This is a genomic window from Aquabacterium commune (genome assembly GCF_004362855.1).
Lineage (GTDB): Bacteria > Pseudomonadota > Gammaproteobacteria > Burkholderiales > Burkholderiaceae_C > Aquabacterium > Aquabacterium commune.
The window spans coordinates 576950-634471 of sequence record NZ_SNXW01000001.1; the positions used below are offsets into that span (position 1 = coordinate 576950).

The 57522-nt window shown below is 66.0% G+C and carries 49 protein-coding genes, 2 tRNA genes and 1 other RNA gene (1 of these 52 running past the window's edge); 34 read left to right on the plus strand and 18 right to left on the minus strand.

What is annotated here, in order from left to right; all coding sequences use genetic code 11:
- Both rimM and rpsP read right to left on the minus strand, forming a co-directional pair.
- A protein-coding gene (gene rimM, locus EV672_RS02580) for a ribosome maturation factor RimM (protein WP_133605995.1) crosses the window boundary here: on the minus strand, window positions 1–505 show its 5' portion. Its footprint begins 173 nt before the window's first position; only the first 505 of its 678 coding nucleotides appear in the window; it begins with the start codon at window positions 503–505; the stop codon falls past the left edge of the window.
- A gap of 29 nt (window positions 506–534) precedes the next feature.
- Window positions 535–792, minus strand: coding sequence for a 30S ribosomal protein S16 (gene rpsP / locus EV672_RS02585; protein ID WP_133605996.1), 258 nt, complete (start codon window positions 790–792; stop codon window positions 535–537).
- A gap of 261 nt (window positions 793–1053) precedes the next feature.
- On the opposite strand from rpsP, the gene EV672_RS02590 reads away from it, so the two are divergent.
- From EV672_RS02590 to EV672_RS02620, 7 genes are all read left to right on the plus strand, one after another.
- Entirely contained in the window at window positions 1054–1518 is a 465-nt protein-coding gene (locus EV672_RS02590) for a TM2 domain-containing protein (protein WP_243738476.1), read from the plus strand.
- A gap of 75 nt (window positions 1519–1593) precedes the next feature.
- Window positions 1594–2721, plus strand: coding sequence for an AIR synthase-related protein (locus tag EV672_RS02595; protein WP_133605997.1), 1128 nt, complete (start codon window positions 1594–1596; stop codon window positions 2719–2721).
- Between the two features lie 130 nt (window positions 2722–2851).
- Entirely contained in the window at window positions 2852–4453 is a 1602-nt protein-coding gene (locus EV672_RS19195; RefSeq protein ID WP_166643418.1) for a methyl-accepting chemotaxis protein, read from the plus strand.
- A gap of 75 nt (window positions 4454–4528) precedes the next feature.
- Complete coding sequence (locus tag EV672_RS02605; RefSeq protein ID WP_133605998.1) at window positions 4529–5116, plus strand: chalcone isomerase family protein; 588 nt, start codon at window positions 4529–4531, stop codon at window positions 5114–5116.
- Between the two features lie 78 nt (window positions 5117–5194).
- Window positions 5195–5292, plus strand: an RNA gene (gene ffs, locus EV672_RS02610) — signal recognition particle sRNA small type.
- Window positions 5293–5424: 132 nt separating this feature from the next.
- A complete protein-coding gene (aroB, locus tag EV672_RS02615; RefSeq protein WP_133605999.1) occupies window positions 5425–6561 on the plus strand; it encodes a 3-dehydroquinate synthase in 1137 nt (378 codons plus the stop codon).
- 19 nt (window positions 6562–6580) lie between these two features.
- Window positions 6581–7708, plus strand: a complete 1128-nt coding sequence (locus EV672_RS02620; protein WP_133606000.1) for a deoxyguanosinetriphosphate triphosphohydrolase — start codon at window positions 6581–6583, stop codon at window positions 7706–7708.
- Between the two features lie 5 nt (window positions 7709–7713).
- On the opposite strand, the gene EV672_RS02625 is transcribed toward EV672_RS02620, so the two are convergent.
- From EV672_RS02625 to EV672_RS02645, 5 genes are all read right to left on the minus strand, one after another.
- On the minus strand, window positions 7714–8526 hold the full coding sequence (locus EV672_RS02625) for a sugar phosphate isomerase/epimerase family protein (protein ID WP_166643419.1): 813 nt from the start codon (window positions 8524–8526) through the stop codon (window positions 7714–7716).
- A 2-nt stretch (window positions 8527–8528) separates the two neighbouring features.
- On the minus strand, window positions 8529–9317 hold the full coding sequence (locus tag EV672_RS02630) for a hypothetical protein (RefSeq protein WP_133606002.1): 789 nt from the start codon (window positions 9315–9317) through the stop codon (window positions 8529–8531).
- Window positions 9318–9323: 6 nt separating this feature from the next.
- Entirely contained in the window at window positions 9324–10367 is a 1044-nt protein-coding gene (locus EV672_RS02635) for an FAD-dependent oxidoreductase (protein WP_166643420.1), read from the minus strand.
- Window positions 10364–13132: a methyltransferase domain-containing protein gene (locus EV672_RS18790; protein WP_208110686.1), complete on the minus strand. Its 2769-nt coding sequence runs from the start codon at window positions 13130–13132 to the stop codon at window positions 10364–10366. The genes EV672_RS02635 and EV672_RS18790 overlap by 4 nt, the downstream gene beginning before the upstream one ends.
- Before the next feature lie 92 nt (window positions 13133–13224).
- Window positions 13225–15162, minus strand: a complete 1938-nt coding sequence (locus EV672_RS02645; protein WP_133606004.1) for an O-linked N-acetylglucosamine transferase, SPINDLY family protein — start codon at window positions 15160–15162, stop codon at window positions 13225–13227.
- 384 nt (window positions 15163–15546) lie between these two features.
- Here EV672_RS02645 and EV672_RS02650 point away from each other — a divergent pair, with 384 nt between their 5' ends.
- The 12 genes from EV672_RS02650 (at window position 15547) to EV672_RS02705 (ending at window position 25690) form a co-directional block, all read left to right on the plus strand.
- Complete coding sequence (locus tag EV672_RS02650; protein WP_133606005.1) at window positions 15547–16491, plus strand: flagellin N-terminal helical domain-containing protein; 945 nt, start codon at window positions 15547–15549, stop codon at window positions 16489–16491.
- A gap of 260 nt (window positions 16492–16751) precedes the next feature.
- Window positions 16752–17699, plus strand: a complete 948-nt coding sequence (locus EV672_RS02655; protein WP_133606006.1) for a flagellin N-terminal helical domain-containing protein — start codon at window positions 16752–16754, stop codon at window positions 17697–17699.
- 126 nt (window positions 17700–17825) lie between these two features.
- Entirely contained in the window at window positions 17826–19274 is a 1449-nt protein-coding gene (gene fliD, locus EV672_RS02660) for a flagellar filament capping protein FliD (RefSeq protein ID WP_133606007.1), read from the plus strand.
- A gap of 102 nt (window positions 19275–19376) precedes the next feature.
- Window positions 19377–19841, plus strand: a complete 465-nt coding sequence (gene fliS, locus EV672_RS02665) for a flagellar export chaperone FliS (RefSeq protein WP_133606008.1) — start codon at window positions 19377–19379, stop codon at window positions 19839–19841.
- Window positions 19838–20128: a flagellar protein FliT gene (locus tag EV672_RS02670; protein WP_424923099.1), complete on the plus strand. Its 291-nt coding sequence runs from the start codon at window positions 19838–19840 to the stop codon at window positions 20126–20128. The genes fliS and EV672_RS02670 overlap by 4 nt, the downstream gene beginning before the upstream one ends.
- Window positions 20129–20200: 72 nt before the next feature.
- Entirely contained in the window at window positions 20201–20929 is a 729-nt protein-coding gene (locus tag EV672_RS02675) for a flagellar regulator YcgR PilZN domain-containing protein (RefSeq protein ID WP_243738477.1), read from the plus strand.
- A 47-nt stretch (window positions 20930–20976) separates the two neighbouring features.
- The gene (gene hemC / locus EV672_RS02680) at window positions 20977–21978 is read left to right on the plus strand and encodes a hydroxymethylbilane synthase (protein ID WP_133606009.1); all 1002 of its coding nucleotides are present in this window, start codon (window positions 20977–20979) and stop codon (window positions 21976–21978) included.
- 40 nt (window positions 21979–22018) lie between these two features.
- Entirely contained in the window at window positions 22019–22846 is an 828-nt protein-coding gene (locus EV672_RS02685; protein WP_133606010.1) for a uroporphyrinogen-III synthase, read from the plus strand.
- A gap of 63 nt (window positions 22847–22909) precedes the next feature.
- Window positions 22910–24070, plus strand: coding sequence for a uroporphyrinogen-III C-methyltransferase (locus tag EV672_RS02690; protein ID WP_133606011.1), 1161 nt, complete (start codon window positions 22910–22912; stop codon window positions 24068–24070).
- Between the two features lie 17 nt (window positions 24071–24087).
- A complete protein-coding gene (locus EV672_RS02695; RefSeq protein ID WP_133606012.1) occupies window positions 24088–25341 on the plus strand; it encodes a heme biosynthesis protein HemY in 1254 nt (417 codons plus the stop codon).
- A gap of 77 nt (window positions 25342–25418) precedes the next feature.
- Window positions 25419–25495, plus strand: a tRNA-Arg gene (locus EV672_RS02700).
- Window positions 25496–25613: 118 nt separating this feature from the next.
- Window positions 25614–25690: transfer RNA gene (locus tag EV672_RS02705), tRNA-Arg, on the plus strand.
- 17 nt (window positions 25691–25707) lie between these two features.
- On the opposite strand, the gene EV672_RS02710 is transcribed toward EV672_RS02705, so the two are convergent.
- From EV672_RS02710 to EV672_RS02730, 5 genes are all read right to left on the minus strand, one after another.
- Window positions 25708–26439 carry a TVP38/TMEM64 family protein gene (locus EV672_RS02710; protein WP_133606013.1) on the minus strand — a complete coding sequence of 244 codons (732 nt, stop codon included), beginning with the start codon at window positions 26437–26439 and terminating at the stop codon, window positions 25708–25710.
- A gap of 132 nt (window positions 26440–26571) precedes the next feature.
- On the minus strand, window positions 26572–29313 hold the full coding sequence (locus EV672_RS02715; RefSeq protein ID WP_133606014.1) for a PAS domain S-box protein: 2742 nt from the start codon (window positions 29311–29313) through the stop codon (window positions 26572–26574).
- 29 nt (window positions 29314–29342) lie between these two features.
- On the minus strand, window positions 29343–29747 hold the full coding sequence (locus EV672_RS02720) for a response regulator transcription factor (protein ID WP_133606015.1): 405 nt from the start codon (window positions 29745–29747) through the stop codon (window positions 29343–29345).
- Between the two features lie 15 nt (window positions 29748–29762).
- Complete coding sequence (locus EV672_RS02725) at window positions 29763–30863, minus strand: sensor histidine kinase (RefSeq protein WP_133606016.1); 1101 nt, start codon at window positions 30861–30863, stop codon at window positions 29763–29765.
- Between the two features lie 40 nt (window positions 30864–30903).
- The gene (locus EV672_RS02730; RefSeq protein WP_133606017.1) at window positions 30904–31605 is read right to left on the minus strand and encodes an excisionase family DNA-binding protein; all 702 of its coding nucleotides are present in this window, start codon (window positions 31603–31605) and stop codon (window positions 30904–30906) included.
- 218 nt (window positions 31606–31823) lie between these two features.
- Here EV672_RS02730 and greB point away from each other — a divergent pair, with 218 nt between their 5' ends.
- On the plus strand, window positions 31824–32390 hold the full coding sequence (greB, locus tag EV672_RS02735) for a transcription elongation factor GreB (RefSeq protein ID WP_133606018.1): 567 nt from the start codon (window positions 31824–31826) through the stop codon (window positions 32388–32390).
- A gap of 27 nt (window positions 32391–32417) precedes the next feature.
- Here the strand turns inward: greB and EV672_RS02740 are convergent, their stop codons facing one another.
- The 4 genes from EV672_RS02740 to EV672_RS02755 all read right to left on the minus strand — a co-directional run bounded on the left by EV672_RS02740 (window position 32418) and on the right by EV672_RS02755 (window position 36636).
- Window positions 32418–34625, minus strand: a complete 2208-nt coding sequence (locus tag EV672_RS02740) for a RelA/SpoT family protein (protein WP_133606019.1) — start codon at window positions 34623–34625, stop codon at window positions 32418–32420.
- Between the two features lie 177 nt (window positions 34626–34802).
- The gene (rpoZ, locus tag EV672_RS02745; RefSeq protein ID WP_133606020.1) at window positions 34803–35009 is read right to left on the minus strand and encodes a DNA-directed RNA polymerase subunit omega; all 207 of its coding nucleotides are present in this window, start codon (window positions 35007–35009) and stop codon (window positions 34803–34805) included.
- 27 nt (window positions 35010–35036) lie between these two features.
- Window positions 35037–35657 carry a guanylate kinase gene (gene gmk, locus EV672_RS02750; protein ID WP_133606490.1) on the minus strand — a complete coding sequence of 207 codons (621 nt, stop codon included), beginning with the start codon at window positions 35655–35657 and terminating at the stop codon, window positions 35037–35039.
- 40 nt (window positions 35658–35697) lie between these two features.
- Window positions 35698–36636, minus strand: coding sequence for a YicC/YloC family endoribonuclease (locus EV672_RS02755; protein WP_133606021.1), 939 nt, complete (start codon window positions 36634–36636; stop codon window positions 35698–35700).
- A gap of 27 nt (window positions 36637–36663) precedes the next feature.
- On the opposite strand from EV672_RS02755, the gene EV672_RS02760 reads away from it, so the two are divergent.
- The 5 genes from EV672_RS02760 (at window position 36664) to hemW (ending at window position 41320) form a co-directional block, all read left to right on the plus strand.
- The gene (locus EV672_RS02760) at window positions 36664–37632 is read left to right on the plus strand and encodes a serine/threonine protein kinase (protein WP_133606022.1); all 969 of its coding nucleotides are present in this window, start codon (window positions 36664–36666) and stop codon (window positions 37630–37632) included.
- A 27-nt stretch (window positions 37633–37659) separates the two neighbouring features.
- A complete protein-coding gene (locus tag EV672_RS02765; protein WP_133606023.1) occupies window positions 37660–38592 on the plus strand; it encodes a PP2C family protein-serine/threonine phosphatase in 933 nt (310 codons plus the stop codon).
- Between the two features lie 85 nt (window positions 38593–38677).
- Window positions 38678–39418, plus strand: a complete 741-nt coding sequence (gene rph / locus EV672_RS02770) for a ribonuclease PH (RefSeq protein ID WP_133606024.1) — start codon at window positions 38678–38680, stop codon at window positions 39416–39418.
- Between the two features lie 31 nt (window positions 39419–39449).
- Window positions 39450–40136: a non-canonical purine NTP pyrophosphatase gene (locus EV672_RS02775; protein ID WP_133606025.1), complete on the plus strand. Its 687-nt coding sequence runs from the start codon at window positions 39450–39452 to the stop codon at window positions 40134–40136.
- Window positions 40133–41320, plus strand: a complete 1188-nt coding sequence (gene hemW / locus EV672_RS02780) for a radical SAM family heme chaperone HemW (protein ID WP_133606026.1) — start codon at window positions 40133–40135, stop codon at window positions 41318–41320. The genes EV672_RS02775 and hemW overlap by 4 nt, the downstream gene beginning before the upstream one ends.
- Before the next feature lie 109 nt (window positions 41321–41429).
- On the opposite strand, the gene EV672_RS02785 is transcribed toward hemW, so the two are convergent.
- Window positions 41430–43121 (minus strand): long-chain-fatty-acid--CoA ligase, encoded by a 1692-nt coding sequence (locus tag EV672_RS02785; RefSeq protein WP_133606492.1) that lies wholly within the window; start codon window positions 43119–43121, stop codon window positions 41430–41432.
- A gap of 287 nt (window positions 43122–43408) precedes the next feature.
- On the opposite strand from EV672_RS02785, the gene EV672_RS02790 reads away from it, so the two are divergent.
- Together EV672_RS02790 and EV672_RS02795 are read left to right on the plus strand one after the other, a co-directional pair.
- Entirely contained in the window at window positions 43409–43945 is a 537-nt protein-coding gene (locus EV672_RS02790) for a hypothetical protein (protein WP_133606027.1), read from the plus strand.
- Window positions 43942–45555, plus strand: a complete 1614-nt coding sequence (locus tag EV672_RS02795; RefSeq protein ID WP_133606028.1) for a GMC family oxidoreductase — start codon at window positions 43942–43944, stop codon at window positions 45553–45555. The genes EV672_RS02790 and EV672_RS02795 overlap by 4 nt, the downstream gene beginning before the upstream one ends.
- 209 nt (window positions 45556–45764) lie before the next feature.
- Here EV672_RS02795 and ompA read toward each other — a convergent pair whose 3' ends face one another.
- Entirely contained in the window at window positions 45765–46415 is a 651-nt protein-coding gene (ompA, locus tag EV672_RS02800) for an outer membrane protein OmpA (protein WP_133606029.1), read from the minus strand.
- A 312-nt stretch (window positions 46416–46727) separates the two neighbouring features.
- On the opposite strand from ompA, the gene gyrA reads away from it, so the two are divergent.
- The 7 genes from gyrA (at window position 46728) to rpsA (ending at window position 57364) form a co-directional block, all read left to right on the plus strand.
- Window positions 46728–49397: a DNA gyrase subunit A gene (gyrA, locus tag EV672_RS02805; RefSeq protein WP_133606030.1), complete on the plus strand. Its 2670-nt coding sequence runs from the start codon at window positions 46728–46730 to the stop codon at window positions 49395–49397.
- Window positions 49398–49460: 63 nt separating this feature from the next.
- Entirely contained in the window at window positions 49461–50090 is a 630-nt protein-coding gene (locus EV672_RS02810) for a hypothetical protein (protein ID WP_133606031.1), read from the plus strand.
- Window positions 50091–50147: 57 nt separating this feature from the next.
- The gene (gene serC, locus EV672_RS02815; protein WP_133606032.1) at window positions 50148–51275 is read left to right on the plus strand and encodes a 3-phosphoserine/phosphohydroxythreonine transaminase; all 1128 of its coding nucleotides are present in this window, start codon (window positions 50148–50150) and stop codon (window positions 51273–51275) included.
- Window positions 51268–52404: a prephenate dehydratase gene (gene pheA, locus EV672_RS02820; protein ID WP_133606033.1), complete on the plus strand. Its 1137-nt coding sequence runs from the start codon at window positions 51268–51270 to the stop codon at window positions 52402–52404. The genes serC and pheA overlap by 8 nt, the downstream gene beginning before the upstream one ends.
- Before the next feature lie 19 nt (window positions 52405–52423).
- Entirely contained in the window at window positions 52424–53329 is a 906-nt protein-coding gene (locus EV672_RS02825; RefSeq protein ID WP_133606034.1) for a prephenate dehydrogenase, read from the plus strand.
- Window positions 53330–53401: 72 nt separating this feature from the next.
- On the plus strand, window positions 53402–55459 hold the full coding sequence (locus EV672_RS02830; RefSeq protein WP_133606035.1) for a bifunctional 3-phosphoshikimate 1-carboxyvinyltransferase/cytidylate kinase: 2058 nt from the start codon (window positions 53402–53404) through the stop codon (window positions 55457–55459).
- A gap of 219 nt (window positions 55460–55678) precedes the next feature.
- Window positions 55679–57364 (plus strand): 30S ribosomal protein S1, encoded by a 1686-nt coding sequence (gene rpsA / locus EV672_RS02835; protein WP_133606036.1) that lies wholly within the window; start codon window positions 55679–55681, stop codon window positions 57362–57364.
- The last annotated feature ends 158 nt before the right edge of the window (window positions 57365–57522 follow it).

The following is a 57522-nucleotide window of genomic DNA, read 5'->3' on the forward strand; positions in this document are numbered from 1 at the left end:
CGAGGGCCTCGCCTTGCGGATTGGACACGTCCAGACCGATGAGGTCGATCCAGTAGAACTCGCCGTCGTCGGGCGTCGGGAAGGCCGAGCGCGACACAAACACGCGGGCGCCCTTGAGGGCTTCGGCGGCGTTGCGGTCGTCCAGGCCTTCGCAGGTGGCGACCACGATGTCGCTTTGCTCACGGGCGCTCTTGACCTGCAGGAAACGCGGCGCGTTCAGTCGGGCGGCTTGCGCGGCTGATGCCACGGCCGAGACCGGCTTCGCACCCGCACCCGCACCCGCACCTGCGCCCGTACGCACGACGGCGCCCGCAGCCGCTTCGGCGGGGCGCAAAAACCACTTCTTGGTGCAGAACAGGGCCTGAGGATCGGACGAGAACGGCATCACCTTGATGCCGCCCTTGACGCCCCAGGCATCGACCACGCGGCCCACCTCCACCGCGTCTTCGGGCCAGACGACACCGTCGTCCAGCAGCAGCGGGGAGGGGTTCGCGTGCTCGCTCATGCCAGCCTGTTCTGCTTGGGCATTCAGGCTCAGGCGGCGACAGCCTTGGCCTTGGCGTCGCGGATCAGGCGAGCAACGGTGTCGGAGGCTTGAGCGCCATTGCCGACCCAGTGGTCCACGCGGTCAAACGCGATGCGCAGGGACTCGGCGTTGCCGGAAGCCAGGGGGTTGTAGAAACCCACGCGCTCCAGGAAACGGCCGTCACGGCGGTTCTTTTGCTCGGCAACGACGATGTTGTAGAACGGGCGCTTCTTGGAGCCGCCGCGGGAGAGTCGAATCACGACCATGGTGTGTCCTTCACAAATGGGGGCGATGGCTGCGTCCCGGGAGACACTCGGGGGGCAGTCATCAGGGTGATCATCTGGGCATTCATCTGGGTCGGCACTTGCCTGTGTTTGTCACAGACTTGCACCCACCCACAAGCCCGGCTTGCTTAGATACGCGCTGGTCCGACCGGGAAAACCTCCCCGAACGCCCAGCCCAAGCCGGAAAACCGCGGATTATAGTCTGACCTCACCGGAATGTGCAAAACCTGCACCGCCAAGCCCATGTCACCCCGCCCCACCCGCATCCATTCCAAGACCGTGGCCACTTGGGCCGCCTTCGTGGGTGGCGCCTTCGGGCTGCACCGCTTCTATTTGCACGGGCTGCGCGACAAGGCGGGTTGGTTGCTGTGGCTGCCCACGCTGGTTGGGCTGTGGGGTCTGCACCGGGTCTCGCTGTACGGGCAGGACGACCAGCTCGCCTGGCTGCTCGTGCCGGTGCTGGGCTTCACGCTGGCGGGCACCATGCTGCAGGGCATCGTCTTCGGCCTGACGCCCGATGCGGCCTGGCACGCCCGGCACAACCCGCATCTGCAGACCGAACAGGCTCCCATCAGCGGCTGGCCGGCCATCATCGGGGTGATCCTGTGCCTGCTGATCGGCGCCACGGTGCTGATGGCGAGCATCGCCTTCTCGGGCCAGCGTTACTTCGAGTACCAGGTGGAAGAAGCCCGCAAGATCAGCCAGTGAGGCTGACTCGCACCCCAAGTCGGGGCAAAGCACGGATAATCCCGCCTTTGCGCCACCAGACCTCCTGCTCACGCCATGACCGCCGCCACGCCCAACCCGTCCGCAGCTCCCCTCACCTACGACCAGGCCGGTGTCAACTACGACCTGATCGACCCGCTGAAGGTGGCCGCCCAGCGCGCCGCGGCCGAAACCGGCACCCACCTGGCCAGCCACGGCTTCAGCGAAGTGCTGGCCTCGCGCGGTGAGTCGGCCTATGTGGTCGATGTGGGCCCGATGTACCTGGCCTCCATCGTCGAATGCCTGGGCACCAAAACCCTGGTGGCCGATGAAATGGCCCTGCTGACGGGCAAGAGCTACTACGACGGCATCGCCCAGGACACCATCGCCATGGCGGTCAACGACCTGATCACCGTGGGCGCCACGCCCCTGGTGGTGCAGGCCTACTGGGCCGCGGGCGGCTCCGACTGGTTCGGCGACAAGGTCCGCGCCAATGCGCTCGTGGCCGGCTGGAAGAAGGCCTGCCAGGTGAGCAATGTCGCCTGGGGCGGCGGCGAGACCCCCGCGCTGGCCGGCATCGTGGCCGATGGCCGCGTGGACCTGGCCGCCTCCTGCACCGGCATCATCAGCCCGAAAACCCGCCTGTCCGTAGGCGACAAGCTGGGCGCGGGCGACGCCATCGTCTTCCTGGCGGCCAGCGGCATCCACGCCAACGGCCTGTCGCTGGCGCGCAAGCTGGCCGAGCGCCTGCCCCAGGGCTACCTGACCGACATCGGCAACGGCCAGACCTATGGCGAGGCCCTGCTGGCACCGACCACGCTGTACTCGCCCGTGACCGAGGCGCTGGCCAGGGAAGGCATTTTCCCGCATTACTGCGCGAACGTGACCGGCCATGGCTGGCGCAAGCTGCTGCGTCACCCCAAGCAGTTGACCTACCGCATCACGGCCGTGCCGCCCAAGACGGCGATCCTGGCCTTCATGCAGAAAGAATGCGGCCTGGACGACCACGAGGCCTACGGCACGCTGAACATGGGCGCCGGTTTCGCCTTGTATGTGGCGGCCGACCAGGCACCGCGCGTGGTGGAGATCGCGCAGGCGCAGGGCATCGACGCCATGGTTGCGGGTCGGGTCGAAGACGGCCCCAAGCAGGTGGTGATCGAGCCTCTGGGCGTGACATACGGCGCAGAAGAGCTGCAACTGCGCTGATGTAGGTGCCATTTGGCGCCACGGACACCCCAGGGTTTACACCCGGGCGTGTTCAGTTTGCCCACAGAACGTCCGATAAAGCATTCGTTCGTGACGGATTTCACCCGCTCGCCCGTCGGCAGGCGGCGAGATGATCGTCACGGCGAAGCGCAGTCTGGACTTCGTGGACAAACACATGCTCAACATCCGCAACATCCGCATCGGTCAACGGCTGACGATGGGCTTCGGCCTCGTCATCGCATTGATGGTTCTGCTCGCGGGCCTGGCGCTCACGCGCATCCAGGGCCTCAGCCAGGAAACCACCGAGATCGTCGGCAGCACCTACCCGCAAACGGTGACCGCCAACCGGATGAAGGCCAACCTCAATGAGATTTCGCGCAGCATGCTCAGCGTGCTGGTGATGAGCGATGAGGAGCAGATCAAGGGCGAGTTGGTCAACATCGCCAAGTACGAAAAGCTCAACGTCGAGCTGGCCACGGGTGTGGAAAAGGCCCTGACGGGCGAGGCCGACAAAGAACTGCTGGCCAACCTCGGCAAATACCGCGAGCGCTCCAACAAGGCGCAGAAAGCCTTTGTGGAACTGGTTCAGGGCGGCCAGAAGGACGAAGCGCTGACCAAGTTCCTGTTCTCCGTGCGTTCGATGCACACCAAGTACTTCGAGGCGCTGGAGCAGCTCAACACCCGCCAGCACGCGCTGATGGAAGCCACCGGTGCGCGCTCGGCCGAGACCGCCCGCAACACCACCCTGTTCATCGTGGCCCTGGCGGGCGCCATCGTCGCCGTGAGCGTCGGCGTGGCCTTCTTCGCCACCCGCAGCATCACCCGCCCGCTGAACCGCGCCGTCAAGATCGCCGAGCAGGTGGCCGCAGGCGACCTCAGTGCCCGCATCGTCAGCGAGAGCGAGGACGAGACCGGCCAGCTGATGCGCGCCCTCGATGAGATGAACCGCGGCCTGCAACGCATCGTGGGCGATGTGCGCCAGGGCACGGTGGCCATCGCGTCGGCGTCCAGCCAGATCGCGTCGGGCAACTCCGACCTGTCGGTGCGCACCGAGGAGCAGGCCTCCTCGCTGGCGCAGACGTCGTCGGCCATGAACGAGCTGACCCGCATCGTGCGCCAGAACGCCGAAAACGCTTCGCAGGCCAACCAGCTGGCCTCGGCCGCATCGAACATCGCGACCGAAGGCGGTCAGGTGGTGGCCCAGGTGGTGGACACCATGGGCGCCATCGACGCGTCCTCGCGCAAGATCGTGGACATCATCTCCGTGATCGACGGCATCGCCTTCCAGACCAACATCCTGGCGCTGAATGCCGCCGTGGAGGCCGCCCGCGCCGGCGAGCAGGGCCGCGGCTTTGCCGTGGTGGCGGGCGAGGTCCGCACCCTGGCGCAGCGTTCGGCAACGGCCGCCAAGGAAATCAAGACGCTGATCAACGAGTCGGTGGAGAAGGTCGAGCAAGGCAGCAAGCTCGTGTCCTCGGCCGGCGGCACCATGGACAACGTGGTGGCCAGCGTGCAGCGCGTCACCGACATCATTGGCGAGATCACCGCGGCCAGCCGCTCGCAGAGCGAAGGCATCGAGGAAGTCACGCGCAGCATCCACAAGATGGATGGCGTGACGCAGCAGAACGCCGCCCTGGTCGAACAGGCCGCGGCGGCCGCCGAATCCATGCAGAACCAGGCGCACAGCCTGGCCGAGGTGGTGAGCGTGTTCAAGCTCGAAACAACCGCCTGAGCCTCGCACGTCAGCATCGACACCCTCCCGTCCTCTCCCACTTTTCCGCCCTTCCGACCACCAAGGACCCTCCCGATGAAAGCTCGCATCACCGCCCTCATGACCGCAGCCGCCCTGGCCCTGGGCGCGCTGTCCACCGCCCACGCCGTTGAAGTCCAGGGCGCGAAGCTCGAAGACACCGCCACCGTGGCGGGCAAGAATCTGGTGCTCAATGGCGCCGGCGCCCGCATCAAGGCCGTGTTCAAGGTCTATGCGATCGGCCTGTACCTGACCGAGAAGAAGACCACCACCGCCGACATCCTGGCCCTCAATGGCCCCAAGCGCTTCAAGATCGTCTTCCTGCGCGACCTGAGCTCCGAAGAGTTCGGCTCGGCCTTCCTGGCAGGCATCAACAAGAACCTGGAAAAAGACGAGAAGACGAAGTTCGTCAACCAGATCACCAAGTTCGGCGACCTGTTCACCGAGTTCGAAGGCGTGAAGAAGGGCGAGGTCATCATCGGTGACTACAACCCGGCCGTGGGCACCACCATCACGCTCAACGGCAAGCAACTGGGTTCGCCCCTGCCTGACATCGGCTTCTACAACGCCATTTTGCGCATCTGGATTGGCGCGAACCCGGCCGACAACATGCTCAAGCCGCTGCTGCTGGGCGACAAGCCCTGAGCTGACTGACACCCTCTTTGCCGAGGGTCTGCACGCCCAGGCCCGCCAGGACGGCCGGCCTCGCGTACAATGGTCGGTGACGGGCCTCCTCGCATGGGGGCGCGGCCAACCGGGTCAGATCGGGAACGAAGCAGCCCTAACCGAATGCCTCCAGTGCCGGGGTCAGGCTCGTCACCTTCTTTCTTCGCGCTGTCGTTCTGACAGCGTTGGATGCCCCACGCGTCGCGGCCGGGACCGAACTTCCGCGAAAGTTCGGGGCGCTTCTTGAACGCGCCACCCGCGCACTCTGCCGCACCCCGCGTGAACGCATGGCATCTGCACCCGTTTCCTCCGCTGCCCCGCAACTGTCCACCACGGCGCCTGCAGGCCATTCGGTCGTGCCCATCGACTTGGGCGAGCGCAGCTACGACATCCTGATCGGCGATGGCCTGCTGAAGGCCGAGAGCTTCGCCGGGCTGCCCCGATCGGCCAAGGCGCTGATCGTCACCAACACCACGGTCGGCCCGCTCTACACCGCCCAACTGCGCGCGGCCATCGCACCGTTGCACCAGCAGGTGCTGGACGTGGAACTGCCCGATGGCGAGCAGTACAAGGACTGGCCGGCCCTCAACCAGGTGTTCACCAAGCTGCTGGAAGAGGCGGCCGACCGCAAGACGGTGCTGTACGCCCTGGGCGGCGGTGTCGTCGGTGACATGACCGGTTTCGCAGCGGCCTGCTACATGCGCGGCGTGCCCTTCGTGCAGGTGCCCACCACGCTGCTGGCGCAGGTGGATTCGTCCGTGGGTGGCAAGACGGCCATCAACCACCCGGCCGGCAAGAACATGATCGGTGCGTTCTACCAGCCGCTGCGTGTGGTCTGCGACATCGACACGCTGGACACCTTGCCGCAGCGCGAGTTGCTGGCCGGCCTGGCCGAGGTCATCAAGTACGGCCCGATCGCCGATGCCGAATTCCTGTCCTGGCTGGAAACCAACCTCGACCTGCTGCTGGCGCGCGACCGCGCTGCGCTCAGGCACGCCATCCAGCGGTCTTGCGAGATCAAGGCCTGGGTGGTGGGTCAGGACGAGAAGGAATCCGGCCTGCGCGCCATCCTGAACTACGGCCACACTTTCGGGCACGCCATCGAGGCGGGCATGGGCTATGGCGCGTGGCTGCACGGCGAGGCCGTGGGCTGCGGCATGGTGATGGCGGCCGACCTGTCTGCCCGCCTGGGCCTGATCGACGAGGCCACCTCGCAGCGCATCCGCGCGCTGGTCGAGCGAACCGGCCTGCCCGTGCAGGGCCCGGACCTGGGCGCCGACCGCTACATCGAGCTGATGCAGGTGGACAAGAAGGCCGAAGGCGGCGAGATCCGTTTCGTGGTCGTCGGGCCTTTGGGTCAGGCGGGCATGCGGGGCGCGCCCGATGCCATGGTGCGCGATGTGATCGCCGCGAACGTGCGCTGAACTGGCACGGCTTTCCGCCATGTTGACCGCCCCTTACGCCAGCCAGCCCGACCGCTCGCGGGGGCGCCAGTTCCCCGAGCCCAGTGCGCCGACGCGCAGCGAGTTCCAGCGCGACCGCGACCGCATCGTGCACAGCACGGCTTTCCGACGTCTGGTTTACAAGACGCAGGTCTTCCTCAACCACGAGGGCGACCTCTTCCGCACGCGGCTGACGCACTCGCTGGAAGTGGCGCAGCTGGGGCGGTCCATCGCGCGCTCGCTGGGCCTCAACGAAGACCTGGTCGAGGCCGTGGCCCTGGCGCATGACCTGGGCCACACGCCCTTCGGCCACGCGGGCCAGGATGTGCTCAACGACTGCATGGGCGAGCACGGCGGCTTCGAGCACAACCTGCAATCGCTGCGCGTGGTCGATGAGCTGGAAGAGCGCTACCTGCCCTACAACGGCCTGAACCTGACCTTCGAGACGCGCGAGGGCATCCTCAAGCACTGCTCGCGTCGCCACGCCGAGATGCTCGAAGCGCGCGAGCCCGGCGGTGTGGGCCTGCGCTTCCTGAACGGCACCCAGCCCAGCCTGGAGGCACAGCTGTGCAACCTGGCCGATGAGATCGCCTACAACGCCCACGACATCGACGACGGCGTGCGCTCCGGGCTGATCACGCTGGAGCAGCTCGAAGCCGTGCCCCTGTTCGTGCGCTTCCGCGACGAGACGCTGCGCGAGTTCCCGCAGGCCAAGGGCCGCCGCTTGTTGTTCGACAGCATCCGCCGCATGCTGTCGCAGCAGGTCTATGACGTGATCGACGCCACGCGCGCGCGCATCGCCGAGCACCTGCCGCTCAACGCCAACGAGGCGCGCCAATGCCCGCCACTGGTGCGCTTCAGCCCAGGCATGCGCGAGGCCAGCACCCAGCTCAAGCGTTTCCTGTTCAAGGAGCTGTACCGGCATCCGCAGGTCAACGAGACCACGGCGCGGGCCAAGCAGGTGCTCAGCGAGCTGTTCCACGCCTACGTGGCAGCGCCGCAAGAAATGCAGAGCGCTTTTGCCGAACGCGGCGACCGCCACCGCGCCGTGGCCGACTACATCGCCGGCATGACGGACCGGTTTGCCGTGCGGGAGCACGAGCGGCTGACGGGGCAGAAGTTGTTTTGACCTTGTCAGCCCATTCGGGCTTCGCGAAGGATGGCCCAGGGCCCCTCCTCGATCACGCCCATGGGCGGAACTCGCATTTCGATCGCACACCAGTGAGGCCAATCTACGCTTCGCAAGAAGCGCAAATTCGCCAGCTGTGGTGCGCACGGCGCAGAGAATCCACCCAGTTCGGGCTCGCTCATCTGGTAGTGGACCCAGCGCTGTCCCCTTGATTCTTCCCACAGGTCCTCAATGGACTCTTCCGCGGCAAACAAGGCCGCAGCATCGATGTGCACGCCGAGGCCAGGGTGGTCCACCGCAGCAACCAGTTGAGACACCTCCGCTGTGGTGATGCAGAAATCGCCCCCGTACTCAGGCCGCGCCGGCTCCAGCGCCAAGCATGAGCCGGCATCGTGGAATGTTTGCGCCAGCCGTCGCAGCAAGGGAATGGCGCGGTCGACCGCCTCGGCCATGGGCAAATCTCCTCGGAGCCGCTGGCGTGGCGCGCCGAGCACGGCAACACCGGCGCCCAGGCCTTCACCGAGTTCGGCGACAAACTCCAGGTGTTCGACAAAGGCATTCCCACCGTCTGCGCCAAACAGACAGGCGTCGGCCTTGCCAAACAGCAATGCCTGCATCGACGGCAATGAGAACCCTTGATCGGCCATGCGCTTGCGCCACTCACGCGCGCCAGCAGGTGTTGCGCCATGCCAGTTGGGCCAGAGACGTGTCGGCGCCACCTCAATGCCACCCACGCCTTGGGCCTGCAGCCATGGCAGCACGGCCGCCTCCTGCGCATCGGTCCACGCAATGTTGGAACAAGCCAGTTTCATTGTCATGGTCATGCAGTGACGTGGGCCACAGGCACTGGCGAACGCAGCCACGTCTGCAATGCGTCCATGACGGCTCGGCGATCCATCCAGTACGGGCCAGCGCCTCCAAACAGTTGCGAATGCTCGCTCTGCATGTCGTACCGCACGGGGCTACTGGGTTGACTCTGCAATTCGCGGGAGGGAAAGAAGCGCTCGGCGATGTCCCTGGTGCAAATGGGCTCGGTGGCAGCATTGACGAGGGGCAAGCCCGACGATATCAAGGCCTCGATGTCGCTGGACAGGCGGGCAATGGGGTACCACTGGAACGCCGACTCAGGATGGATGCGCTCCGTCATGTGGTCGCGAACCAGGTCGTGCAGCACGTTCTTCTTCAACCCAGAGCCAAACAAACCGGGCAATCGGATCATGCTGGAGCGCGGAAACTGCCCCGCAACCCATCCCTCGAATTCATGCCGATGCTTGCCATAAGGCTGAGCGGCGGCGACGTCAATCGGCGAGCTTTCGCTTACCCCCATTGGCGATGGATATACGTCCACAGTGGAAACAACGACCACCTGCTTCGCGTTCACGGACGCCAGGGCACCTTGCAGGGCCCTCATGTTGCAGAGATCTCCAACAGGATCCTGGTTGGCCCGCCATTTTTCAGCGGGCAGTCCGGCGATCACCAACAAGTCGGCCTGAACGCTCTGCAAGTCGCGCAAATTGCTCCTGTTGACGCAAAGGTCGAACGACCGCTGCTGGAGCAGATTGCTGCCTACAAAACCGGTGTATCCGACGAGAACGCGTTCAATTTCCATGCTGCATCAAAGCAAAGCGCCCAGAATTCGATCGGTGGCATAGAAGATGTTATCGATTTTTCCTGACTGCACGTTGAAGCACCGCCCGTTCGCGGCGACACCACAAGCTCGATTCTCAGACAAACCTTTGGGTTTGGTCTTGATCGCAAACTGTGGGCCAACAAATGTAAACGTCTCCTTGAAGCCAGGCATGTAGGGGTGAACCTCTGCCTCCATGGACCTGCGCTTCTCATCGATCAGGTTCGCATCCACTGCGGCAAGCCTTTCGTAGGCGCGCGACTTGTTTTCGTAACGCCCCAGAGGCGTGTGGGTCACAGAAGACAGGGTGAAAACGCCAGGGTCCTCGGTGGGGTAGATGGACCACAAATCGCCGTCCACCAAAGTGATGGCAGGAAATGGCGCGGAGAGGTCTTCGCGCAGACGGTAGTAAAGAAGCAGCGTTGGCTCGAAGTAAACGCTGCCGGATTCACCGCTTGCACTGGGCAAGGCGCCCCACGTGGCGTCAATGAAATGATCGTACGCCACGCCATCGACCCACACGTGTCCATCGCGCTGCTGAACCTCTGTCACGGCATGGTTCAGGTTCACCGTGCCGTTCAAGCGCTTGGTGAAGTAACCACGGGCAGCGGAGGTCAGCACAACGCGCTCTTGGCAACGCACAGCGCCTTCAAACCTGCCTGCGTCAATGTGATCGATGCTCTTCAATGGGATTTTCTCAATGGAGATGCCACTGGAAAGCATGATGGAGAAGTAGGTGTCAAAGTCGATCAGCGAAGCTTCTTTGGGCACGAGATAAATGTTGTTCTCGACCGGCGTGGACAGTTTGGGATAGCGCTCAGCGAAACGGTGATAACCGTCGCGAGATTGGTAACGCGTTTGCGCCGACCTGGCGTAGTGCAGCCCTTGGTGCAGCCGGAACTGGTTGTTGCCTGATGCTTCGCTGAACAAGCAGTCGTTCTTCTCAAACAGGTCCACGCTCACGCCATGCGCCTTGAGCGAAGAAGCAATGTGGCAGCCGTACCAGCCGCCGCCTGCGACTGCGACCCTCATGATGCGACGGCCTCGGTTGCGATCAATGAGGCCCGGTGGCGCGTGAGAAGTGTGCGGATGCGCTCGTTCCATCCGCAGCGAAGCATCGCCGCGGAGGGCTCGCTTTGAGGGGCAGGCCGTGCCAGCCACTCATCGGCGACTGCCGCGAGGTCGGGCGCGTTCGGTGAGAACGCGTGAACCATGGCTGCGGGCACACGTTCCTCAACAATGGCAGCGTTGTTGTGCGTCATCACCGGCACACCCTGCGCCCACGCAGAATACGCGCGGTCATGGCAACCCCAGTCCCAGTTCGGGTCGAGGTTCAAAACGCCTCGGTAGAGCGGCATCAAGGCAGGCAACTGGGCATGCGGCATCGAGCCCAGGAAGCGGAAGCCATCCTGATCCCCAAAGGCCTGGTCCCAACCCGGCCCGATGAAATCGACAGGCACGCCACGCAGAGATTCCACAGCGAGTACCCTGCGGACTCGCTTGAGGAAAGAGTCGCCCGCACACATCAAGGTCATCATGCTGTCGGTGAACAAGTCTTTGCCGCTCAGAGACAAGAGGGCGTGCGCCGTCACCAAGGGGTTACCGGCGGCATTGGCGCTCATCATGGCAGCAGCCAAGGCATGCACATCGGAGTGAGCCAAACCCGGAGCGTTGGCGGACATCAGAGTCGCCTCGAGGTCCTGCCGGATGGCGGCTCTTGAGAGCTCCTGGCCCAAAGCGCCGATCACCAGGATGCGCTGCTGCTGAGGCAACTCCGCTGCAGAGCGTCGGCTCTCATCGGGCGCTGTGAACGCGGCGAAAGGCAGGTAAAAGGCTTGTGGTGGCAACAGAGGCTGTGCCCCGCCCTGGCCCAATTGCAAATAGCTTCGCTCGGCCAGGATTGGAACCAGTTTCTCGTTATCCCAGGCACGACGGATGAAGTCCCGCGTGGCAGGAACGCGGGCCAAGTCATAAATGGGCGAGTCAAGGAGGTAGGCATAAACCGGGCATTCAAACAGCTCAGCCAGCGGCCTTCCACCCACTTGGATGTTCAAGGGCAAGGCGCCTATCGTGATCACGCCCGAGAGCGTCGCCGGCAGGCGCGACCACTGGGCGGACAAGTCCGTCGACATGTTCAGCTCGACAACGGCTTCCCCCTCAGCCCGCAAGGCGGCCGCCATTTCGTGGGAAAAATTATCGGTAACGCCGTCGTCGTGAGCAGGGTAGATGAGCACCCAGGGCGCAGGGCTCGGCTCCGTGCGCTTGCCCACAACAACAGTTGGCTGCGAGGCCGTCTCGGGCACGTCCGAAGGCGGTGCATCGTCGTGCGCGAACACGTCCATGTCGTCCGGCAGCCCGCCGAAGCTCGCCTGCATCGTCCGAGCCGTCATCCGCTCGCCCAAGGTGGTCGCCTGTTTGGTCAGGGTGACTCGCATGAAGTTGGCAGCATCACGCGCACACTCGCGGAGACTGCCGTCCAGGTAGGCAAACTTAGCAACTTGGAACCGGCGATCGAACCACCCCAGATACCAGAACCAATCGGCGTAATAGATCCATGAGTTCTCGTTCATGGCGCGGACGTGCGTTGGGTCCTGCCAGGCAGCGTTCGCGCGCTCGTAAGGCACTTCGATCTGCATCTGACCGCCATCGCGCAGCAGCGTCAGACAGTTGCCCATCAGCGTGGTCAAGTCGGGGACGTGCTCCAACACGTTATTCGCATAGATGACATCCAGCGAATCGGCGCAGAGCTCCACATCGCCGACCTGATCACCGTGAACATGCAAAGGCCACTCAAGCGGCTGCGCAAGGTTCAACACCACATCGGGCTCGGCGGATGCGAGGATGTCAACGTTGAGCCAACCCGGCTTGTAATCCTTCCCCGAGCCAATGTGCAACTTGTTCGGGCGCCATGGGCCTGATGCCAGATTAGAGAGATGGGTCTGGGTGTAAGCGAGCGCAAAAACCAACGCATCGGCATACGGCTCGATCACATCATGCTGGCGGAAAGCTTGCAGCTTGGCTCGGCCCTGCACGCCAAAATCCGGCGCTCGGAGCTTCTCCCGAACGAACCCCGACCAATCGCCATCACGCACCCAAAAAACAGCGTCCTCAAACTGCGCGGGAGGTGCAGCTGACAGCAGGCGCTCACTGACAACAGGTGCGCCAAGGGACAAGCACTGGAAGACACGCGCCTGTTCAAAACGAGCGCTTTCGTAATAGTGGCAATTCAAGACGGCTTTGGCTTGGCGGATCAAGTCATCGCGTTCCGGGCCATACACAGCGCCGTTGACGACAGTCACGCTGCCACCAGCGTCTTCGATCTGCTGGATGATCCGCTTGCGCCGCTCGTTCATGCTCCCAAAGAAAAGCAGGTCGATGGGCCGGTCTTCGATGGCCACCGCAGCGGGCGCCAGGTAGGGCGCGTGGGAGAACGTGATGATGGGGACGTCGTCCACATGGGGGGTGTAGGCCGCCACGTTGCCTGGGTCGTAATCGAAAACAGCCGACGATGCCAGCAATCGCAGGTACTCCGGGGACACGCTCGCCCCACCGCTGCCGATCTGCTCCAGGTTCACGAAGATGCAGCTGTAGCGCGTGCGCAGCTCAGCGTCAAAACCCAGGTGAGCACCGAAAACCACATTGACCGCGTCATGCCGGAGGCGGTTCTTGGAGAGCGTGACTTCAGCGCCCAGTCGCCTGAATTGGTAACGCAGGTATCTCGCCTGGTCCAAGAACCCGAGGGAATGCACGTAGCCGACGGGCTGAACGATGCAAATGTGAACGGCGCGCATTTCCATGAGGTTTTCCTGAAAGACGTGATGCCAGTCTATGGAACGGGCGGCGCCATGAGCGCGCAAAAAGCCTGGCCAACCGATGCCACTAATGGGACTCAGGCAGGACGCGCATCGATTGCGGCGAGGTGGGTCGCTCGCGCGCCATGATCGCGCCGCACCACCATGCGCTCCAGCAACTGCTCCAAGTCGGCCGTGTAACGCGCGCTGTCAAACAGAGGCGCTTGATCGCGCGCCTCGGCCAGTTGCGCTCGGATGCGCGCCCGCTCGGCCGGGTCTGCCGCCAAGGCCAGCACCTTGGCGCGGTAGGCCGCCAGGCTTTCGGTGGCCAACTCGGACAGGCCGACCGCGTTGAGCAAGCTGCCTGCCACGCGTGACGCAAAGGTCTGCCCCATGAAGGTGACCACCGGCAGGCCGGCCCACAACGCGTCGCTGGCGGTGGTGTGCGCGTTGCAGGGCCAGGCATCGATGAAGATGTCGGCCAGCTGGGTGCGGTTGATGTGATCGGCCAAGCCCAGGCGCGGCGCCCAGCGGATGCGGGCCAAGTCAACGCCACGCACCGAGAGCTCTTCTTCCAGGTGCGGGCGGGCCTGGCCGTGCCAGTCCAGCAGCCACAGCACAGCGTTCGGGATGTCGCGCAGGAAGCCGCACCAGACGTCCAGCACTTCGGGCGAAATCTTGTAGGCCTGGTTGAAGCCGCACAAGACCAAGGCGTCCTCCGGCAGTCCCGCCGCCTTGCGGTCCATGGGCTGAGGGCGCGGACGTTGTCGGTCGTTGGGCTGGTAGCACACAGGCAGCTGCGCGATCTTTTCAGAGAAGTGCGCCTCGTGTGCGAGGGGCGTGACGACAGGGTCACCGATGATGTAGTCGATGAAGGTGGACCCGGTGGTGCCCGGGAAGCCCAGGTAAGTGGCTTGCACGGGCGCAGGCCGGCGGGCGAACACGCCCATGCGGTTCTGCGCGGTGTAGCCCTTGAGGTCAATCAGCAGGTCGAGCTGGTCATCGGCGATCCGCTGTGCGATGTCCTGGTCGGACGCGCCAGCCAGTTCGACGAAGTGCTCGGCAGCGGCCTCGATGCGTTGGCGCATGGGCGTCTTGTCGTCGGGGCCGTGTGAGTAGAGGAAAACTTCGAAGCGGCTGCGGTCGTGGTGCTCGAACACTTCGGCCATGAGTACACTGGTGGCGTGCTGGTGGAAGTCGGCGGACACATAGCCCACGCGGATGCGCTCGCCATGGCGCACGCGTTCCCGGCGCACCACCGGCTTGATGTCGGCAAAGTTGTTGGACATCAGCCGGCACGCCTTGAGCTGGTGCAGGGGGTCATCGGTCAAGGTGACGTGGGCGAACGGTGCGGTCATCACGCGCGCCGTGTCGTCGAGCGCGTCCACCATGCTGCGCATGTTGGCCTCTTCCTCGGCGGCCTGCACCCAGCGGCAATTTTCGCGCTCGGCGTAGGCCAGCATGCCGTGCACGTGCAGGGCGTTGGCACCCAGACCAAGCACCAACCCCGTGCGGAAGCATTCCGAGGCTTCTTCCTTGAGCTGCATCTCATAAAAGGAAATGCCCATGCGGTAGTGGGTGATGGCATCGTCCATCTGGATGGTCAGCGCTTCCATGAACGCCGTGATGGCTTCTTGCTGCTTGCCGGTGTTCTGCAAGGCACAGCCCAAGGCGCTCCAGTACTCGCGGTTGTTGCGGCGCTCCTCGGGCACGCTTTGCAGGTAAGCCAGCGTTTCCGCATGGTTCTGCATGCGTTGCAAGGCGGCCACCCGGATGAACAAAGCCACCTCTGAAGCGGGATTGCGTGCCAGCGCACGCAAGCTGTAGTCCAGCGCCTGCTCGATGCGGTCGCTCTCCAGGGCTGCCTTGGCAGCATTCACCAGATAGACGTCGTCCTTGGGTGCGATCTTGAGCGCAGCCTCAAAAGCCCGCAGCGCCTCGCCCCACTGTCCCTTGCGCGACTGCGCCACCCCGCGTTCCCAGTGCTGGTGCGCCTGGCGGCTTTGTCGAGATGCGGGCTTGTGGATGACGTTCATGGCGACCCCGGGAAGAGACTGGAAATGGCGGTTCAAGCCCTTTTTCGGGGCCTGACCAGTCTAGGAAAACAAAGTCCTCAAGATCCTGGCAAGTGCGCCGAAAAGATTCCTCATTTCAAAAAAACGTCAAGCAGCGGCTGTGCACACAAGCTTGCAAAACGAGGAAAAAGTCACTCAAGACCGCAGCACCCCGGGACGATAAACAAACCATCGGGATCGCAAGGTTTCGGGGTCCGGTTAGCCGGCCAAGGGCTTCGAGTGGTTTCACCACGAGGGCGCATGGGCTGACTAGCGTCGGGCAGGAAAGCTGAAGAGTTTCCAACCCCTCAGCACTTGTTCGCCGGCGCTATCGCCGGGTAGTAAACACCGCCAAAGGATCACATCATGGCCGCTTCTGTTAACACCAACGTCGTTTCGCTGAATGCGCAACGCAACCTGTCCATGTCGCAGTCCAGCCTGTCGACGTCCATGCAACGCCTGTCTTCTGGTCTGCGAGTCAACTCGGCCCGCGACGATGCAGCAGGCCTGGCCATCGCCGAGCGCATGAGCGCTCAAGTCAAGGGCATGAACGTCGCAGTGCGCAATGCCAACGACGGCATCTCGCTGGCGCAAACCGCTGAAGGTGCCCTCGGCAAGATCGGCGACAACCTGCAGCGCATGCGTGAACTGGCCGTCCAGTCTCGCAACGCCACCAACAGCGCTGGCGACCGCGACAACCTGCAAAAGGAGTTCAAGGAACTCCAGTCGGAAATCGACCGCACCGTGCAAGGCACCAAGTTCAACGGCACTGCCATGTTCGCTTCCGGTGCATCGTCCACCCTGTCCTTCCAGGTGGGTGCAGGCACCAACAGCACGGACCGCATCGACATCGCTGGCGCCGTGCTGGGCGGCGGCACCTCGGTGTCGGTGGCCTCGGCCATCGCTTCGACCTCGGCCACCGCCGAGCAGGACCTGGTCTCCACCGTGACCGGCACCTGGGACGGCACCAAGGGCATCGCCATCGGCGGCAACGTCAACGGCTCCAGCACGGGCACCGCTGCCGGCGTCTCGCAAGTGGACGACGCCATCAACGCCATCGACAAGGCCCTGGACCTGGTCAACAACAAGCGCGCCAACTTCGGTGCTTCGCAGAACCGCTTCGAGGCTGTGATCTCGAACCTGCAGACCAACATCGAGAACCAGGCTGCCGCACGAGGCCGGATCGTGGACGCTGACTTCGCCACGGAAACCGCGAACCTGTCGCGCTCGCAGATCCTGCAGCAGGCCGGCACCGCGATGGTGGCCCAGGCCAACCAGTTGCCCCAGCAGGTGCTGTCGCTGCTGCGCTGATCCGGCACACGCCTCAGGACGCCACCCACGCGTGGTGTCCCGACACCAAGGCCGCCCTTCGGGGCGGCTTTTTTCATGGGGCGACGCAAGACGAGAACTGAAGGGCAAAAACGCTGCACATCCCGTTTTTGCGTGAGGGCGAATGGGCCGAATATTCAACCCACAGGTCGAAGGTTTTCGCAAAGTCTTTGGCCAGCTTTTTCAGTTTGAAGCCGGCCGGCATGCGAGCCGGGAGTCTCTCGATTCTTTAGGAGTGCACCATGCCCCAAACGATCAACACCAACGTGGTTTCGATGAATGCTCAGCGAAACCTCAACATGTCGCAGAACTCGCTGGCCGTGTCGATGCAACGCCTGTCTTCAGGTGCACGCGTCAACTCTGCCAAGGACGATGCGGCCGGCCTGGCCATCGCCGAGCGGATGAACACCCAGGTGCGCGGCATGAACGTCGCGATCCGCAACGCGAACGACGGCATCTCGCTGGCGCAGACCGCAGAAGGCGCGCTCGGCAAGATCGCCGACAACCTGCAGCGCATGCGTGAACTCGCCGTCCAGTCCCGCAACGCCACCAACAGCGCTGGCGACCGCGACAACCTGCAGAAGGAATTCAAGCAGCTGCAGGCTGAAATCGACCGCACGGTGCAAGGCACCAAGTTCAACAACCAGGCCCTGTTTGCCTCGGGTGCTGCGACCACGCTGTCCTTCCAGGTCGGCGCAGGCACGGCCTCCACGGACCGCATCGACGTCACGGGCGCCCTGCTCGGCGGTGGCACCGCGGTCTCTGCCGCTTCGGCACTGGCCTCGACCTCGGCCTCTGCGGTGCAGGACCTGATCTCCACGGTCACCACCAACTGGGACGGCACCAACGGCCTGGCCATCGGCGGCAACATTTCCGGCTCGACGGCTGGCACGGCCGCCAGCGTCTCGCAAGTGGACGACGCCATCAACATCATCGACAAGGCCCTGGACGCCATCAACGACAAGCGCGCCAGCTTCGGTGCCACGCAGAACCGCTTCGAGGCTGTGATCTCGAACCTGCAGGTCAGCGTGGAAAACCAGGCCGCAGCCCGCGGTCGGATCATGGACGCCGACTTTGCCGCGGAAACCGCCAACCTGTCGCGCTCGCAGATCCTGCAGCAGGCGGGTACTGCCATGGTGGCGCAGGCCAACCAGTTGCCTCAGCAGGTGCTCAGCCTCTTGAAGGGCTGATATCGCCAGAAATTCACGGCCACGGGGCTGAGCGGATCAAGTTTCCCCGGCAGAAGTCGATGAGCACGGCGTCCGGGTGGCCAAAAGCGGCTTCCCGGGCGCTACCGCATTTGAGAGGAACACACCATGGCCTCGTTGAGCTCACTCGGCGTTGGCAGCGGTCTGGACGCTGAAAGCATCGTCACCAAGTTGGTGGCGCTGGAAAAGCAGCCCGCAGACACGCTGACCACCAAGAACACCAAACTGCAAACCCAGGTTTCGACCTGGGGCAAGATCCAGAGCAACTTCTCCGCCTTGCAAGACGCGGCGTCCAAGCTCATGGACAGCAGCTTCTGGAGCGCGACCACCGCGAAATCCAGCGACGACACCGCCGTGAGCGTGACCACCAGCAGCGGCGCAGCGGCCGGCAACTACGCCGTCAGCGTGACGCAACTCGCGGCGGCGCAGTCCGTGGCCAGCTCGGCCTTCACCGCCAGCAGCACGCCCGTGGGCGAGGGGACCTTGCGCATCGAGCTGGGCAGGTACACCACCAACAACAGCACGACCCCGCCTGCCGTGACCTTTGCAGCCAAGGCCGCAGCCACGGCCGTGGACATCAGCATCGGCCCCGGCGACAACACGCTGGAGAAGATCCGTGACCGCATCAACACGGCCAACGCGGGCGTGAGCGCCTCCATCGTGACCGACGCCTCGGGCGCACGCCTGGTCATGCGCGGGCAGAACGGCGAAGAGAACGCCTTCCGTGTGTCCGTGACCGAATCAGGCACCGCACCCGGCCTGTCTGCACTGGCGTACAGCGCCGCCACCGGCGACACCAGCGCCATGTCGCGCACGCAGACGGCACAGAACGCGCAAGCCACCATCAATGGTCTGAATGTGTCCTCGGCCTCGAACACCATGAGCAACGTGCTCGAAGGTGTGACCCTCAAGCTCAACAAGACGACCACGACCCCGGCCACCGTCAACGTTGACCTGGACACCGCCAGCATCAGCAAAGGTGTGAACGAGTTCGTCACCGCCTACAACAGCGTGGTCAGCACCATCCGCGTGCAGACCCTGTACGACGAGACCTCGAAAACGGGTGGGCCGCTGCAAGGCAACGCCACCGCACGGGGCCTGTTGTCGCAGATGCGCGGCCTGATCAGCTCCAACACGAGCGCCTCCAGCACCTTCGGTCGCCTGTCGGACATCGGCATCGACATCAACAAGGACGGCACGCTGAGCACCAAGTCAAGCAAGTTCAACGACGCCATGGGCAAGCTGGGCGAACTGCAGAAGTTCTTTGCCGGCAGCAGCGAGACCGACTCGTCGCTCAATGGCATCGGCACGCGGGTGAAGAACCTGACCAAGCAGATCCTGGACACCACGTCGGGCGCCATCGCGAACAGCACCAGCGGCCTCAACAGCACGATCAAGCGCAACAAGGACAAGATCGATGACATCAACGACCGTGCAGGCTTGATCGAGACGCGACTGCGCAAGCAATACAGCGCGCTCGACACCAGCATGGCCAAGCTCACCGGTCTGTCCACCTACGTGACGGCACAACTGGCCGCGCTCAACAAAAGCGCTTGAACAAGGGCCTTGATGGGGGCTTGTTCCATGGCTGCGGCCTTCAAGCTTTCCCGCCGCAAGTCGATAACACATTCAACACTGATCACCTCGCAGAGCTTGAAGATGTACGCACCTGCCAGCCCCTTCTCCCGCCCCCTGCCCACAGGCGACCGCACGCAGTCCAACCTCTACCGTCAGGTGGGCGTGGAAACCAGCATCAGCGGCGCCTCGCCCCACCAGCTTGTGAAACTGCTGCTCGACGGCTTTTTCGAAGCCCTCACCGATGGCCGTGGCGCCATGCGCAAGGGCGACATCGAAGCCAAGGCCCAAGCCCTGTCGCGCGCCCTGCGCATCGTGGACGAAGGCCTCAAGGCCAGCCTGGACCTGCAAGCCGGCGGCGAGCTGGCCCAGAACCTCCATGGCCTCTACACCTACGTTTGCCTGCGCCTGACCCAGGCCAACCTGCGCAACGACGAGGCCATCCTCGACGAATGCCAGAACCTGATGCAGCCCATCCGCGACGCCTGGCAAAACATCAAGCCCACCCAGACCGACGTGGTCCGTGGTGGCATGGAGGTGCACGCATGAACGCCCCTGAACTGATCACCGCCCCTGACGAAGAGGCCCTGGCCGGCAACCTGCTGAGCTACTACGAAGCCATCGAGCACGCCAGCCTGGACATGCTGAACGCCGCCCGATCGGGCGACTGGGACCGGGTCGTCAAGCTCGAAGGCGCCTGCGCGGTCCTGATTGGGCGCCTCAAGCACGCCGCCACGGAACACCCGATGGGCCCATCCGAGTTGGCGCTCAAATCGCGCATCATGCAGCGCATCCTGGTCAACGACGCCGAGATCCGCAACCTGGCGGAGCCCTAGCTCAACGAGCTCGGCCACATGGTCGGCGAGCCCGGCAGAATGCACTGACGCGGGCCGACACCCCGCCACCCCATGCCCACTTCACGCGCTGTCCAGGAATCGCTGGACGACTACCGCATCACCGCCAGCATCGACATCCTGGCGCTGCTGGAGCAGGTCCAGGCGCAGCGCGCGCTGGTCACGCTGTCCAACGCACAAGGCGACAGCTACACCACGCTGCTGTGCGGCATCGACACCCGGCTGGGCCTGATCTCCTTCGGTGCCGACGGCAGCGACGACGCCATGCAAGCGGTGCTCACCTCGGACGAGGTGGTCGCGGTGGTCTTCCTCGATCGCATCAAGGTCCAGTTCGACATCGACGGCCTGGTGCATGTGCGCGGCCCCAACGAAGCCCTCAACGCTCGCCTGCCGCAAGTGGCCTTCCGCTTCCAGCGGCGCTCGGCCTTCCGCGTGCAACCGCTGTCGTCCCACGGCCCGGTCGCCGAGTTCCGCCACCCGGCCATGCACGACATGCGCCTGTCCCTGCGCGTGCTGGACGTCAGCCTCAGCGGTGTGGCCCTCTTCCTGCCCGACAACGTGCCGGCCATCTCGTCGGGCGTGCGCATCGGGCAATGCACCATCCGCCTGGACGCCGACACGGTGATGGACGTGGGCCTCGTCATCCACCACATCACGCCCATCCACCCCGACACCCGCGGCGTGCGCCTGGGCTGCGAACTGACCCAACTGCAGGGCCACGACCGCAGCCTGCAGCACTACATCCACCAGACGCAAAAACGCCGCAGCGCACTGACGGGCTGAGGGGTTGTCGGACTCCGGTCGCACAGCGCGGCTGTTAGCATCGGCACATGACCGCCGATACGTCCACGACACCGCCCACCCTGCGCCCCTGGGTCATTGCCACCCGCGAAAGCCGACTCGCCCTGTGGCAGGCCGAGCACGTGCGCGACCTGCTCCAGCAGCGCTTTGGCCGCACCGTGAGCCTGCTGGGCATGACGACGCAGGGCGACCAGATCCTCGACCGTGCGCTCTCGAAAGTCGGTGGCAAGGGTCTGTTCGTCAAGGAGCTCGAAGTCGCGCTGGAAGCCGGTCACGCCGACCTGGCCGTGCACTCGCTCAAAGACGTGCCCATGGAGCTGCCCGAAGGCTTCGTGCTGGCCGCCGTCATGGCGCGCGAAGACCCGCGCGACGCGCTGGTGTCGCCACACCACGCCTCGCTGCAAGACCTGCCGCAAGGCGCGGTGGTCGGCACCTCCAGCCTGCGCCGCCTGACGCAGTTGCGCGCCTTGCGCCCCGACCTGCGCATCGAGCCCCTGCGCGGCAACCTCGACACCCGCCTGCGCAAGCTCGACGAAGGCTTGTACGACGCCATCGTGCTGGCAGCCGCCGGCCTCAAGCGCCTGGGCTTGGGAGAGCGCATCCGCCAGTTCATCGACACCGACACCATGCTGCCCGCGGCCGGTCAGGGCGCCTTGGGCCTGGAAATCCGTCAGCTGCCAGGCACCAGCCCTCACGCCACGCCAAGCGAGCTGCAGACCGCACTGCTCGACCTGGCGCACCAGCCCACCTGGCTGGCCACCGCCGCCGAGCGGGCCGTCTCCCGCGCCCTGGGCGGCAGCTGCTCCATGCCCCTGGCCGCGTTCGGCGACTGGCAGACCTACGCTGGCCAGGACGTGCTGCGCCTGCGTGTGCGCCTGGGTCACCCGGAACAGGCTGGCCTGCTGTCGGCCGAACGCTGCGCCGCGGTGCAGACCCTGGCCGATGCCGAGGCCCTGGGCCGCGAGGCCGCTGCTGCGCTGCAGGCCCAAGCCCCGCAAGGCTGGTTGAGCGCACCTGGCACCTCAGGCTGAGCGGCACACGCCCGGGCCCCCACACACACCACGGCGCGCCATGCCCACCCTCGTCACCCGGCCCGAGCCCCAGGCCAGCGGCTGGGCCGAGGCGCTGGCGGCGCAAGGCGTGGCTGCGCAGCCCCTGCCCCTCATCGCCATCGAGGGCCCGCCTCACCCCGAGGCAGTGGCCCGGCTGTGGCACACCCTGGCCCACCAGCGCCTGCTGATGTTCGTCAGCCCGGCGTCGGCCGAGTGGTTTTTCCGCCTTCGCCCTCAGCCCTTGCGGGACGGCAGCCCGGCGCCCGCGTGGCCGGCACAGACACTGGCCGCGGCTCCCGGCCCTGGCACGGCCCAGGCGGTGCTGGCCTTGGGCGCCGCGGCAGGTTTGACGCCCGACCGCATGGTCTCCCCCCCTGAGGACAGCACCCAGTTCGACTCCGAAGCCCTCTGGCCCCTGCTGGCGCCGTTGGACTGGCCAGACCAGCGCGTGAGCATCGTCAGCGGTGGCGACACCACTGGCGCCCGGGGACGCACCTGGTTGACTGCGCAATGGCAGCGGGCTGGCGCCCACGTCGAGGCCGTGCAGGCCTACCAGCGCGGCCCAGGCATGTGGGCGAGCGCTCAGCAAGCCCTGGCGCGGCAAGCCCTGGCCGCCCCTCAGGCGCACGTCTGGCTGTTCAGCAGCTCCCAGGCCATCGACCACCTCGTGGCACACCACCTGCCCGCCTTGGGCCACGCCTCACCCCGGCCCGACTGGCAGCGCATGCGCGCGCTGTGCACCCACCCCCGCATCGCCGAGCACGCCGCTGCTCAGGGGTTTGGTGAGGTGCGTCAATGCGCCCCCACGGTGGCTGCAGTGGTGCAGGCACGACGCTCGGCGCCCTGATGCGCCGGCTGCTGCGCGAACTCTGGCGCCGCAAGCAAGCCACGTCGATACAATGAAATCATCGTGAGCGAACTCCCCTCCCCCATTTCGGCCGTGCCCCTTGCCCACGAGGCGACCGCGCAGGCCCCCGAAGCAACGCCAGACGCCTTCTTGCAGCAAGGCCCAGGCTGGGTGCGCCTGGCCGTGCTCGTGCTCAGCCTGGCCGCAGGCGGTGCGGGCTGGCTGGCCTGGCAGACGCACAAGCGCGTCCAGGGCCTGGAGCAGGAACTCGTGCGCCGCCAGCAAGACAGCCAGGGCCAGGCCACCGAAGCCCGCGTGGCCGCCAGGCAGGCGCAAGAGCTCGCTCGCGAAGCCGCGGCCCGCGTCACCCTGCTCGACACCCGCCTGAGCGAGGTCGCCCTGCAGCGCTCCCAGGTCGAAGACCTCATCAAGACGCTCAACGTCTCGCGCGACGAAAACCTCGTCTATGACCTGGAAGCCGGCCTGCGCGTGGCCAGCCAGCAAGCCGCGCTGACCGGGAGCGCCGAGCCCCTCGTCACCGCCCTGCAATCGGCCGATGAGCGCCTGACCCGCGCCAAGCAACCCCGCCTGGACAACGTCCGCCGGGCCGTCGCGAAAGACCTCGACCGCGTCCGCGCCACCCGCGTGGCCGACATCAACGCCCTGACCATCCGCCTCGACGAAGCCGTGCGCCTGGTCGATGAAATCCCCCTCATCAACCAGCCGGAAGCGGCCGGCAAGCTCCCTGCAGCAGCCCCCAGCCAAACCAGCAACGGCAAGGCCAGCCGCAACGCATCGGGCCCGGGCAACGGCATCAGCGGCGTCGCACCTTCCGACGACAGCTGGCGCAACACCGTGCTGAGCTGGACGCGTGGCGCCGCCGAATCGGTCTGGAGCGAGACCCGCAGCCTGGTGCGCGTGACCCGCATCGCCCAGCCTGAAGGCATGCTGATCGCACCCGATCAGGCCTTCTTCCTGCGCGAAAACGTCAAGCTGCGCCTGCTGAATGCCCGCCTCGCCCTGCTCAGCCGCCAGACGGCCCAGGCCGCGGCCGACCTGCGCCTGGTCGAGCGCACCTTGCCGCGCTACTTCGAAGCGCAGTCACGCAAAACGCAACTGCTGCAGTCCATGGTGAGCGACGTCATCGCGCAAAGCCAGCAGACCGCCGTCCCGCGCCCCGACGACACCCTGGCCGCCCTGGCCGCGGTGGCCGGCGGGCGCTGAAGCCTGAGGACGCACGCGTGCACGGCATCGTCTGGACCCTCTTGCTGGCCGTGGCGGCCGTGGTGGGCGCCACCGCGCTCGGTGGCAACGACGGCCTCGTCACCATCTTCTGGATGGGATGGCGCCTGGACCTCTCGCTCAACCTCTTCCTGCTGGCGCTGCTGCTGTTCGTGCTGGCGGTTTACTCGATGGTGCGCGGCCTCGACAGCCTCTTCGATTTGCCAGAACGCGCCCGAAAATGGCGCGTGGCCCAGCGCGATCGCCAGGCCCAGGCCGCCCTGCGCGAGGGCCTGGCCCTGTACATGGCCGGCCGCTACACCCGTGCCCACAAGGCCTGCCAGCGCGCCGTCGCCATCCAGGCCGACACGCCCGAACTCGCGCTGGACGCCGAATTCACGGCGCTGGCCCACATGCTGTCGGCCGGCAGCCTGCACCGCCTGCAAGACCGCACCAAACGCGACGAGCACCTGCAGCGCGCCATCGACCTCGCCCTGCTGACCCGCAAGCCGCGCCCCACCGAGGAAGGCGCGCGCCTGCTGGCCGCCGAGTGCGCCCTGGAAGACCGCGACGCCCCCCGCGCCCTGCGCGCCCTGGAAGAACTGCCCCCAGGCGTGGGCCGCCGCACCCAGGCCCTGCGCCTGAAACTGCAGGCCAGCCGCCTGGCGCGCCAACCCATGGAGGCCCTGCGCACGGCCCGCCTGCTGGCCAAGCACCAAGGCTTCACCAGCGTGGCCGCCGAAGGCCTGCTGCGCACCTTGGCCACCGAGGCCCTGGCCGCCGCGCGCGACACCGACCAGCTGCGCGCCCTGTGGCAGAACCTCGATGCCCACGAGCGCCGCGACCCGCTGGTGGTCGCCCACGCTGCGCGCCGCATGGCCGACCTGGGCTCACCAGCCGAAGCACGCCAGTGGCTGGCCCCGTTGTGGGACCAGGTCCACGCCACCTCCGTCGAAGGCGCCACCGCCCTGGCCCACGCGCTGCGACACGCCCTCAACGGCCTGGAGGCCGAATGGCTGCCCCGGCTCGACGCCACCACCCAGGCGGCCTTGCGCAACCCTGCGCTGGCCTTGACGCTGGGCCTGGCGCTGGCCGAACGGCAACTGTGGGGCAAGGCCCGCAGCATGCTGATGTCGGCTGCCAACGACCACGACCTGAGCGACGACGGCCGCCGTCAGGCCTGGGCCTGCCTGGGTCGCCTGGCCGAGCGCGAGCATCGCGAGGAAGAAGCCGCACGCTATTTCCGCCAGGCCGCCCTGCTGGATCGGCACTGAGCCACTGTGGCATCGCCACAAAAGTGTCACGCCAGGTGGCAAAGTCGCGAAACCATGCTATAGTCTCGTTCTCTTTGGCGGCTGTAGCTCAGTTGGATAGAGTACTTGGCTACGAACCAAGGGGTCGTGGGTTCGAATCCTGCCAGCCGCACCAAAGAACTTTCAATGCACACGTTGCAGCAAACCAGCGAAGGCTGGCCTTGTGGTCAACAGTGTGACAAGGAATGTGCCTGGCCCGTTGGCTGTTGTGTCTGCGGGCCTTCTCATTTCATGCGGCTGTAGCTCAGTTGGATAGAGTACTTGGCTACGAACCAAGGGGTCGTGGGTTCGAATCCTGCCAGCCGCACCATGTCAAAGCCCACAGGTTCACGCCTGTGGGCTTTTTCTTTGACCGCGCCGCTGACTGCGCTTCCACCACCAGCCGCCGACCGCCAGCAGCACGATGGCCAGCAGGCTCAGCCATGCCGACATCGGCACGCTGGGCGCCTGCCAGGCGGACAGCAAGCGATCGGTGAACAGCGAGATGAGCACCGTGCCGGGCAAGAGACCCAGCGCCGAGCCCAACACGAAGTCACGCGGTTTCACGCGCAAGGCCCCAGCGGCCAGGTTGACGACCATGAAGGGCGCCACCGGCATGAAGCGCACCAGCGCCATGGTGAGCAAGCCCCGCTGGTGCAGGTGCCGGCTCAGCAGGCCCAGGCGCCCTTGCGTCAGGCGGTCCATGCCTTGTGCGCCGGTGAAGCGGCCAAAGGCAAAGGCCACGGTGGCCCCCGTGACCATGCCCACCAGCGAATAGGCCATGCCAGGCCAGGGGCCGAACACGGTGGCGCCCACCACGATCAGGGCCAGCACCGGCACGGCCATCAGCACCAGCAGCACATAACCAGCCACCACGGCGATGGGCCCCAGCGGCAAGGCCAGCAAGGCATGGCCCTGCTGGCTGAGCCATTGCGGGTCCAGCCAGTGCGCCCAGGCCGGGTCTCGGGCCAGCACGCTCACGCCGACCAAGCCCATCACGTAAGCCGACAACAGGGCCCAACGCCACCAGGGGGTCTGGCGAGGACGGGCAAGGGCGGGCGATGGAACCGGGGCTGACACGGGCTGGGACTTCCTCAAACAGGCCTGCGGCACAGGCTGCCGACATCTTGGGGCAACTTGCCAGGCGTGTCAGTCAGTGAAGCCCGCACTCTGGGTGCGCAGCCCGCATTCCGGGGATGCGCATGCGACGTCTCACGCCAACGATGCCAGCCCCGCAGCTGCCGCAGGCTCCGCAGGCACCCCCACCGCGGGCACCCACAGGATGACCGTCGTGCCCACGCCCAGCTCGCTGGTGACCGAGGCCTGGCCGCCGTGCAGTTCCAGGATCTCCTTGACGATGGTCATGCCCAGACCGGTGCCGGGGATGTTGCCCGAGGTGTCGGCGCGGAAGAAGCGGTCGAACACTTTCTCGCGCTGCGCTGGCGTCATGCCCAGGCCCTGGTCGGTGATGCGGATGCCGCACTCCGGGCGCTCGTTGCGGTCGCGCCAGACCAGGTCCAGGGCGATGTCGCCGCCTTGTGGCGAGTACTTGTAGGCGTTGGACAGCACATTGGTCAGTGCCAGCGACAGCTTCTGGCGGTCCACGTCCACCCAGACGGGCACTGCGGGCAAGGTGCACTCGACCTTGCGCGGATCGTTGTGGACCAGCAAGCCTTGCACGGTGCTGTCGATCAGGGACTGCAGTTGCAAGCGCTCGCGCTGGAAGTCCTTGCCACGACGCGACTCGATGCGCGCCAGGTCCAGCAGCTCGTTGACCAGGTTGATCAGCACCGAAGCCTGGCGGTGGATGGTCGAGAGCATGTCCTTGCGCCGCTCCTCGTTGAAGGGGCGCTGGAGCAGCAACTCGGTGAAGCCGAAGATGCTGACCATGGGCGTGCGCAACTCGTGCGCTGCCATGGCCAGGAACTCGCTCTTCATGCGGTCCACCTCGAGCTCGTGGGTGATGTCGCGGAAGTACATGACGGTTTCGTTGTCGTGCCCGCCATGGCGCACGCGGCGCACCAGGGTGCGGATGCTGGGCGTGTGCATGTGCAGCAGCTCGCGCGTGGCAGACGGGCCGACCTCCGCATCGCCCACCCCAGCCATGAGACCCGCGACCGTCTGCGCGTCCACCTCGCTGGCCTGACAGCGGGCCATCAATTGCTCTTCGAAGGCCGACAGCGAGTGCCCTACCAGGTCCGCGGCCAGCAAGCCCGTCATGCGCTCGAAGGACGGGTTGACGATGCTGACCTCGCCGCGCTTGTCCAGCACCACAAAGCCATCGGGGCTGAGGTCGAACACCGCGTTCAGCCGCTCGGTGCGCAGCAGCAGCACTTTTTCCGCCGCGATGCGGTCAGTGATGTCGGTGGCCACGCCCACGTAGTGCGTCAGCACGCCCTCGGCACCGAGCACCGGGGAGATGGCCAAGTCGTTGTAGAAGAGGTCACCACTCTTGCGGTAGTTGCGCAGCACCACCTGGCAGCTGCGCCCCTCGCGGATGGCCTCGCGCATCAGGCCGATGCCAGGCTGCTGGGTGTCATCTTGCTGGAAGATGCGGCAGTTGAGCCCCAGCAGCTCGTGCGCCTCGTACCCCGTGATGGCCTCGAACGCGCGGTTCACGTAGATCATCGGCTGGTTGGGCAAGGTCATGGAGACGATGACCACCCCATCGGCCGACGAGGCCAGGGCACGGTCGCGCAGGGTCAGCTCCTGCTCGGCCCATTTGGCATCGGTCGTGTCGCGCACGATGAAGGTCTGGATGAAAGCGCCATCGACCTCGGTGCGGCTGGCCGACACCGCCACGGGGAAGAGCACGTCCTCGTTGCGGCGCCCGGTGGTCTCGTGGCCAATGACGCGGTTGGAAAAGCCATAGGTGGCGAACCAGGCGTCCAGGGTGTCTTGCCCCAGGCTGGGCAGCACGACCTGCAGGTGCTGGTCGAGCAGGTCCTCGCTGGTGCGCCCGAAAATGCTGGCCACGGCCTGGTTGCACCATTGCACCTTGCCGAAAGCATCGACCATGAGGATGGCGTCAGGGGCGGTGTCCATCACCGCCTGGTTGCGCGACTGGGTGCGTTGCAGGGCGGCGCCCATGTCCCTCGACATCTCGCGCGCACGGCGCCGGGTCGAGATCAGCATCAGGTACACGTGCAAGGCCGCCAGCGTGAACAGCATCCCGGCGCCCGCGGCGATCCACATGCCGGCACGGCGGGAGACCAAATCCTGCCAGGTGCCGCCGAGCTGCTCGCCGGTCACACGCAGCGTGAGCTGGCGGCCCGCCACGCGCAAGGGATGCATGCTTTGCAGTGCCGATGCGGCCTGGGTCGGCACCGCGTCCAGCAACTCGCCCTTCAGGCTCACCACCGCTTCGTCGGGCGGCATGGCCAGCAGGGCCTCGGCCCGCAGTGGCACCGTGACCCAGCCCGAGCCCGGTGCCTGGACGCGCTCCGCCAGCAGCCAGGCACGGAGCGCCTGGCCTGGCAGCGACATGGGGCACAGCCAGGCGCTCTGCTGCGCAGGCCAACGGCCCATGCACTGCGCGATGGCGCGGGCCAGGGGCTCGTCCACCCCAAGGCGCTCGGCCAGCGGGCCGGCTTGCAAGGCAGGGCGTGGCCAGACCGTCACGCCCTCGAACGACCACGTGCCGGTGCGCACACTGGCCGCCTGGGCCTGCTCTTTCGCCCAGCTGGCCACCTGGTGGACCATCACACTGCGTTGGTCCAGGCGGTCCTGCACCAGCATCTGGAAACGGGCGGCGGCGGCCTCGAACTCTCGGAGCACGCGCTGGCGCTCGGCCCACCAGACAGCGGCCGTGGTCAGTGCCGTGACCAGCAAACCGACCGCGATGATCAGCGCCACGGTGCGTGCCACCGGCATGCGGCCCGTGATGCGCTCCAGGCGCTGGAGCACCCGCAGCACGCTGTCGGGGAGCTCGTCGTGTGCGGCGGCGTCAGGCATGGGGCTCCAGCGATGCGCAGCCGCTGCGCTCAATCGGAGATGGCTGTGGTGGTGGCTGCGGAGGCCGCCGCGGCCATGGCCTCGACCCGCTCGATCAACTCCAGCGGGCTGAAGGGCTTGACGAGGTAGGCGTCGGCACCGGCCGCCTCGCCCGCGGCCAGGTCGGTGGCCTGGCCACGCGCTGTCAGCATCACCACCTGGATGCCACGCAGGCTCGGGTCCTGCTTGATGCGGCTGCACACCTGGTAACCGTCCAGCAGGCCCGGCATCATCACGTCCAGCAGCATCACCGTGGGCAGGGTGGCGCGGGCCATGTTCAAGGCGCTTTCGCCATCGTGGGCTTCGTGGATCTCGAAGTCACCGAACTCCAGCGTCATGCGGATGAGCTTGCAGATGTCCGGCTGGTCTTCGACGATGAGGATGCGATGGGGCATGGACAACTCCGGTGATCAGGGCTGCGGATGCACACGCTTTTGCATGGCGCGCGCCATCAGTTGCGACATGTCGCGGGCATAGCGCTGGGCCTGCTCGACCGACAACTGGGCGTCCTGTGAAGCCGGCGCACCGGCCGGGATTTCCAGCACGAAGTCCACCGACTCGAAGTCGTCCTCGATGCGCACCGAGCCGCCGTGCTGCTCCAGGATGCGCTGGCTCAAGGCCAGGCCAATGCCTCGCCGTGGCTCGGCCGGCTTGGCCGAATCGCCCACCCCGAAGGGCACGAAGGCGCTGCGACGCTCGTGGTTCGAGACGAACATGCCGCGGTTGCGGGCGCGCACCATCACCCGCGTGCCGGAAGCCTGGACGGACAACTCGACCAGGCCGCCCGGCTGCGCGCTGCGGATGGCCTGCTCCAGGTACTCCGCCACGGCCTTGCCCAACCAGTGCGCACTGCCATAGACCGAGGGCAGGCGATCGTCCAGCCCCGGCGTGGCCAGGGTGACGTTGCGTGCCTGGGCCTGTGGCAACACCTCGGCGATGGCGCTGCGCACCAGCTCGGGCAGGAGGATGCGCTCATCGCGCTGGATGGCGCTCTGGCCGAACACGCTGACCAGGTCGCGCAGCTTGCCCAGCTTGCCCGACAGGGTGTGGGCCTCGGCGACCAGCTGGGCCAGCTCGCCGGTGCTGTCGGGCTGCTGCACGAGCTGCGCGATCTGCGGCAGCTTCTGGGCCAGCGCTTCGATGGGGTGGGCCATCTCGGCCTCGATGTAGCCGACGAGGTTTTCCAGCGCGTGCGAGTACCAGCGCTCCTCGGAAACGTTGTTGAGCACGACCATCAGGTCCTTGCCCACCGGCGCGCCGATCACCACCGCGCGGATGGTGTCTGGCGTGGCCTCCTGCGTGGTCAGCTCGAACTGAAACGGCAGGCTGAGCATGTCCTGCCCAGCGGCCTTGACGGTGCGCGCAGCGACCGGGTCCAGCATGGCCTGGCCCAGCATGACGGGCGTCATCTGCACGGCTGCTTTGTTGGCGTAGCGCACGGTGCCGTTGCGCTCGACCCAGACCACCCCGCTCTTGACCTGGTCAAAAAGGAGTCTGAAGGCTTCGTTCATGGTGGACTCCGAGGGTGTTGTCGTGGATGGCGATGTCGCTTCAGCTGACCCTTTGGCCCAGCAACCAGCGCCCCACCCTCACCGCCACGGCCTCGGCCGAGACCGGCAGGTGCAGCAGCTCGGCGCACTCGGGTACGCCACCGCGGCGGGCCAACTCGTGCTCGTCCAGGTGGGTGAGCGCCAGCACGCGCATGCCGGCCATGGACTCGCAACGCTGCAGCGTGCGCAGCATCGCCAGGCCGTCCATGCCGGGCAACTCCAGGTTGGTGATGAGCAGGTCCGGTGCGGACTGGCCGATCTGCAGCAGCGCGAGGTAGCCGGTCTCGGCAAAGCGCAACTTCACCGCCGAGCCGAATGGCGCGAGGGCCTGCTTGCAGCGGTTCTGCCAGGCATCGTCATCGGCCACCAGCAGCACGTCCACCTGCGGCATCGCCAGTCCCATGCCACCGACATGACGGCGCGCCTTGGGCGGGGCATCGCGCAGGGGTTCGGCCGTGAAATCTCCGCTCGGGCGCAGCCGTGAGGGGCGCGCCAGGGGCTCGCCGCCCAGGCCGGTGCTCAGCGCCAGCGCCTCAACCGCGTTGTAAGGGATGCGGCGGTGGCCGCCGGGCGTGCGTGCCGCCGGCAGGATGTCTGCCTCGACCCACAGTTGCACCGTGCGCAGGGACACGCCCAGGCGCAAAGCCGCTTCACGGGTGGTGAGCATGCGGGCACCGGGGCCCAGGGGGATCACGTGTGACATCTTGCACAACTCCGACAGCAACTGCAGTACATCCGGGTGGCCATGCGCACCTCACTTTCTGAGACACCGCACACGGCCAGCCACCGATATTTCATTTTTGCGAGATTCGCCGCTGCGTGGGGGCACCGCCTGGCCACAAAGCCGTGCGGGCCGTGAACAAGTGGCGCAATCCCGCAGGCGCTGTCGGAGCCGGTGCGGATTCGGCACAATCCCAACCCATGAGCAAAGCCTTCACCAAGGAATCGGACGGCGGCGAGGACGACGACGACCTCAGCCTGCCGCCCCTGCCCGCGGGCACCCGCAACTACATGACGCCGCAGGGCTACCTGCGCCTGCGCACCGAGCTGATCAACCTCATCGACACCGAACGCCCCAAGGTCGTGGAGATCGTCCACTGGGCCGCCTCCAACGGCGACCGCTCCGAGAACGGCGACTACATCTACGGCAAGAAGCGCCTGCGCGAAATCGACCGCCGCATCCGCTTCCTGACCAAACGCCTGGACATCGCCGAGGTGGCCGACCCCAGCCAGCACCACGGCAGCGACCAGGTCTTCTTCGGCGCCACCGTGACCTACGAAACGCAGGCGGGCGTCAGCCGCACCATCACCATCAAGGGCATCGACGAGGCCGACGCGCTGCAGGGCGAAGTGAGCTGGGTGTCGCCCGTGGCACGGGCGCTGTTGAAGTCACGCGAGGGCGACGAGGTCCAGCTGATGACGCCAGGCGGCCTGGAGCGACTGGAGGTCATCCAGGTGCGCTACCCGGCCCCACCGACCGCGCATTGAGCGGCCCACCGTCTCAAGCCCACCGGTTCAGGGACAGACGCGGTCCACCTTGAGCACCACCGGGCAACGGCGCAGGATGCGCATCACATCGGCCAGGTGCTCGGTGTCGCGCACGGCCACGGTGAGCTTGAGCTCGGCCGTCTCGCCCAGACGCTCGTCGCCCATCTCGATGTGGGTGATGTCGGTCTCGGCGCTGCTGATGCTGGCCGCCACCTGGGCCAGCACGCCCTTGCCGTTGGCCACCAGCACCTTGATCACGGTCTCGAACAGGCGGGTGGGCTCCTCGGACCAGCTCACGTCGATCCAACGCTCGCTGTCGCGCTCGAACAGGCGCTTGCCCGTGCCGCAGGTCTGGGTGTGCACGACCAGACCTTCGCCACGACCCAGGTAGCCGGCGATCGGGTCGCCCGGCACCGGGCAGCAGCACGCCGCCAGCTGCACCGTCGCACCCTCGCTGCCATCGATGGTCACGGCCGCCAGGGCCGGTGCCTCTGAGGCGGCAAAACGGCCCAGCGTCAGCGTGAGCGCATCGGGGCGCTCGCCCTGCTCGGCCATGATCTGGGCCAGGCGCTTGGCCACCATGGTCGCGATCTTGCGGCCCAGGCCGATCTCCACCAGCAGCTCGTCGCGACTGCGGTTGCCGCCCCAACGGGTGAGGGACTGCCACAGTGCGCCGGTGTCGCCTTCGCTGTCTTCGGCGCCCGGCGGCAAGGTCAGGCCCTCGGCGCGCAAAGCCTGCGTCAGCAGCTTCTCGCCCAGCGCCAAAGACTCTTCCGCCTCCATGTTCTTCAGGTAGCTGCGGATCTTGGAACGCGCACGCCCCGTGGCCACGAAGTTCAGCCAGGCCGGGTTGGGCCGCGCGCCCGGCGCCGTGATGATCTCCACCACATCGCCACTGCGCAAGGTCGTGCGCAAAGGCACGGCCTCGCCATTGACCTTCACCGACACGCAGCGGTCGCCCACCCCCGAATGGATGGCGTAGGCGAAATCCACCGGCGTCGCGCCCTTGGGCAAAGCCACGATGCGTGACTTCGGCGTCAGCACATAGACCGACTCGGGGAACAGGTCGATCTTGAGGTGCTCCAGGAACTCGGCCGAATCGCGGGTCTCGTGCTGGATGTCGATGAGCGACTGCAGCCACACCGCCGCCTGCTGGGGCGAGGTGCCGGTTTCAGCGCCCTCCTGCTCCTTGTACATCCAGTGCGCGGCGATGCCCTTCTCCGCCACGGCGTGCATGGCCTGCGAACGGATCTGGAACTCCACCGCCGTGCCCACCGGGTTGACCAGCGTCGTGTGCAGGGACTGATAACCGTTCGCCTTGGGCATGGCGATGTAGTCCTTGAAACGCCCGGGCAGCGGCTTGTAGAGCTGGTGCAGCACGCCCAGGGCGCGGTAGCAGTCCAGCAGCTCGCGGGTGACGATGCGGAAGCCGAAGATGTCGCTGACCTGCGCGAAGGTCAGGCGCTTTTCGATCATCTTGTTGTAGATGGAGAAGATCGTCTTCTCGCGGCCATAGACCTCGACGTGCATGTCGGCGTCCGAGAAAGCCTCTTCGACGTCCTTGCGGATGCGCTCCACCAAATCGCGGCGGTTGCCCCGCGTGCGCTTGACGGCCTTGGCCAGCACCGCGTGCCGCCAGGGGTTGATGTACTGGAACGACAGCTCCTGCAGCTCGCGGTAGGTCTGGTTCAGGCCCAGCCGGTGCGCGATCGGCACGTAGATTTCCAGCGTCTCACGGGCGATGCGCGAGCGCTTGTGCGCCACCATCGCTGCCATCGTGCGCATGTTGTGCAGGCGGTCGGCCAGCTTGATGAGGATGACGCGCACGTCGCGCGCCATCGCCAGCAGCATCTTGCGGAAGGACTCGGCCTGAGACTCCTCCTTGGTCGAGAACTGCAGCTTGTCCAACTTGGTCAGGCCATCGACGATCTCGGCCGTGGGTGCGCCGAAGCGCTCGATCAGCTCGATCTTGGTGACGCCACAGTCCTCCATGGCGTCGTGCATGAGCGCGGCCATGATGGCCTGGGCGTCGAGCTTCCAGTCGGCGCACAAGCCCGCCACCGCGATGGGGTGCGTGATGTAGGGCTCGCCACTGGCGCGGAACTGCCCCAGGTGGGCCTCGTCGGCGAAACGGTAGGCGTCACGCACCCGGCGGATGTCCGCCTCGTCCAGGTAGTCCAGTTTGTGGGTCAGCGCGGCAAAAGAAGCCGCTGCCGCGTCGGTGACTGTGCTCATGGACAAAATGTAGCGCGGATGGGGCGCCCCTGTGGGGGAGAGGATGAATGGAAAAGCGGGTGTGCAAGACGGTGCGCCATGCGAAATTCAATGCAAAAGGCCCGCGCGAAGCGGGCCTTGCGGCGAAAGACCTGCTTGGGCGGGCCTTCGGACGGTCCAGAGACCGTCAAACAACGTTCAGGTCGTCGGCACCTTGCGCAGCATTTCCAGGCCCACGTGGCCACCGGCGATTTCGCGCAGGGCGGTCACGCTGGGCTTGTTGCGCGATTCGATCTTGGGCGTGTGGCCCTGGCTCAGCATGCGGGCACGGTAGGTTGCGGCCAGCACCAGCTGAAAGCGGTTGGGGATCTTTTGCAGGCAGTCTTCGACGGTGATGCGGGCCATGTGTCTCTCCAAAAAGCCAAGACCTGGTCAGACCAGGTGGAGCGCACGGAACACGGCTGACTTGTTCCGACGCTGAGCAACATATTTTAACCGCTGCGAGTGAACAATGGCCTTCAAATCGAACAAAGCCGACTCGAACAGGGCATTGACCACGATGAAATCGAAGTATTGCGCCTGCGCGACCTCGATGCGCGCGTTCGCCATGCGCAATTCGATGGTTTCGGGCGAATCCTCGCCGCGGCGGTTCAGGCGCTGCAGCAGCTCTTCGTAGCTGGGCGGCAAGATGAAGATCAGCACCGCGTAGGGAAACGCCTGCTTCATCTGCAGGGCGCCCTGCCAGTCGATTTCGAGCACCACGTCCTCGCCGCCCTGGATGCGCTCCTCGATGGCCTTGCGCGAGGTGCCGTAGCAATTGCCATGGACCTCGGCGTGCTCGAAGAAGTCACCGCGCTCGACCATGGCCTGGAACTCCTCTTTCGAGGTGAACCAGTACTCGCGGCCGTGCTGCTCCTGGCCACGCGGTGCGCGGGTGGTGTGCGAGACGCTGACCCGCAGGTGCGAGTCCAGCTCCAGCAGCGCCTTGACCAGGCTGGATTTGCCCGTGCCGCTGGGCGCCGAGACGACGAAGAGGTTGCCGGGGTAATCCATCGCAGTGTCCTGTGGGTCTTGGGCCGAAGTCATGGCCGGTTCATTCGAGGTTTTGCACCTGCTCGCGCATCTGCTCGATGAGGACCTTCATGTCCACCGAGATCTGCGTCAACTCCAGCGCAGCCGCCTTCGCGCCCAGGGTGTTGGCCTCGCGGTGCAGTTCCTGGATGAGGAAATCGAGGCGCTTGCCGACCTCGCCGCCTTTTTTCAGCAGGCGACCGATCTCGTCGAGGTGGGCCTTCAGGCGCTGCAGTTCTTCGTCCACGTCGATGCGCAGCGCGTAAGCCGCGGCTTCCTGCAAGGCGCGCTCCTGGGCGACCTCGGGCGTCACGTTGCCGCCCACGGCCTGCAGCGCTTCCTGGTATTTCTGGACGAAGCGCTCCTGCTGGCGCTGCACGGCCTGGGGCACCAGGGGCTGGGCCTGCTCGGCCAGGGCCTTCAGCGCCAACAGCTTGTCTTTCAGGATGCCGACCAGGCGGGCGCCCTCGCGCTCGCGGGCCTCGGCCAGGGCCACGATGGCCTGGCGGGCGGCTTCCAGCGCGGCCTCTTCCAGCTTCACCGAGGGCGCCGCGGCGCGGCACCAGTTCAGCACCTCGTTGACCGACAGCGGCCCGGCCTTGGGCAGCCAGTTCTGCACCGTGCCCTCCAGGCGGGCCAGGGTGTGCAGCTGCTCGGGCTGGGGCTGGGGCCAACCGGCGTCGGCGGCGCGCTGGGGCTGCATGCGCAGCTCGATCTTGCCGCGCTTGAACGAGGCCGTCAGCAGGTCGCGCAGGGCGGGCTCCAGGGCGCGGAACTCGTCGGCCAGCTTGAAGCTCAGGTCCAGGAAGCGGCTGTTGACCGAGCGCAACTCGGCGCCCACCGCCCCGCTGGCGTGCCGGCGCGATGCGCTCGAAGCCCCGTCGTCATCGGTGTTTTCACCGACGTGGTCGGGGGCCGACGCCACCGCGCTGGCAAAGCCGGTCATGGAGTAGACTGACATGGATATTCACCCAGACAAAACGCGATTATGTCAAAGCCGAAACCCGCTCCGCTGCCCTCGGGCACCGTCGTGGGTGGCTACCAGATCGTCAAGAAGCTCGCCGCAGGCGGTTTCGGCGTGGTTTACCTCGCGGAAGACCCGGACAAGCGCCTGGTCGCCCTCAAAGAATACCTGCCCGCATCGCTGGCCGAGCGCTCGGCGGGCGAGCTCATCCCGCGCGTCAAGCCTGACAAGCAGCCACTCTACCGCCTGGGGCTGAAAAGTTTCTTCGAAGAAGGCCGCTCGCTGGCCCAGATCGCCCATCCGAGTGTGGTGTCGGTGCTGAACTTCTTCCGCGAGAACGAAACCGTTTACATGGTGATGAACTACCTCCAGGGCGACACCCTGCAGGATTTCATCGTCACCGCGCGTGACTTGAAGCGCGACAAGGTGTTCCGCGAGTCCACCATCCGCAGCCTGTTCGACGAGATCCTGCGTGGCCTGCGCATCGTGCACCAGCACAAGATGCTGCACCTGGACATCAAGCCGGCCAACATCTTCATCACCAACGAGAACAAGGCGGTGCTGCTCGATTTCGGTGCCGCGCGCGAGGTGCTGTCCAAGGAAGGCAACTTCATCCGCCCGATGTACACGCCCGGCTTTGCCGCGCCCGAGATGTACCGCCGCGACGGCTCGCTGGGCCCCTGGACGGACATCTACGCCATCGGCGCGTGCATCTACGCCTGCATGCAGGGCTACCCTCCGAACGACGCACCCCAACGCCTCGAAAAAGACCGCTTGGGTCTGTCTTTGTCCCGACTGCGCAATGTCTATTCGGATAACCTCATCGAGGTGACCGAGTGGTGCATGTCCCTGGACCCGCTGGCCCGGCCGCAGAGCGTGTTCGCGCTGCAAAAAGAGCTGGCCCGCGAGACCGAGCGCCGCTACTCCAAGCTGACCTTCTCCGAACGCGTGAAGCTGCAACTCGAAAACCTCAAATCCGGGGCGAAGGCCTGAGGACGACCTGGAAGGCATGGCGCTGGCATGAGATTCTCCGTTTACCAGATCAGCCGCAAGGGCGGCCGCGAGAAGAACGAAGACCGCATGGGTTACTGCTACACGCGGGACTCCGGCCTGTTCGCGCTGGCCGATGGCATGGGCGGACACCCCGAAGGCGAGATGGCCTCGCAGCTCGCCCTGCAAACCATGGCGGCCTTGTACCAACGCGACGCCAAACCGCGCCTGGCCGACCCGATCCGCTTCCTGCAGGACGCCATCATGGCCGGCCACCACCAACTGCTGCGCTACGCCAGCGAACGTGGCCTGATGGACACCCCCCGCACCACCCTGGTGGCCTGCATCCTGCAAGGCAACACGGCCTACTGGGCGCACTGCGGCGACTCGCGCCTGTACTTCGTGCGCGGCGACAAACTCATCGCCCGCACGCGCGACCACTCCTACTCGGAGCTGCAAAACACCATCTCCTCGGTCGTGCCGCTCAACGAGCGCTACAACCGCAACGTGCTCTTCACCTGCCTGGGCAGCCCCGGCAAGCCCGTGGTTGACACCGCCGGCCCCTTGCTGCTGCAGGAAGGCGACCGCATTTTGCTGTGCTCCGACGGCCTGTGGGGCACGGTGGAAGACGAGCTCATCACCCACAACCTGGCCACCCGCGCCATCTCTGACGCCGTGCCCGAGCTGGTCGAAACCGCGCTGCGCAATGGCGGCGCCAAGTGCGACAACGTCACCGTGCTCGCCATGGAGTGGGAGTCGGCCTCCAACGAGGAGCAGCCCGGCGTCTCCACCGAGAGTCTGGGCGACGAGGTCTTCGCCTCGACCATCCAGGCCAGCGTGGGCAACACCGGCAGCCCAGGCGACAATGGCGATGCCGACGAGCTGGACGATGCCGAGATCGAGCGCTCCATCCGCGAGATCAACGAAGCCATCCGCCGCTCGGCCAACGCCAAAAAGAACTGAGTTTTGCGTACCTGCGCCAGGCCGTGACCCGTCCCAGGTCACGGCTTCTGCCATTCCCGAACACCCCTGATCCTGTGGAGCTTCCATGACCTACATCCGTGCCAACGGCCGCACCGCCGACGCGCTGCGCCCCCTGACCATCACCCGCGGCTACACCATCCACGCCGAAGGCTCGGTGCTGATCTGCTTCGGCAACACCAAGGTGCTCTGCACCGCCTCCGTCGAGGAGAAGGTGCCGCCGCACAAGCGTGGCAGCGGCGAAGGCTGGGTCACGGCCGAGTACGGCATGCTGCCGCGCTCCACCCACACCCGCAGCGACCGCGAAGCCGCCCGCGGCAAGCAAAGTGGCCGCACGCAGGAAATCCAGCGCCTGATCGGCCGCAGCCTGCGCGCCGTGGTGGACCTGGCCAAGCTGGGCGAGCGTTCCATCGTCATCGACTGTGACGTCATCCAGGCCGATGGCGGCACCCGCACCGCCGCCATCACCGGCGCCTATGTGGCCCTGGGCGATGCGGTCCAAGGCCTGATCGCCGCCGGCAAGATCGCCGTCAGCCCCATCGTCAACCCGGTGGCCGCCATCAGCGTGGGCATCGTCGAAGGTACGCCGCTGCTCGACCTCGAATACACCGAAGACTCGGCCTGCGACACCGACATGAACGTCGTCATGACCGGCGCCGGCCATTTCGTCGAGGTGCAGGGCACGGCCGAAGGTGCTGCGTTCAGCCGCGCCGAGATGGACCAGTTGCTGGCCCTGGCCGACAAGGGCATCCGCGAGCTGATCGCCGCGCAAGCTGCCGCACTGGCCCAGCCCCTGGTCAAGGGCTGAAAACCACAGAGCAGCACACGGGAAGACCGCCATGCCCAAGCGCCTCATCCTCGCCTCCAACAACGCCAAGAAGCTGCGCGAGCTGCAGGCCTTGATCGCGCCGCTGGGCGTTGAGCTGGTCACGCAGGGCAGCTTGGGCATCCCGGAGGCCGAGGAACCCCACCTCACCTTCGTCGAGAACGCCCTGGCCAAGGCCCGCCACGCAGCGGCCCTGGCCCAAGCGCCCGCCCTGGCCGACGACTCCGGCCTGTGCGTGGACGCGCTGGGCGGTGCGCCGGGCGTGCGCTCGGCCCGCCACGCGGTGGACGCCGGCCGCATCGCCGAAGGCCTGCCGCGCGAGCAGATCGATGCGGCCAACAACGCCTGGCTGCTCACGCAGATGGCCGGCCAGGCGCAGCGCGGCGCCCACTTCACCTGCCTGCTGGTGGCCGTGCGCCACGCCGACGACCCCGAACCGCTCATCGCCGAAGGCCAGTGGCGTGGCGAGCTGCTGCAAGCCGCACAGGGCGAGCATGGTTTCGGCTATGACCCGCTGCTGTGGATCCCCGCCCACGCGCAAAGCGCCGCGCAGCTCGACCCCGCCATCAAAAACGCCATCAGCCACCGCGCCCTGGCCTGCGGCCACTTGCTGGAGATGATGCGCACGCGATGGGGCCTGGACGCTGCAGCCTCGGCCGCCACACCCTTCTGGCCCTGGCAGGACCACCCCGAGCGATGATCACCCTGCAACGCCCCGGCGCCCTGAGCGCCCTGCCGCCACTGTCGCTTTACGTGCACCTGCCCTGGTGCCTGAAAAAGTGCCCGTACTGTGACTTCAATTCCCACGAATTGAAGTCCGATGCCACCGAGCGCGCACCGCTGGAGGCCCGCTACCTCGACGCCCTGCGCGCCGACCTGGAAGCCGCCCTGCCGCAAATCTGGGGCCGTCGCGTGTTCACCGTCTTCATCGGCGGCGGCACGCCCAGCCTGTTCTCACCCGACAGCATCGACCGCCTGCTGGCCGACATCCGCGCCCGCCTGCCACTCGAAGCCGCCTGTGAGATCACGCTGGAGGCCAACCCCGGCACCTTCGAGCGCGACCGCTTCAAGGCCTTCCGCGAAGCCGGCGTGACGCGCCTGTCCATCGGCGTGCAGAGCTTCGACGACGCCAAACTCAAGGCCTTGGGCCGCGTGCACGACCGTGCCCAGGCCCTCGCCGCCGTCGAGGAAGCCCAGCGTCACTTCGAGACCTTCAACCTCGACCTGATGTACGCCCTGCCTGGCCAGAGCCCGGCAGATCTGGACGCCGACCTGTCCCAGGCCCTGGCCTTCGAGCCACCGCACCTGTCGCTCTACCACCTCACGATGGAGCCCAACACGGCCTTCGCCACGCGCCCGCCTGAAGGCCTGCCCGACGAGGACACCGCCTTCGACATGCTCGACCACCTCGTCGAGCGCACCGCTGCCGCCGGCCTGCAGCGCTACGAGGTCTCGGCCTACGCGCGCACCGGTCATCACTGCGCCCACAACCTCAACTACTGGCAGTTCGGCGACTACCTCGGCATCGGCGCCGGCGCGCACAGCAAGATCAGCTTCCCCGATCGCATCGTGCGCCAAGTGCGCTGGCGCGAGCCGGCCACCTACATGGACAAGGCCGCGCAAGGCCTGGCCGTCTCCAACGAGCAGGACGTGGCCCTGTCGGCCCGCGGCTTCGAGTTCATGATGAACGCCCTGCGCCTCAAAGACGGCTTCGAGCTGCTGCGCTTCACCGAGCGCACCGGCCTGACCCTGGCCAGCATCCAGCAGCCCCTGGCCGAGGCCGAAGCCAAAGGCCTGCTGCAGCGCGACCTGGCCCGCGCGTGGCCCACCGCCAAAGGCTTCGACTTCCTGAGCGACCTGCAGGCGATGTTCCTCAAGGACTGAGGGACTGAGGGACTGAAAGACTGAGGCAAGCCCCATGAAAAAAGCCGCTGGCTCACCACCAGCGGCTTTGTCACGTCAGGGCCCATCCAGGCCCGTCATGGCCTGAAGGTCAGGCGGCCTTCTTCTCGTCGCGCAGTTCGCGGCGCAGGATCTTGCCCACGTTGGTCTTGGGCAGGTCGTTGCGGAACTCGATGTGCTTGGGGCACTTGTAGCCGGTCAGCTGCTCGTGGCAATAGGCCTTGAGCTGGGCTTCGGTCAGGGTGCTGTCCTTGCGCACCACGAACAGCTTCACAGCCTCGCCAGACTTGTCGTCGGGCACGCCCACCGCCGCGCACTCCATCACGCCGGGGTGCAGGTTCACCACCTGTTCCACCTCGTTGGGATAGACGTTGAAGCCCGACACCAGGATCATGTCCTTCTTGCGGTCCACGATCTTCACCTGGCCCGACGCGTCCATCACGCCGATGTCGCCGGTGCGGAAGAAGTTGTCGGCGGTCATGACCTTGGCGGTCTCGTCATCGCGCTGCCAGTAGCCGGCCATCACCTGCGGGCCACGGATGGCGATTTCGCCCACGCCACCGATCTCCAGGTGCTTGCCGTCGTCGTCCATGATGGCGATCTCGGTCGAGGGCAGCGGAAAGCCGATGGAGCCGTTGAACTCGGTGTTGTCCAGGCGGTTGGCCGTGGCCACCGGCGAGGTCTCCGACAGGCCGTAGCCCTCCACGATGGCGCAGCCCGTGACCTTCTTCCACTTCTCGGCCGTGGCCTGCTGCACCGCCATGCCACCGCCCATCGACACCTTCAGGCCGGAGAAGTCCAGCTGCGCGAAGTCGGGGTGGTTGGCCAGTGCGTTGAACAGGGTGTTCACGGCGGGGAACTGGTTGACGCGGTAGTTCTTCAGCGTCTTGATCACGCCCGGCAGGTCACGCGGGTTGGGGATCAGGATGTTCATGCTGCCCATGCGCGCGCCCATGAAGTAGCACACCGTCAGCGAGAAGATGTGGTACAGCGGCAGCGCGCACACGGCCACAAGCGGCTCGTTGCCCAGCTTGGCCAACTCAGGCTTGAACCAGGCTTCGTTTTGCAGGATGTTGGCCACCACGTTGCTGTGCAGCAGCGTCGCGCCCTTGGACACACCGGTGGTGCCGCCCGTGTACTGCAGGAAGGCCACATCGCTGGCTTTCAAAGACGGTCGGGTGTACTTGACCGAGCGGCCCTTGGCCAGCGCGTCCTTGAACGTCAGCACCTTGGCCTTGTCGGTGGGCAGGCTGAAGGCCGGCACCATCTTCTTGACATGGCGCACCACGAAGTTCACCAGCAGGCTCTTGGGGAAAGGCAGCATGTCGCCCATCGACGCCAGGATCACCGACTTGATCGGCGTGCGGGGCAGCACTTCCTGCAGTGTCGTGGCGAAATTCTCCAGGATGACGATGGCTTCGGAGCCCGAATCCTTGAGCTGGTGCTCCAGCTCGCGCGGCGTGTACAGCGGGTTGACGTTGACCACCACGTAGCCCGCGCGCAGCACCGCAGCGATGGCGACCACGTACTGCGGCACGTTGGGCATCATCAAGGCGATGCGGGCGCCCTTGGCCAGTCCGATGGACTGGAAATAGCCGGCCAGGGCACGCGACAGGTCATCGACCTGCTCGAAGGTCCAGTGCACGTCCATGAACGCGGCCATGTCACGCTTGGCGAACTGCTTGAAGGACTGGTCCAGCAGGTCCACCAGGGAGCTGTACTCACCGGGGTTGATCTGATGGGGCACACCGGGTTCGTAACTGGCCAGCCAGGGCTGAGAGATCGTCATGTGTCTTCCTCGAATGGGTCGGTAACTTGCGGGCGCCACGTCAGGTCAACAGCGCCGACGGGGGCATTCTCCGCTGCAGGCATTCTGCAACATTCGTGACTGAGGGTATTCCCGCAATTTGTGGCGCCAACTTGTCATCGCCAAACGCCACCGCCCATTGAACACAATGTGGGCAGCCCCGGGCTGAGGGAAAGCGCGCAGACCTTCACATGCACAATCTGGGTGTGATTTGACTCACAATCTTTCCACATTGTTCAGGCCCTCCAACGGAAGCCACACACATGGTTGACCGCGCGATAGATCACCCCCTCACCCCCAAGCGCCGCTGGTTCCTCAAGACGGCCCTCGCCATCGGCGCGATCGGCGCCAGCCTGGGCGGCCTCGTTTACTGGCAGCGTGGCATCAGCGACGGCAAACTGACCAACAGTGGCCGCGACGTGATGCGTGGCCTGGCCATCGGCATCGTCGGCCCCATGCTGCCCAAGGACACCGCCGAGCGCGACGCCATCCTGGAAGGCCACCTCGCCCACGTGGAGGTGTTCCTCAGTGGCTTGCCGAACGTGCTGCAGGTCCAGATCGGCGCCATCCTCGGCCTGCTGGGCAATCTGGCCACCCGCAAGATGCTGACCGGCCTGGGCAGCAGCTGGGGCGAGGCCACGGAAGCCGACATCGCCGCCGCCATCGAGACCATGCGCATGAACCCCCTGCCCACCACCCGCCTGACCTACCAGGTGGTGCGTGGCGTGACCTGCATGGCCTTCTTCTCCAACAGCGACCACTGGAAGTTGACGGGCTACCCTGGCCCCATCGCACTATGAGCAAGCTCCCTGATCCTTTCCGCGAAGGCCTGGCGCGTGGCTGGAAGGCCACCCACAGCGAGGCTGGCCTGCCTGAGCAGGTCCAATGCGACGTGGCCATCATCGGCTCGGGCGCAGGCGCCGGCATCACCGCCGAGTTGCTGACCAAGGCGGGCCTCGATGTCGTCCTGATCGAAGAAGGCCCGCTGCGCACCAGCTCCGACTTCAACCAGAAAGAGTCCGAGGCCTACGCCACGCTGTACCAGGAAGGCGCCGCGCGCAAGACCGTGGACGGTGCCATCACGCTGCTGCAAGGCCGTTGTGTGGGCGGCACCACCGTCATCAACTGGACGAGCTCCTTCCGCACGCCGGCCAGCACGCTGGGCTACTGGCAGGACCAGTTCGAGCTCAAGGACTTCTCCGAACAGGCGATGGCGCCCTGGTTCGCTCAGGCCGAAAAGCGCCTGAACATGCACCTGTGGGAAGAGGTGCCACCGAACATGAACAACGAACTGCTGCGCACGGGTGCCAGGAAGCTGGGCATCTCGGCGGAGGTCATCCCGCGCAACGTCAAGGGCTGCTACAACATCGGCTCCTGCGGCCTGGGGTGCCCCACCAACGCCAAGCAGTCGATGCTGGTGACGACCATCCCCAGCGCGCTGCAGGCCGGCGCACGCCTGTTCCACCAGACCCGCGCCCAGGAATTCGAGATCGAGGGCGACAAGGTCAAATCCCTGATCTGCGTGCCCATCCGCATCAACGGCACCAAGACGTCTGACAAGGTCATGCGTGTCACCGCGCGTCACTATGTGGTGGCCGGTGGCGCCATCAACTCGCCGGCCCTGCTCAAGCGCTCCAAGGCGCCGGACCCGCACGGCCTGCTGGGCACCCGCACCTTCCTGCACCCGGTGACGATGTCTGCCGGCGTGTTCAACGAGCGCGTGGAAGCCTGGGCCGGTGCGCCGCAGTCCATCTACTCGGACCATTTCGTGCACAACGCGCCGTTCAACGGCCCGATCGGCTACAAGCTCGAAGCCACGCCCCTGCACCCGGGTCTGGTGTCCGTGCTGCTGGGCAGCTATGGCCAGAAACTGGCAGAGCGCTTCGCCGCCTACCCTCACACCCAGATGATGCTGACGCTGCTGCGTGACGGCTTCCACCCGGAGTCGCAAGGCGGCACGGTGATGCTGAACGTGGACGGCAGCCCGCTGCTTCACTACCCGCTGACCGACTACGTGATGGCCGGCCTCAAGCAGTCCATGCTGTCCATGGCGGAAATCCAGTTCGCGGCAGGCGCCAAATCGGTGCTGCCCACGCACGAGCAGGCCGACGCATACACCAGCTGGGCCCAGGCCAAGGCCGCCATCGAGGCCTTCGAGATGAAGCCCTATTACGCGGGCGTCGGCTCGGCCCACATCATGGGTGGCTGCCGCATGGGTGGCACGGAGAAGCTCGGCGTCGTGCGACCCGACGGCGTGCATTGGCAGCTCAGCAACCTGTCGGTGCACGACGGCTCGGTCTTCCCGACCAGCATCGGCGCCAACCCGCAGTTGTCGATCTATGGCACGACCAACCGCATGGCCACGCAGCTGGCCAAGCGCCTGAGCGGCAAGGACGTGACGCTGGTCTGACCCCTGCCCGCCGGGCCCGGGCCCGCAAAAGCAGCAAGGCGACCTCCGGGTCGCCTTTTTTCTTGCGCTCAACGTGGCCCACCGATGAGCAACGCGCCAAGGGCGATCGCGTTCAGGCGAAAAAAAGCCCCACGCACAGCGCAGGGCTCTTCGGGTGATCAGTGGGGTGCGAAACCTGCCATACAGCAGGCGTCAGCTCCCCGTCAGGATCACTTGGCGCGGGTGCCGACCACTTCGATTTCGACGCGGCGGTTCTTGGCGCGGCCATCGGCAGACTTGTTGTCGGCCACAGGCTGCTTCTCGCCCTTGCCTTCGACGTAAACGCGCGAAGCCTCAATGCCCTTGCCCACCAGGTAGGACTTGACGGCTTCCGAGCGCTTCTCGGACAGCTTCTGGTTGTAACCGTCGGTGCCCACCGAGTCGGTGTGACCGACGGCGATGATGACTTCCAGGGTGATGCCCTTGACCTTGTCGGCCAGATCGTCCAGCTTGGCCTTGCCTTCGGGCTTCAGCACAGCCTTGTCGAAGTCAAAGAAAGCGTCGGCAGCGAAGCTGACCTTCTCGGTGGCAGGCGCCACGGGCACAGCGACGGGCGCCGGAGTCGGTGCAGCAGCCGGTGCCGGAGCAGGCGCAGCAGGTGCCGGGGCAGCAGCGGGCGCGGGCACGCCGTCGCAACCTTGGACGCCAGTGGCCGGGGTCCAGGGGTTGTCGCGCCAGCAGTATTCGTTGGTGCCATTCTTCCAGACGGTGCCGTCGGTGGCGCGCCAGTTATCGACCGTGGTTTGGGCGGTTTGGGCGAATGCGCCACCAGCCATGGCAACCGTGGCAAACAGGGCAGCAACCTTATTGAACTTGTTCATGCAGATCCTCACGAATTAGACGCAGCAAATGGCTGCGAACGGCCTGGTGACAGGCGACTCCCCAGGTACAAGACCCGACGAGACTAACGAATTCATTGTGCCACAGCGAAAACTCCGCTCAAGTGGCACCCGCGTTCGCAGCGGGGAACGTGACATCTTGTTGTTTCGTCACGACATGACGGGCCAATTACAATGCACCTTTCGCTTCCCTGCCCGTCATCCGCGCGACGTTTTCGGTCGTGAGCTGGTGGGCCACAACGGCAAGGCGGCCCGGGCCGCCTCGGGCCGTGTCCCTCTCAATGTGAAGCACGCATGACGTCATTCGCCAAGGAAACCCTGCCCATCAGCCTCGAAGAGGAGATGCGGCGTTCGTATCTGGATTACGCGATGAGCGTGATCGTCGGGCGCGCCCTGCCGGACGCCCGCGACGGCTTGAAGCCTGTGCACCGGCGTGTGTTGTTCGCCATGCACGAGCTGAACAACGACTGGAACCGCCCTTACAAGAAGTCGGCGCGCATCGTCGGTGACGTCATCGGTAAATACCACCCGCACGGCGACTCGGCCGTGTACGACACCATCGTCCGGATGGCGCAGGACTTCTCGCTGCGCCACATGCTGGTCGATGGCCAGGGCAACTTCGGCTCGATCGACGGCGACAACGCCGCCGCCATGCGGTACACCGAAATCCGCCTGGCCAAGATCGCCCACGAGATGCTGGCCGACATCGACAAGGAAACCGTCGATTTCGGGCCCAACTACGACGGCTCCGAGAAAGAGCCGCTGGTGCTGCCAGCGCGCCTGCCCAACCTGCTGATCAACGGCTCGGCCGGCATCGCAGTCGGCATGGCCACCAACATCCCGCCGCACAACCTCAACGAGGTGGTGGATGCCTGCCTGCACTCGCTGCGCAACCCGGACTGCTCGGTCGATGAGCTCATGGAGATCATCCCGGCCCCGGACTTCCCCACCGCCGGCATCATCTACGGCCTGAGCGGTGTGCGCGAGGGCTACCGCACCGGCCGTGGCCGCGTGGTCATGCGCGCCCGCGTGCACTTCGAAGACATCGGCAAGGGCGACCGCCAGGCGATCATCGTTGACGAGATTCCTTATCAGGTGAACAAGAAGAACCTGCTGGAGCGCATCGCCGAGCTGGTCAACGAGAAGAAGATCGAAGGCATCAGCCACATCCAGGACGAATCCGACAAGTCCGGCATGCGCGTGGTGATTGAACTCAAGCGCGGCGAAGTGCCCGAGGTGGTGCTGAACAACCTGTACAAGCAGACGCAGCTGCAGGACACCTTCGGCATCAACATGGTGGCCCTGATCGACGGCCAGCCCAAGCTGTGCAACCTGAAGGACCTGATCACGGTCTTCCTGGAACACCGCCGCGAGGTCGTGACCCGCCGCACCGTGTTCGAGCTGCGCAAGGCGCGCGAACGCGGCCACGTGCTGGAAGGCCTGGCCGTGGCGCTGGCCAACATCGACGAGTTCATCGAGACCATCAAGACCTCGCCGACGCCGCCGGTGGCCAAGACGGCCCTGATGGCCAAGAGCTGGGATTCGGGCCTGGTGCGCGAGATGCTGTCGCGCGTCGATGGCAACCCGCAGCTCTACCGCCCGGAAGGCCTGCCACTGAGCTTCGGCATGCAGTCGGACGGCCTGTACCGCCTGTCGGAAGACCAGGCCGGCGAGATCCTGCAGATGCGCCTGCAACGCCTGACGGGCCTGGAGCAGGACAAGATCATCGGCGAGTACAAGGACGTGATGTCGCAGATCGCCGATCTGCTGGACATCCTGTCCAAGCCGGAGCGCGTCTCGACCATCATTTCCGACGAGCTGGGCGCCATCCGCACCGAGTTCGGCCAGACCAAGCTGGGCGCGCGCCGCTCGACCATCGAGCACAACGCGCAAGAGCTGGGCACCGAAGACCTGATCACGCCCACCGACATGGTGGTGACGATTTCGCACACCGGCTACATCAAGAGCCAGCCGCTGAGCGAGTACCGCTCGCAAAAGCGCGGCGGGCGCGGCAAGCAAGCCACGGCGACGAAGGAAGACGACTGGATCGACCAGCTCTTCATCGCCAACACGCACGACTACATCCTGTGCTTCAGCAACCGCGGTCGCGTCTATTGGATCAAGGTCTGGGAAGTGCCGCAGGGCTCGCGCAACTCGCGCGGCAAGCCCATGGTCAACATGTTCCCGTTGGAAAAAGACGAGCGAATCAACGTGGTGCTGCCGCTGACCGGTGAGTTCCGCAGCTTCCCCGAAGACCACTACGTCTTCATGTCCACCAAGATGGGCACGGTCAAGAAGACCCCGCTGACCGACTTCAGCAACCCCCGCAAGGCCGGCATCATCGCCGTGGGCCTGGACGATGGCGATGTGCTGGTGGGCGCGGCCCTGACCGACGGCAAGCACGACGTGATGCTGTTCTCTGACGGCGGCAAGGCCGTGCGCTTCGACGAAGACGATGTGCGTCCGATGGGCCGTGGCGCCCGCGGCGTGCGCGGCATGATGCTGGAAGACGGCCAGTCGGTCATCGCCATGCTGGTGGCCGAAGACGAAACACAGAGCGTGCTGACCGCCACCGAGAACGGTTACGGCAAGCGCACGGGCATCGTCGAGTACACCCGCCACGGTCGCGGCACCAAGGGCATGATCGCCATCCAGCAGTCCGAGCGCAATGGCAAGGTCGTGGCGGCCACGCTGGTGCGTCCGGAAGACGAGATCATGCTGATCACCGACAAGGGCGTGCTGGTGCGCACCCGCGTCGCTGAGATCCGCGAACTCGGCCGTGCCACGCAGGGCGTGACGCTGATCGCGCTGGACGAAGGTGCCAAGCTGATCGGCCTGCAACGCATCGTGGAAAACGATGCGAACGTGCCGGCCGAGGGCGAGGATGGCGGCGAAGACATCGGCGACACTGACACCGACACCCCCGACACCCCCAACAGCGGCGACGGAACCTCCGAAGCCTGACGCCACTCTGACACGCAGCGGGGCCAAGATGCGGCCCCTGTTTCCACGAACCAAGGACCCCCGATGAACTTCCGTCAAACCGCCTGGGCTGCCGCTGTGACCGCCACGCTGACCCTGATCGCCCTGCCGGCCCACGCCGACAAGCGCGAGCAGATCCTGCGCCTGCCGATCGCGCAAAAGCAGGCCCTGGATGGCCTGGCTTCCGACATCACCCAAGCCCCGGCGCGCCAGCTGATGGGCCAGTTCGTGCAGCCCGCGATCGGCCTGGTGCCGCCCGAGAAGCGCGAAGCCACCGGTCAGCAGATCGATGCCGAACTGCAGAAGTACCAGGAGACCGCGACGCCCGTGGTCAAGGCCAGCGCCGCCAAGGTCGGCCCCGCCGCCGTGGCCAGCGTGCTGGAAGACAAGTTCACCGAAGAGGAGCTCAAGCAACTGGGCGTCATGCTGGACTCGCCGGTGCTGAAGAAGTACCAGAGCGTCATCCCCGAGCTGCAAAAGACGCTGATCGACAAGGTCTCCGCGGACGCCCGCAGCCAGGTGGACCCCAAGCTGCAAGCCCTGCAGGACAACATCCGCAAGATCATCGACACCGCCAGCGGTGGCAAGCTGAGCCAGGCCATGGCCAACCAGAACGCCGCACAAGGTGGCGATGCGCCTGCTTCGAAGCCGGCCGCCAAGCCCGCCAAGAAGTGACCCCTCGACGGTGAGCTCCTGACGCCTGCGTCGCCCGCACCTCTCCCGCGCCTGCCCATGTCCACATCGCCTCGCCCCTTCAACTTCTCGGCCGGTCCGGCCACGCTGCCTGAAGAGGTGCTGCAACAGGCCGCGGCCGAGATGCTGGATTGGCGCGGCTCGGGCATGGGCGTCATGGAGATGAGCCACCGCGGCAAGGAGTTCACCTCGATCGCCGAGCAGGCCGAGGCCGACCTGCGCACCCTGCTGGCCATCCCCTCGCACTTCAAGGTGCTGTTCATGCAGGGTGGTGCGATCGCCGAGAACGCGATCATCCCGATGAACCTGTCGCGCGGTGGCGTGGTGGACCACGTCATCACCGGCTCCTGGTCGCAGAAGTCGGCCAAGGAAGCGCGCAAGTACTGCACGGCCAAGTTGGCGGCCAGCAACGAGGCCGACCACCACACCACGCTGCCGGCCCATGGCAGCTGGCAGCTGTCGGACGACGCCACGTATGTGCACGTCTGCAGCAACGAGACCATCCACGGCGTGGAGATGCACGCGCTGCCCGACCTGGCCGCGCTGGGCTCGACGGCGCCGCTGGTGATCGACTGCTCCTCGCACATCGCGTCGCGACCCATCGATTGGTCGCGCGTGGGCCTGGCCTATGCCGGCGCCCAGAAGAACATCGGCCCCTCGGGCCTGACCCTGGTCATCGTGCGCGAAGACCTGATCGGCCACGCCCTGCCCGACACGCCCTCGGCCTTCGACTACCAGGTGGTGGCCGACAACGGCTCCATGTACAACACGCCACCCACCTATGCCTGGTACATCGCCGGGCTGGTGTTCCAGTGGGCGCTCAAGCAGCGCGAAGTGACGCCGCAGGGCGAGCTCACCGGCCTGGCCGCCATCGAGGCGCGCAACATCGCCAAGGCCCAACTGCTGTACGACTACATCGACGGCTCCGGCTACTACACCAACAAGGTGGCCAAGGATTGCCGTTCGCGCATGAACATCCCCTTCTTCCTGCCGGACGACAGCCTGAACGCGGCCTTCCTGGCCAGCACCCAGGGCGCCGGCCTGCTGCAGCTCAAGGGCCACAAGAGCGTGGGCGGCATGCGCGCCTCGATCTACAACGCCATGCCCCTGGCCGGCGTGCAGGCCCTGGTCGATCACATGAAGCAGTTTGCGGCAAGCCATGGCTGACACGATCGCCAACACCCTCCACTTCCAGCCCGACGGTCGCCCGGTGGACGAGCAACTGGGCGAGCTGCGCGTGAAGATCGACACGGTGGACCAGCAGCTGCTGGCCCTGCTCAACCAACGCGCGCAACTGGCCCAGGCCGTGGGCGAGGTCAAGAAGCTCGATGGCTCGCCGGTGTTCCGCCCGGACCGCGAGGCGCAGGTCATCGACCGCGTGAAGAACGCCAACCCCGGCCCGGTGCGCCATGACAGCATCGCCCCGATCTGGCGCGAGATCATGTCGGCCTGCCGCGCGCTGGAAGGTCGCCAACGCGTGGCCTTCCTCGGCCCCATCGGCACCTTCAGCGAACAGGCCGCGCTGAACTACTTCGGCTCGTCCATCGACGCGGTCGTGTGCCCCTCGATCGACGAAGTCTTCCGGGCCACCTCGGCCCAATCGGCCGATTTTGGTGTGGTGCCGATCGAGAACTCGACCGAAGGCGTGGTCGCCCGCTCGCTGGACTTGCTGCTGCAATCGCCGCTGTCCATCGTGGGCGAAACCAGCCTGATGGTGACGCACAACCTGCTGCGCAAGGACCTCGGCCGCGAGGGCATCGAGGTGGTGGCAGCGCACCCGCAGGCCCTGGCGCAGTGCCAGGGTTGGCTCAGCCAGCACCTGCCGCAGGCCGAGCGCCGCGCCGTGTCGAGCAATGCCGAAGGCGCCCGCATGGCCGCACAAGACCCGCGCATCGCGGCCCTGGCCAGCGAGCGCGCCGCCAGCCAGTACGGCCTGCACGTGGTGCAGCCCGCCGTGCAGGACGAGGCCCACAACCGCACGCGCTTCGTCATCGTGCGTCCGCAGTCGGTGGCCACGCCGGCCGCACCCACCGGCCACGACTGCATCAGCCTGGTGGTGTCGGTGGACAACCGCCCCGGCGCCGTCCACGACCTGCTGGTGCCGCTCAAGCGCCACGGCGTGTCCATGAGCCGTTTCGAGTCGCGCCCGGCGCGCTCCGGCCAGTGGGAGTACGTTTTCTTCATCGACCTGGCCGGCCACCCCGCCCAGGACAACGTGGCCGCTGCGCTCGACGAGCTGCGCGCCCAATGCTCATTCTTCAAGGTGCTCGGCAGCTACCCGCTGGACGTGCACTGAGCCGCAGGACACCCCACCCATGTTCAACCAGCTCGGTCTGATCGGCTGCGGCCTGATGGGCGGCTCCTTCGCGCTGGCGCTCAAAAAAGCGGGCCTGGTCAAGCGCGTCATTGGCTACAGCAAGTCGCCCTCCACCGTCGAGAAGGCGCGCCGCATGGGCGTGATCGACGTAGCCGCCGAGTCGGCGCTGCTGGCCGTCTCTGGCTCGGACATCGTCCTGATCGCCGTGCCCGTGGCCGCGTCCGAAGGCACCTTCAAGGCCATCCGCCACCTGGTGGACCCCGGTGTGCTGTTCATGGACGTGGGCTCCACCAAGCGCGATGTGGTCGATGCCGCCCGGCGCGTGCTGAAAGAGCGCCTGCCATCGTTCGTGCCAGCCCACCCGATCGCCGGGCGCGAGGTCGCGGGCATCGAGCATGCCGACGCGGCGCTCTACCAGGGGCGCAAGCTCATCCTCACGCCGCTGGAGCAGACCGACCCGGTGCTGGTGCAAAAGGCCACCGACGTGTGGGCGGCCGTGGGTTGCCAGGTGCTCAAGATGACGCCCGAACACCACGACGCGGCTTTCGCGGCGGTGAGCCACCTGCCGCACCTGCTGGCTTTCGCGTACATGACGGCCATGGGCCAGCAGCCGGGCGGCCAGGAGTACCTGTCGCTGGCCGGCCCGGGTTTCCGCGATTTCAGCCGCATCGCCGCGAGCGACCCGACCATCTGGCGCGACATCCTGCTGTCCAACCGCGAAGAAGTGCTCAAGCAGTCCGAAGCCTTCCGCCAGGCGCTGGACACGCTGGAAGCCCAGATGCGCGCCTGGGACGGCCCCGAGCTGCAGCGCATGATCCAGACCGCCTCCGACGCCCGCAGCAAGTGGCAACTGAACCCCGCGCCGCTCAACCCAGCGTCTGCCGGCAAACCCGGGGCCCGCTGAACACCCGCACGGCCCCACCCTGTTCTGATCTGTCCTGTCGGCCCACGAAGCCGCCTGTGAGACCGCCTCCGCATGTACACCACCGCCTTCCTCGACCTGCCCCCGCTGCTGACCGCAGGCGGCACCGTGCGCCTGCCCGGCTCCAAGAGCATCTCCAACCGGGTGCTGCTGCTGGCCGGCCTGAGCGAAGGCACCACCGTGGTCCACGACCTGCTGGCGTCCGACGACACCCGCGTGATGCTCGAAGCCCTGCGCGCCCTGGGTTGTGAACTCGACCAGCAAGGCGACACCGTCCACATCACCGGCCTGGGCGGCAAGCTCGCGGTGCTGCACGCCGAACTCTTCCTGGGCAATGCCGGCACGGCCATGCGCCCGCTGACCGCGGCCTTGGCGCTGCTGTCGGCCACGCAGGGCGGCGTCTTCACGCTCAGCGGCATCCCGCGCATGCACGAACGCCCCATCGGTGACCTGGTCGATGCCCTGCGCCCGCTGGGCTGCATCGTCGAGTGCACAGGCCAGGAAGGCTACCCGCCGCTGCGCCTGGCCGGTGGCCAACTCAAGCTGTCGGCGCCCATCCAGGTGCGTGGCGACGTCTCCAGCCAGTTCCTGACCGCCCTGCTGCTGTCGCTGCCGCTGGTCTCGCAAGACCAGGCCCTGACCATCGAGGTCGTGGGCGAGCTCATCTCCAAGCCCTACATCGAGATCACGCTGAATCTGCTGGCACGCTTCGGCATCCAGGTGCGGCGCGAGGGCTGGCAGCGCTTCATCATCCCGCAGGGCAGCCGTTACCAGTCACCGGGCCACATCCACATCGAGGCGGACGCGTCTTCGGCGTCTTACTTCATTGCCGCCGGTGCCATCGCCGGCATCGACGAGCCGGTGCGCATCGAGGGCGTGGGCAACGCGTCCATCCAGGGCGACATCCGCTTCATCGAAGCCGCTCAGGCCATGGGCGCCAAGGTCACGTCCGGGCCGAACTGGCTGGAAGTCCAACGCGGCGCTTGGCCTCTGAACGCCATCGACCTCGACTGCAACCACATCCCCGACGCGGCCATGACCCTGGCCGTGATGGCGCTGTACGCCGACGGCACGACCCGCCTGCGCAACATCGCGAGCTGGCGCGTCAAGGAAACCGACCGCATCGCCGCCATGGCCAAGGAGCTGCGCAAACTCGGCGCCACCGTGGTCGAAGGTGAAGATTTCATCGAGGTGACGCCACCGGCCAGCCAAGGCGAGCAGACCGCCTGGCAACACGCCAGCATCCACACCTACGACGACCACCGCATGGCCATGTGCTTCTCGCTGGCCGCCTTCAACCCGCTGGCGCCCTCGGCGGTGAAAGCCAAACCGATCTCGGTCCGCATCGACGACCCGCGTTGCGTGGCCAAAACCTTCCCCGACTATTTCGAGGCGCTCTTCCAGGTCGCGCGGACCCACCCGGACTGGATCCCCGTCATCACCGTGGACGGCCCCACCGCCTCGGGCAAGGGCACGCTGGCCAGCGCCCTGGCCACCCGCCTGGGCTACCAGTTCCTCGACTCGGGCTCGCTCTACCGCATCACCGGCCTGCTGGCGCTGGAGCAAGGCACCGACCTGGACGACGCCCACGCGCTGGAGCAGCTCGCCCGCCAGTTGGGCGAGGGCATCGCGCTGCGCTTCGACCGCGACCACATCTGGGTGGACGGCCGCGACGTCAGCGAAGCCGTGCGCCGCGAAGAAATCGGCCAGGCCGCCTCGCGGCTGTCGGCCTACCCCGGCGTGCGCCAGGCCCTGCTGGAGCTGCAAAAAGCCTTCCGCGGCCTGCCCGGCCTGGTCGCCGACGGCCGCGACATGGGCACGGTGGTGTTTCCCGACGCCGCCCTGAAGGTGTTTCTGACCGCCAGCGTCGCCCAACGCGCCGAGCGGCGGCATAAGCAATTGATTTCTAAAGGGTTTTCTGTTACCCTTGACGAGATCTGCGCAGACTTGGAAGCGCGCGACCTGCGGGACACCTCCCGCGCGGTGGCGCCCCTGGCCCCTGCTGCAGACGCCCGAAAACTCGACAACTCCGCACTGAGCATCGACGAATCCGTTGATGCCGTGCTGGGCTGGTGGGTTCAGGGCTGGCCCCACGTCATCGTTCGGCACTGAGCTGCGCTCCTGCCAACGCCGACCGCCAGGCCGAAGGTCACACACCGTGACAACAAGGCTGTGACGCCCCGTCCCTGCTGCCAGGCAAGGACGCGAGCGATCAGGGTGGTTCCTCCTTTTCGAGCCGCCCGGGTGTCATGTTCTTCAACCCAACCCGCTTTGGTCGTTCCTGTCGATTCCAGAGCGTTTCCGCTGGTTCACGCCAGCACAGGAAATTCCATGTCTGAATCTTTTGCCGCCCTTTTTGAAGAGTCGTTGCAGCGCACCAACATGCGCACCGGCGAAGTCATCACCGCCGAGGTGGTCGCTGTCGAACACAACTTTGTGGTCGTCAACGCCGGCTTGAAGTCCGAGGCCTATGTGCCCCTGGACGAGTTCAAAAACGACCAGGGCGAGATCGAAGTCCAAGTGGGCGACTTCGTGTCCGTGGCGGTTGACGCCATCGAAAACGGCTACGGCGACACCATCCTGTCGCGCGACAAGGCCAAGCGCCTGGCATCGTGGCTGTCCCTGGAAACCGCGCTGGAGTCCGGCGACTTCGTGACCGGCACCGTCAACGGCAAGGTCAAGGGCGGTCTGACCGTTCTGGTCAACGGCATCCGCGCCTTCCTGCCCGGCTCGCTGCTCGACACGCGTCCTGTCAAAGACATGTCGCCGTTCGAAGGCAAGACCATGGAATTCAAGGTCATCAAGCTGGACCGCAAGCGCAACAACGTGGTGCTGTCGCGCCGCGCTGTGGTCGAAGCTTCGATGGGCGAAGAGCGCGCCAAGCTGATGGAAACGCTGCGCGAAGGCGCCATCGTCGAAGGCGTGGTCAAGAACATCACCGAATACGGTGCGTTCGTGGACCTGGGCGGCATCGACGGCCTGCTGCACATCACCGACATGGCATGGCGCCGTGTCCGTCACCCGTCCGAAGTCGTGACGGTGGGCCAGGAACTGACCGCCAAGGTCCTGAAGTTCGACGCCGAGAAGAACCGCGTCTCGCTGGGCCTGAAGCAGATGGGCGACGATCCGTGGGTTGGCGTGTCGCGCCGTTACCCCGCCGGCACCCGCCTGTTCGGCAAGGTCACCAACATCGCTGACTACGGTGCCTTCGTCGAGATCGAACCCGGCATCGAAGGCCTGGTGCACGTCTCCGAGATGGACTGGACCAACAAGAACGTGGCCCCCAACAAGATCGTCAACCTGGGCGACGAAGTGGAAGTCATGGTCCTGGAAATCGACGAAGACAAGCGTCGCATCTCCCTGGGCATGAAGCAGTGCAAGCCGAACCCTTGGGACGATTTCGCCCAGTCGTTCAACCGCGGCGACAAGGTCAAGGGCCCCGTCAAGTCGATCACCGACTTCGGCGTGTTCGTGGGCCTGGCTGCCGGTATCGACGGCCTGGTGCACCTGTCCGACCTGTCTTGGAACGAGCCTGGCGAAGCCGCCGTGCGCAACTACAAGAAGGGCCAGGAAGTCGAAGCGATCGTGCTGGCCATCGACGTCGAGCGCGAGCGCATCTCCCTGGGCATCAAGCAGCTGGACTCCGACCCGTTCACCAACTTCACGACCCTCAACGACCGTGGCGCCACCGTCACCGGCATCGTCAAGACCGTGGATGCCAAGGGTGCTGAAATCACCCTGGGTGACGACATCATCGGCTACCTGCGCGCTTCGGAAATCTCCCGCGACCGCGTGGAAGACGCCCGCAACGTGCTGAAGGAAGGCGACGAAGTCACCGCCCTGATCATCAACGTGGACCGCAAGACCCGCGGCATCCAGCTGTCGATCAAGGCCAAGGACAACGTCGAGCAGCAAGAAGCCATGCAATCGCTGCGCGCCGACACCACCAAGGAAGGCTCCGGCACCACCAGCCTGGGCGCCCTGCTGAAGGCCAAGCTGGACCAGAACAACGGCTGATCCAGCCTGCGTTTCTGACGCCTCACCCCATCGCGCCCAGGCTTCGGTCTGGCGTGATCGGGGATTGAGTTGAGCGGGGCTCAGGTCACCGACCCGATGCCGCCGCTCACCTCAGTCCCTCCCGGAGTCACTCTCCGGACACCCCAACCGGACGCCAG

Bases quoted from the DNA above. Each gene is read 5' to 3' on its own strand.
- rpsP (WP_133605996.1), bottom strand. From the start codon at position 792: ATGGTCGTGATTCGACTCTCCCGCGGCGGCTCCAAGAAGCGCCCGTTC.
- EV672_RS02590 (WP_243738476.1), top strand. From the start codon at position 1,054: ATGTCACCCCGCCCCACCCGCATCCATTCCAAGACCGTGGCCACTTGG.
- EV672_RS02595 (WP_133605997.1), top strand. From the start codon at position 1,594: ATGACCGCCGCCACGCCCAACCCGTCCGCAGCTCCCCTCACCTACGAC.
- EV672_RS19195 (WP_166643418.1), top strand. From the start codon at position 2,852: ATGATCGTCACGGCGAAGCGCAGTCTGGACTTCGTGGACAAACACATG.
- EV672_RS02605 (WP_133605998.1), top strand. From the start codon at position 4,529: ATGAAAGCTCGCATCACCGCCCTCATGACCGCAGCCGCCCTGGCCCTG.
- aroB (WP_133605999.1), top strand. From the start codon at position 5,425: ATGGCATCTGCACCCGTTTCCTCCGCTGCCCCGCAACTGTCCACCACG.
- EV672_RS02620 (WP_133606000.1), top strand. From the start codon at position 6,581: ATGTTGACCGCCCCTTACGCCAGCCAGCCCGACCGCTCGCGGGGGCGC.
- EV672_RS02625 (WP_166643419.1), bottom strand. From the start codon at position 8,526: ATGACAATGAAACTGGCTTGTTCCAACATTGCGTGGACCGATGCGCAG.
- EV672_RS02630 (WP_133606002.1), bottom strand. From the start codon at position 9,317: ATGGAAATTGAACGCGTTCTCGTCGGATACACCGGTTTTGTAGGCAGC.
- EV672_RS02635 (WP_166643420.1), bottom strand. From the start codon at position 10,367: ATGAGGGTCGCAGTCGCAGGCGGCGGCTGGTACGGCTGCCACATTGCT.
- EV672_RS18790 (WP_208110686.1), bottom strand. From the start codon at position 13,132: ATGGAAATGCGCGCCGTTCACATTTGCATCGTTCAGCCCGTCGGCTAC.
- EV672_RS02645 (WP_133606004.1), bottom strand. From the start codon at position 15,162: ATGAACGTCATCCACAAGCCCGCATCTCGACAAAGCCGCCAGGCGCAC.
- EV672_RS02650 (WP_133606005.1), top strand. From the start codon at position 15,547: ATGGCCGCTTCTGTTAACACCAACGTCGTTTCGCTGAATGCGCAACGC.
- EV672_RS02655 (WP_133606006.1), top strand. From the start codon at position 16,752: ATGCCCCAAACGATCAACACCAACGTGGTTTCGATGAATGCTCAGCGA.
- fliD (WP_133606007.1), top strand. From the start codon at position 17,826: ATGGCCTCGTTGAGCTCACTCGGCGTTGGCAGCGGTCTGGACGCTGAA.
- fliS (WP_133606008.1), top strand. From the start codon at position 19,377: ATGTACGCACCTGCCAGCCCCTTCTCCCGCCCCCTGCCCACAGGCGAC.
- EV672_RS02670 (WP_424923099.1), top strand. From the start codon at position 19,838: ATGAACGCCCCTGAACTGATCACCGCCCCTGACGAAGAGGCCCTGGCC.
- EV672_RS02675 (WP_243738477.1), top strand. From the start codon at position 20,201: ATGCCCACTTCACGCGCTGTCCAGGAATCGCTGGACGACTACCGCATC.
- hemC (WP_133606009.1), top strand. From the start codon at position 20,977: ATGACCGCCGATACGTCCACGACACCGCCCACCCTGCGCCCCTGGGTC.
- EV672_RS02685 (WP_133606010.1), top strand. From the start codon at position 22,019: ATGCCCACCCTCGTCACCCGGCCCGAGCCCCAGGCCAGCGGCTGGGCC.
- EV672_RS02715 (WP_133606014.1), bottom strand. From the start codon at position 29,313: ATGCCTGACGCCGCCGCACACGACGAGCTCCCCGACAGCGTGCTGCGG.
- EV672_RS02720 (WP_133606015.1), bottom strand. From the start codon at position 29,747: ATGCCCCATCGCATCCTCATCGTCGAAGACCAGCCGGACATCTGCAAG.
- EV672_RS02725 (WP_133606016.1), bottom strand. From the start codon at position 30,863: ATGAACGAAGCCTTCAGACTCCTTTTTGACCAGGTCAAGAGCGGGGTG.
- EV672_RS02730 (WP_133606017.1), bottom strand. From the start codon at position 31,605: ATGTCACACGTGATCCCCCTGGGCCCCGGTGCCCGCATGCTCACCACC.
- greB (WP_133606018.1), top strand. From the start codon at position 31,824: ATGAGCAAAGCCTTCACCAAGGAATCGGACGGCGGCGAGGACGACGAC.
- EV672_RS02740 (WP_133606019.1), bottom strand. From the start codon at position 34,625: ATGAGCACAGTCACCGACGCGGCAGCGGCTTCTTTTGCCGCGCTGACC.
- rpoZ (WP_133606020.1), bottom strand. From the start codon at position 35,009: ATGGCCCGCATCACCGTCGAAGACTGCCTGCAAAAGATCCCCAACCGC.
- gmk (WP_133606490.1), bottom strand. From the start codon at position 35,657: ATGGATTACCCCGGCAACCTCTTCGTCGTCTCGGCGCCCAGCGGCACG.
- EV672_RS02755 (WP_133606021.1), bottom strand. From the start codon at position 36,636: ATGTCAGTCTACTCCATGACCGGCTTTGCCAGCGCGGTGGCGTCGGCC.
- EV672_RS02760 (WP_133606022.1), top strand. From the start codon at position 36,664: ATGTCAAAGCCGAAACCCGCTCCGCTGCCCTCGGGCACCGTCGTGGGT.
- EV672_RS02765 (WP_133606023.1), top strand. From the start codon at position 37,660: ATGAGATTCTCCGTTTACCAGATCAGCCGCAAGGGCGGCCGCGAGAAG.
- rph (WP_133606024.1), top strand. From the start codon at position 38,678: ATGACCTACATCCGTGCCAACGGCCGCACCGCCGACGCGCTGCGCCCC.
- EV672_RS02775 (WP_133606025.1), top strand. From the start codon at position 39,450: ATGCCCAAGCGCCTCATCCTCGCCTCCAACAACGCCAAGAAGCTGCGC.
- hemW (WP_133606026.1), top strand. From the start codon at position 40,133: ATGATCACCCTGCAACGCCCCGGCGCCCTGAGCGCCCTGCCGCCACTG.
- EV672_RS02790 (WP_133606027.1), top strand. From the start codon at position 43,409: ATGGTTGACCGCGCGATAGATCACCCCCTCACCCCCAAGCGCCGCTGG.
- EV672_RS02795 (WP_133606028.1), top strand. From the start codon at position 43,942: ATGAGCAAGCTCCCTGATCCTTTCCGCGAAGGCCTGGCGCGTGGCTGG.
- ompA (WP_133606029.1), bottom strand. From the start codon at position 46,415: ATGAACAAGTTCAATAAGGTTGCTGCCCTGTTTGCCACGGTTGCCATG.
- gyrA (WP_133606030.1), top strand. From the start codon at position 46,728: ATGACGTCATTCGCCAAGGAAACCCTGCCCATCAGCCTCGAAGAGGAG.
- EV672_RS02810 (WP_133606031.1), top strand. From the start codon at position 49,461: ATGAACTTCCGTCAAACCGCCTGGGCTGCCGCTGTGACCGCCACGCTG.
- serC (WP_133606032.1), top strand. From the start codon at position 50,148: ATGTCCACATCGCCTCGCCCCTTCAACTTCTCGGCCGGTCCGGCCACG.
- pheA (WP_133606033.1), top strand. From the start codon at position 51,268: ATGGCTGACACGATCGCCAACACCCTCCACTTCCAGCCCGACGGTCGC.
- EV672_RS02825 (WP_133606034.1), top strand. From the start codon at position 52,424: ATGTTCAACCAGCTCGGTCTGATCGGCTGCGGCCTGATGGGCGGCTCC.
- EV672_RS02830 (WP_133606035.1), top strand. From the start codon at position 53,402: ATGTACACCACCGCCTTCCTCGACCTGCCCCCGCTGCTGACCGCAGGC.
- rpsA (WP_133606036.1), top strand. From the start codon at position 55,679: ATGTCTGAATCTTTTGCCGCCCTTTTTGAAGAGTCGTTGCAGCGCACC.